Genomic DNA, 57289 nt, shown 5'->3' with positions numbered 1-57289 from the left:
TGAACTGCACGTCGACCTGCGGCGCGTCCTTCCACTGGAAGCACTCGGGCGCGTTGGGTACTTCGACCGACATGTCCTTGACGTACTGCGCGATGATCCCGGCGGCGGGCAGCGTGTCCGCGCCGTTGCCGGTGGGTGCGGGATCGAGATCGAGATCGGTGAGGACGTCGCCTTCGTCGGCCATGATGGAATACGCTTTCGTCGAGAATGGTACGGAGCGCCCGCCCGGCAAGGGGGCGAGCCTGGCCCGCGCGCCTAGCACCACGCGCGCGGGGCCGCAACTCGCGCTTGTCGTGCGGGGCAGGCCGGATCGCAGACGGGGCGATACGCGTTGTCCATTTGTATTTTGCCACTATCTAGGGCACGATCGAACCGGATGCGGCGTCTGGCCGGTCCGCTATGCAAACGGACAGCTTTTCTGTGATCTACGAAATCGTCATCCTCGCCATGATCGCCGCCTTCCTTGGCATGCGACTCTACTCGGTTCTCGGCCGCCGTGCCGAGCATGAGGAGGAGCCGATTCCGACGCGGTTCGACAAGGGCAAGCAAGCCGCACCACGCGCTGCTGCGCCGGTGCACCGTCAGAACGTGCCGCTGCCGCGCGCCGCGGGCGTCGTCCCGGCGGTCGAACGCGGGGTGCAGGAGATTGCTGCTGCCGACCGCTATTTCGATCTCACCGCCTTCCTCGAAGGGGCCAAGGGTGCCTATGCCATGGTGCTCGAGGCGTTCTGGAAGGGCGACCGCGAGACGCTGCGGGAGCTGTGCGACGACGACGTCTACGCCGGCTTCGACGCTGCGATCACCGCGCGCGAAGAGGCGGGCGAGACGCTCGACAACCGTCTGATCCGGATCGAGGACGCAACGATCCACAGCGCGTCGCTCGACGGCAGACGGGCGCGGATCGCGGTCAACTTCGTCTCCGACATCGCTGCGGTCACCCGCGACAGCGAGGACAACATGATCGCCGGATCGCTCGACGATGCGATCGAGAGTCGGGACGTGTGGACCTTCAGCCGCATGGTCGACTCGCCCAATCCGGACTGGCTGCTCGACGAGACCGACGAGGGCTGATTGCAGGCATAAAGGGGAGGGACCGCGCATGCGCCGCTGGGGGATACTGGCCGCGCTGGCCCTGATAACCGGCTGTACGATTGTGCCTCAGGGGGGAGGACCACGCCCTTCCGGCCCGGCCGCGCCGCCCGCCGGTGTGACCAGCGCCGCCCTTGCCGGAGTCGCTGCCGGCCCCAACGTGGGTTCGCTCGGTCTGCGCGCCGCTGATGCCGACATGGCGCTCGCCTCGTTCCGTGAAAGCTGCCGCTGGCTGCTGACCCGTCCCGATGCGAGCGGACTGACCCGCCCGGACGACTGGCGTCCGGCCTGTGGTGCGGTGAGCACCTGGGCTCCGGGCCGTGGACATGAATTCTTCCAGCAGTACTTCGAAACTGCCCGTGTCGGTGACGGCGCGGCTTTCGCCACGGGCTACTTCGAACCGGAAATCCGCGGCAGCCGGACGCGCATCCCCGGCTACGACGTGCCGGTCTATGCCATGCCGCCCGACCTTGTCCGCGCCTGGCCAGAGGACGTACCCGCAAGCGAGCGCACCGGCCGCCCGCCGCTCGGCCGTTACGACGAGAGCGGCAAATTCACGCTCTATTACGACCGGGCGCAGATTGAGGCTGGGGCGCTCGCGGGCCGCGGGTTGGAGATTGCCTGGGTGGCTGATCCGGTGGAATTCTTCTTCCTGCAGATCCAGGGCTCGGGGCGCCTCGTCGCGCCGGACGGCAGCGTTATGCGGATCGGCTATGCCGGGCAGAACGGGCGCGAATACGTCGGCGTGGGCCGCGTCATGCGCGAGCGCGGACTGATCGGCGACGGGCCGGGCCAGTACTCGGGCTCGATGCAGGGCATCATGGCCTATATCCACAAGCACCCGGAAGAAGGCCGCGACCTCATGCGGCTCAACAAGAGCTGGATCTTCTTCCAGGAGCTGAAGGGCGACGGCCCGCTCGGTTCGCTCGGCGTGCCTGTGCGGCGCGAAAGCTCCGTCGCGGTCGATCCCGCCTTCGTTCCCTATGGCGCGCCGGTGTGGCTCCAGGTCGACCGGCCCGAGGCCGGCGGGCTGTGGGTCGCGCAGGACACCGGGGGGGCGATCAAGGGCGCCAACCGCTTCGATACGTTCTGGGGTGCTGGCGAGGATGCACGGCGGATCGCTGGCGGTATGAGCGCGCGCGGCCAGGCGCTGGTGCTGCTGCCGAAGGGGACCGTCGCGCGCCTCCACGGGCGATGAGCGCGCCGCGCGGATTGAGCGAGGCGGAGAAGGCGGCGTGGGAACGCCTCGCCGCCACCGTGACGCCGCTGCATCCTCTCCGCCCCCGGGCAGGGACCGTGCCCGCCGACCCGAAGCCTCAGGCCAAAGCGCCTCCGAAACCGCCGGCCAAATCCACCAAACCGCTAACGCCGGGAACGCCGCCTGTACCTCTTCAACGACCTCTGGCGAGTGCCCCTCCCGCCAAGGTGGAGGATGGACTCGATTCGCATTGGGAGCGGCGCTTCAAAGCGGGCAGCGTGGCACCCGACTTCACGCTCGACCTGCACGGCCATACGCTCGATGCGGCGCATGCGCGGCTCGAGAGCGGACTGTTTCAGGCCAAGGCCATGGGCGCCCGGGTGATCCTGTTGATCGCCGGCAAGCCGCGCCCGGTCGACGCCGCCGACCGCGGCAGCCGCCGCGGTGCTATCCGGGCGAAGATCCTCGACTGGCTCGCCGCCGGCCCGCACGGATCCGACATCGCCGCCATACGAAAAGCGCACCGCCGCCACGGAGGCGACGGTGCGCTCTACTTGGTGCTGAAGCGGCGGAGATGACCCGGACGGGGCGCGCGTTTCCCCCCTTCTGTCATCCCATCGCACGCTGGGGTCGGTCTATGCCAGGTCGCACCTCACTGCACGCGATCCCAGCTTTCGCTGGGATGACGGTGGTGGCGAGGGCGCTCAGGCTGCCTCGGCCACCGCCACCGGTTCGTTGCGGATCAGGTAGTCGAAAGCGCTCAGCGCCGCCTTGGAGCCCTCGCCCATGGCGATCACGATCTGCTTGTAGGGCACGGTCGTGCAGTCGCCCGCGGCGAACACGCCGGGCAGATTGGTCGCCGCGTCGCCGTCGATTTCGATCTCGCCGAACTTGCTCAGGCCGAGGCCGCTGTCCTTGAGCCACTCGGTGTTGGGCACCAGCCCGATCTGGACGAACACGCCCGCCAGCTCGACGCGGTGCTCCTCGCCGCTCGCGCGGTCCTTGTAGACGAGACCGTTCACGCGGCTCCCGTCGCCGGTGATCTCGGTCGTCTGCGCGTTGGTGAAGACCTCGACATTGTCCATGCTGCGCAGCTTGGCCTGCAGCACTTCGTCGGCGCGCAGCTTGGTGTCGAACTCGATCACGGTGACATGGTCGACGATCTTGGCGAGATCGATCGCCGCCTCGACGCCCGAGTTGCCGCCGCCGATCACCGCGATGCGCTTGCCCTTGAACAGCGGGCCGTCGCAGTGCGGGCAATAGGCCACGCCCTTGTTGCGGTATTCGGCTTCGCCCGGCACGCCGAGATTGCGCCAGCGCGCGCCGGTCGCGAGGATCAGCGAACGCGTCTTGAGCGAGGCGCCGTTGGCGAACACGACCTCGTGCAGGCCGCCCGGCTGCGAGGCGGGAATCAGCTTCTCCGCCTGCAGGCGGTCCATCAGGTCGATCTCGTATTCACCGACATGGCTTTCGAGCTGCGCCGCCAGCTTGGGACCTTCGGTATAGGTCGTGCCGGTCAGGTTCTCGATCCCGAGCGTGTCGTGGAGCTGGCCGCCGAAGCGTTCTGCGGCGATGCCGGTGGAGAAGCCCTTGCGCGCGGTGTAGATCGCCGCAGAGGCGCCGGCGGGGCCGCCGCCGACCACCAGCACTTCGAACGGTTCCTTCTCGGCCAGCTTGGCGGCCTGGCGCTCGCCGGCGCCGGTGTCGAGCTTCGCCAGCACGTCCTCCAGGCTCATCTTGCCGTTGAAGAACGGCTCGCCGTTCAGGAACGTCGCTGGCACCGCCATCACATCGCGTGCCTCGACCTCGTCCTTGAAGGTGCCGCCTTCGATCAGCGTCGCGGTGATGCGCGGGTTGAGCAGCGCCATCAGCGTGAGCGCCTGCACCACGTCGGGGCAATTGTGGCAGCTCAGCGAGAAGTACATCTCGAAGTTGTAGTCGCCCTCGAGCCGCTCGATCGCCGCGATGGTTTCGGGATCGGCCTTAGGGGGATGGCCGCCGGCCCAGAGCAGCGCGAGCACCAGCGAGGTGAACTCGTGCCCCATCGGCAGGCCTGCGAAGCGGACCCATTTCTCGGCATCGGGGGCGCGGCGGATGATGAAGCTCGGCTTGCGTTCGTCCATTCCGTCGAACTGGGCCGAGACATGCTCGTGCAGCTCGGCGATTTCCATCAGGAGCGCGCGGGTCTCACCGGACTTCGCATCGTCGCCGAGGGAAGCGACGAGCTCGATCGGCTCGCGCAGATTGGCGAGGTACTGCTTAAGCTGCTGCTTCATCGCGGTGTCGAGCATGGGTGAACTCCTGATTCGGTAAGCCGTCATTGCGAGCCGCCGAAGGGCGCGCCGCGATCCACGATGCGACCTGGCTGCCGATGCGACGGCGCGTTCGGGTCATGGATTGTTTCATCGCTCGCGCTCCTCGCAATAACGGGGAGGACGCGGCGTATGAAGGCCCGGGGCGGGGGAGGGGGGAGGTGCCCCGGGCCTTCCACGTGACCCGGGCCGAAGCCCGGGTGCCTGTGTTCGGTGGCTAAGCCTTAAAGCTTGCCGACGAGATCGAGCGAGGGAGCCAGCGTTTCGCTGCCTTCTTCCCACGCCGCCGGGCAGACCTGGCCCGGGTTCTCGCGGACGTACTGCGCCGCCTTGATCTTGCGGGTCAGCTCGTTGGCATTGCGGCCGACGCCTTCGCAGGTGATTTCCATGATCTGGATCACGCCGTCGGGATCGACCACGAAGGTCGCACGGTCGGCGAGACCGGCGCCTTCACGCAGCACGCCGAAGTTGTTGGCGAGGATGTGGTTCTGGTCGCCGAGGAAAGCGTATTCGAGCTTGCCGATCTTCTCCGACGTGTCGTGCCACGCCTTGTGGCTGAAGTGCGTGTCGGTGCTCACGGCATAGACGTCGACGCCCATCTGCTGGAGCAGGTGATACTTCTCGCCGAGATCTTCGAGCTCGGTCGGGCAGACGAACGTAAAGTCGGCCGGATAGAAGAAGAACACGGCCCACTTGCCCTTCAGGTCCTCGTCGGAAACCTCGAAGAAGTCCTTGCCCTTCTGGAAGGCGGTCGCCTTGAACGGTTGGATCGTGCTGCCAATGATACCCATCTGTTGTGAATCCTCTTTCTGGGGTGAAACTCGAGGCTTCAGATAAGGTCCTGCACGATCAACAAAAGCGTTTTTGTGCGATTGCGAACATCGGAATAATCGATCACAGTGCTGGAACTTTCAAAAAGCGCAACGGACTCATCATGAGCATTGCGCCCGGTGCAACAGCTTATGGTCGGCAAGCACCAGCGCCATCATCGCAGCGACCACCGGAGTACCGCGGATGCCGACGCAGGGATCGTGGCGGCCCTTGGTGCGGACTTGCGTCGCCTCGCCTTCGCGGGTGATCGAATCGACCGGGGTAAGGATCGAGCTGGTCGGCTTGAAGGCGACACGGCAGACCACCGGCTGGCCGGTCGCAATGCCGCCGGCGATGCCCCCGGCATGGTTGGCGGCGAACTCCGGCCCGTTCTCGCCAGGTCGCATCGGATCGGCGTTCTCCTCGCCCCGCAGCGCGGCGGCACCGAACCCGTCGCCGATCTCCACGCCCTTGACAGCGTTGATTCCCATCATGGCGGAAGCGAGGTCGGCGTCGAGCTTGGCATAGATCGGCGCGCCCCAGCCCGCCGGTACCCCTTCGGCCACGCATTCGACCACCGCGCCGAGGCTGGAGCCGTCCTTGCGCGCCCGGTCCACCAGTGCCTCCCAGCGCTTGGCCGCCCAGCTATCGGGGCAGAAGAACGGATTGTCTCCGATCGTTTCGAGATTCATCGCCTCGCGATCGATTGCGTCGTCGCCGATCTGGACGACATAAGCGGTAATCGTCACTTCCGGGATCACCAGCCGCGCCACCGCGCCCGCCGCGACCCGCGCCGCCGTCTCGCGCGCCGAACTGCGCCCGCCGCCGCGATAGTCGCGCAGGCCGTACTTCGCGTCGTAGGCATAGTCGGCATGGCCGGGGCGATAGGCGGCGGCGATTTCCGAATAGTCCTTCGAGCGCTGATCGGTATTCTCGATCATCAGCGAGATCGGGGTGCCGGTCGTGCGGCCCTCGAACGTGCCGGAGAGGATCTTCACCCGATCCGCCTCCTGCCGCTGGGTGGTGAACTTCGACTGCCCAGGCCGCCGCGCGTCGAGGAACGGCTGGATCTGCTGTTCGGAAAGCTCGAGCCCCGGCGGGCACCCGTCGACCAGCGCGCCCAGCGCGGGTCCGTGGCTCTCCCCCCAGGTCGTCATGCGGAAGACCCGCCCGAATGTGTTCCAGCTCATGGCCCTCGTCATACCCCAAGCGCCGTTCGTGTCGAGCGCAGTCGAGACACGCTTTCCTTGGGCGCGCAATAGTCCGTCTCTCGGCGAAAGCTGCGGATGCGCTACGAAGGGCACTGGACGCGCCCGGCTTTCACCGGCAGGAACAAAGCATGATTGCGAAGCTGAAGGGCCTGCTCGACGAAACCGGCGCGGACTGGGCGGTGATCGACGTCGGGGGCGTCGGCTATCTCGTCCACTGCTCGTCGAAGACTCTCGCTGCGCTGGGCGATGTGGGCGAGGCCTGCACGGTCTATACCGATCTGCAGGTGAGCGAGAACGACATGCGCCTGCTCGGCTTCGCGGAAGGCGCCGAGCGCGACTGGTTCCGCCTGCTGACCCAGGTACAGGGCGTGGGCAGCAAAGTCGCGCTGGCGATCCTCTCTGCGCTCTCGACCGGTGAACTGCAGGCCGCCTGCGCGGGCGGCGACGCCGCGATGGTCGCGCGCGCGCAGGGTGTAGGCCCGAAACTGGCGAGCCGGATCGTCAACGAATTGAAGGACAAGGCAGGCGCGCTGCCGGGCGGTGGCGGGGTCGGCGCCGTGCCGGTCACCCCCGCAGGCGGAGCGAGCGCTGATGCGGTCTCGGCGCTCGAAAACCTCGGCTTCAAACCCGCCGTCGCCGCCCGCGCGGTCGCCGCCGCGCAGGGCGAGCTGGGCGAAGACGCCAGCGAAAGCGACCTGATCCGCGTCGCGCTGAAGAGGGCGGCGGGGTGAAGCTCGCACTCGGCCATCTCTCCCGCTGGAGCGACCTCACCTTGTTCGGCCTGCGCGCGCTGACCGGCGGCTTCCTGATGCACGAGACCTGGGACAACGTGACCAGCCGCGCCCGTATGAACGAGTTCGTGCAGTTCCTGGACCAGTTCGGCTTTCCCTTGCCGTGGTTGCTCGCGCCGTTCTCGGTCGCCGTTCAGTTCGGCTGCGGCGCGCTGTTGGTCGTGGGCCTGCTGACTCGCTGGGCCGGGTTGCTGGTCGCTGCCAACTTCGCCGTCGCGGTCGTCATGGTGCATGTGAACGAGCCGTTTCGCGGCTGGTGGCCGGCGATCGTGCTGGTGTTCCTGGGGCTGCATTTCGCGGCGTCGGGATCGGGCAAGTTCGGTCTCGACAGGTTCTTCGGGAGGGGCCGGTGAACCTCGACGATCCCGACCGGCTGACCGCGCCCGAGCGCCAGAGCGGGGACGTGGACGCCGCTCTGCGGCCGAAATCGCTCGGCGAGTTCATCGGGCAGGAGGCGGCGCGAGAGAACCTGCGCGTATTCATCGAGAGCGCGCGGTCGCGCGAAGAGGCGATGGACCATGTGCTGTTCTTCGGCCCACCCGGCCTCGGCAAGACGACGCTGGCGCAGATCGTCGCCAAGGAGTTGGGCGTGGGTTTCCGCGCTACCAGCGGACCGGTCATCGCCAAGGCGGGCGATCTCGCCGCGCTGCTGACCAATCTCGAGCCGCACGACGTGCTGTTCATCGACGAGATCCACCGGCTCAATCCGGTGGTCGAGGAAGTGCTCTATCCGGCGATGGAGGACCGCGCGCTCGATCTCATCATCGGCGAAGGCCCCTCGGCGCGCAGCGTGCGGATCGACCTGTCGCCCTTCACGCTGGTCGGCGCGACCACGCGGCAGGGACTGCTGACCACGCCGCTGCGTGACCGGTTCGGCATCCCCGTGCGGCTCAACTTCTATACCCACGAGGAGCTCGACCTCGTCGTCACACGCGGCGCGCGGCTGCTGGGGATGGACATCGACCCAGCGGGCGCACGCGAGATCGCCCGTCGGAGCCGCGGCACCCCGCGCGTCGCCGGACGGCTGCTGCGGCGCGTGCGCGACTTCGCGCACGTCGCGGGCGACGGCGTGGTGACGCGCAAGGTTGCCGATGAGGCGCTCACCCGGCTGGAGATCGATCGGCTCGGCCTCGATGCGATGGACCGGCGCTATCTGACCATGATCGCGACGACCTATCGCGGCGGCCCTGTGGGTGTGGAGACGCTCGCAGCGGGGCTCTCGGAGCCACGCGACACGGTCGAGGAAGTGATCGAGCCGTATCTGATCCAGCTCGGCCTGGTGGCCCGCACGGCGCGCGGGCGCTGCCTCAACGAATCGGGCTGGACCCATCTGGAAATGAAACCGCCCAAGGGCGCGCAGTCAGGCTTGTTCGACGAAAACCCCTAACGCGAACGCAAGGAATTCCGCGGTTTTCGCCCCAACGCGGGACAAGTCGCGCCTGTCCGCGGATTTTGGCCGGTTTTCTTCCGCTGCGGCTTCCGAAAAGTGGTTAAAACGATTGCCGCGTTAGCCGCGTTGGGTTCCCATGGCATGACAAGGAGCGGTCTGGGGCCGGGTTCGCCGGCTGCCGGAGCTCCGAGGCAACGAGAGAACCTGTCATGTCGGTAAAGATGGCTCTGGCGAAACTGTCCGTGACTGCGGTCGGCGGCGCGCTGCTCGCAGGCGGCGCGGTCCACGTGGCCGAGAAGCAGATCACCGACGCGCCGTCGTACAAGTCGGACAAGACGCAGCCGGTGCGCTACATCAAGGAATCACCCAAGATCGTGAAGCGCGCGGTGCCCGAGGAACGGCGCAAGCGCCGCGTGGTGGAGCGCGAGGTGGAATGTGTGCCGACCGGCCCGGCCGCACCTGCGCCTGCCATGCCGGCGCCGGCCTATGACGAGGAATGCCCACCGGCCTATCAGGTAGCGATGGTGCCGGTGCCGCTCCCGCCAGCGCCCCCCATTTCGGGCGGCAGCAGCGGCGGTGTGACGGTAATCGGCGGCAGCGGAGGCTTCGGCGGTTTCGGTGGAGGGTTCTTCGGCGGCTTCTTCGGCGGCGGGAGCAGCAGCGGCGGCAATGTCGTGGTCACCTCGACCACTTCGGGCGGCTCGACTTCGACCTCGACGGGCGGCAGCTCGACCTCGTCAGGTGGCAGTTCCACCTCCACGTCGTCGGGCGGCAGCTCGACGTCCACTTCGACCGGGGGGAGCTCGACCTCGACGTCCACCGGGGGGAGCTCGACTTCGACTTCGGGCAACGTGTCGACCAGCACCTCGACCTCGGGGAACATCACCAGCAGCACGAGCACCAGCAGCTCGACCAGCACATCCAGCAGCACCTCGAGCAGCACGAGCTCCAGCACGAGCAGCTCGACGAGTTCGAGCACGTCCTCCAGCACGGGCGGCACCACCAGCGGTACGCAGGTGCCGGCCCCGCCGATGACGATCCTGTTCGGACTTGCCGCCGCGGCGGTGCTCGGGCGGCGCAAATTCAAGGCGGTGAAGGCGGTCTAAGTTCCTTCGCCACTCCCACGAGAAAGGGCGGCCCCCGCGAGGGAGCCGCCCTTTTTTGCGCCCGCGCGGTGCTGGCGGCTCAGGCCGCCAGCTTGCGCAGCACGTAGTGGAGGATGCCGCCGTTGCGGTAGTATTCCATCTCGTTGGCAGTATCGATCCGGCACTTGGCGGTGAAGGTGAAGCTCTCGCCGTTGGTGCGGGTCACCTCGACCGTGACGTCCTGCGCCGGCTTGAGGTCGGCGAGACCCTTGATCGTGAAGCTGTCCTCGCCCGTCAGGCCGAGCGTTTCGCGGGTTTCGCCTTCGGCAAACTGCAGCGGCAGCACGCCCATGCCAACGAGGTTGGAGCGGTGGATGCGCTCAAAGCTCTCGACGATTACCGCACGCACGCCGAGCAGGATCGTACCCTTGGCTGCCCAGTCGCGGCTGGAGCCGGTGCCGTATTCCTTGCCCGCGACGACGACCAGCGGCGTGCCGTCCGCCTTGTGCTTCATCGCCGCGTCGTAGATCGCCATCTGCTCGCCGCTATAGGCCGTGAACCCGCCTTCGACGCCCGGCACCATCTCGTTGCGGATGCGGATGTTCGCGAACGTGCCGCGCATCATTACTTCGTGGTTGCCGCGGCGCGAGCCGTAGGAATTGAAGTCCGCCTTCGCGACCTGGTTTTCGATCAGGTACTTGCCTGCCGGGCTGTCTTCCTTGATCGAACCGGCCGGGCTGATGTGGTCGGTGGTGACGCTGTCGCCGAGGATCGCGAGCGGCTTGGCATCCACGATATCGGTGACTGGCGCCGGCGTCATGCTCATGCCCTCGAAATAGGGCGGGTTGGCGACGTAAGTGCTGCCCGGACGCCACTGGTAGGTGTCCGACCCGGTCACGTCGATCGCCTGCCAGTGCTCGTCGCCCTTGTAGACGTCGGCATAGCGCGCTTCGAACATCGCACGGTCGATCGCGCCCGAGCGGATCGTGGCGATCTCCTCGTTGCTCGGCCACACGTCCTTCAGGAACACATCGTTGCCGGCCTGGTCGGTGCCGAGCGGGGTCTCGGTGATGTCTTCCGTGACCGTGCCCTTGAGCGCGTATGCGACGACCAGCGGCGGCGAGGCGAGGAAGTTCGCGCGCACATCGGGGCTGACGCGGCCCTCGAAGTTGCGGTTGCCCGAAAGCACGCTGGCGGCGACGATGTCGTTGCCGTTGATCGCCTGGCTGATCGGCGGGGCGAGCGGGCCCGAGTTGCCGATGCAGGTGGTGCAGCCGTAACCGACGAGATCGAAGCCGATCGCATCGAGATGCTCCTGCAGGCCGGCCTTCGCGAGGTAATCGGTGACCACCTGCGAACCGGGCGCGAGGCTGGTCTTAACCCACGGCTTGGGCTTCAACCCGCGCTCGTTGGCCTTTTTGGCGACCAGGCCGGCGGCGACCATCACGTCGGGGTTGGAGGTGTTGGTGCAGCTCGTGATTGCGGCGATCACGACGTCGCCGTCGCCGATGTCGTGGTCCTTGCCATCGACCGCGACGCGGGCGGGCTCGCTCTTGCCGTAGAGTGCCTTGAGGTCGGAATTGAACAGCTCGTCGACCTCGGGGAGGATCACCTTGTCCTGCGGCCGCTTCGGGCCGGCGAGGCTGGGGACGACGGCGCCGATGTCCAGTTCCAGCGTCCGGGTGAAGACCGGCTCGTTGCCCGGTTCGAACCACATGCCCTGCTCGCGGCTGTAGGCTTCGACCAGCGCGATTGTCTCCTCGCTGCGGCCGGTCAGGCGCATGTAGTCGAGTGTCTTGCCGTCGATCCCGAAGAAGCCGCAGGTTGCGCCGTATTCGGGCGCCATGTTGGCGATCGTCGCGCGGTCGGCGAGGCTCAGGGTCGAGACGCCCGGGCCGTAGAACTCGACGAAGCGGCCGACCACGCCGGCGGCGCGCAGCATCTGGGTGCAAGTGAGCACGAGGTCGGTCGCGGTCACCCCTTCCCCGAGCTTGCCGTCGAGGCGGAAGCCGACGACTTCGGGGATCAGCATGGAGACCGGCTGGCCGAGCATGGCCGCCTCCGCCTCGATCCCGCCGACGCCCCAGCCGAGCACGCCAAGTCCGTTGACCATGGTTGTATGGCTATCCGTGCCGACGCAGGTGTCGGGATAGGCAACCATCTGGCCGCTCTCGTCCTGGCTCGACCACACACCCTGGGCGATGTGCTCGAGGTTCACCTGGTGGCAGATGCCGGTGCCCGGGGGTACGGCGGAGAAGTTGCGGAAGCTCTTGGAACCCCACTTGAGGAAGTCGTAGCGCTCGGCATTGCGCGCATATTCGAACTCGACGTTCTGGTGGAACGCGCGGGGATGGCCGAACTCGTCGACCATGACCGAGTGGTCGATCACCAGGTTGACCGGCACCTGCGGGTTGATCTTGGCGGTGTCGCCGCCGAGCTTGGCGATCGCGTCGCGCATGGCGGCGAGATCGACCACGCAAGGCACGCCGGTGAAGTCCTGCAGCAGCACGCGGGCCGGGCGATACTGGATTTCCGCGCCGGTCGCCGGGTTCTTCTGCCAGTCGGCGATCGCGCGGACGTGTTCCTCGCCCACGGTGAAGCCGCCATCCTCGAACCGCAGCATGTTCTCGAGCAGGACCTTGAGCGAGAACGGGAGGCGCGAGATGTCGCCGACGCGCTCGGCCGCCTTGGCGAAGGAGTAGTAGGCGTAGTCCCTGCCGTTCACGTTGAGAGTGGAGCGGGTCTGGAGGCTGTCCTTGCCGACCTGGGTCATGCTGTGCGTCGTCCTTTCGTGAATGGCGTCCACCGTCTGCGCTTCGGCGGAAAGAGTCGCGATTTTGCCGCGGCACCTGCGCGTTCGCGCGCGAAGCGTCAAGGGCGTGCACCCGGAACCGCGCGGTGCACCGAGGCATTGGTCCTGCGAAACGGGCCGTCAGCCGAGTGCGCGGCCGACTGGAGAGACACGATGATCGACCATCCCAAAGCGGATTCCGATCCGCGCGATACCGTGCGCGCGGCCGCCCTGGCCGGGGCGCTTGCGGTGGCAGCCTGCTTCGGGGCTGCCGCGACCTTCGCCGGGCAACCGGCCGCGGCTTCCGAAGCCACGCAGGTGGAGCGGGCCCGCTAGAGCGCGCTTTGTTCGGGCCGACGCCGCGCGGCGATCCAGCAGCCGATGACGATCAGCGCGGCGCCGGCGACGGTACCGGGGCCCAGTTCCTCGCGGAAGAACAGCCAGCCGAACAGCGCCGCCCACAGGAAGGCGGAATATTCGATCGGCAGGAGCACCTGCGCCTCGGCTCGCGCATAGGCCCAGGCGAGCGCGATGGCGGCGCCCGTCGCCAGCAATGCGGCCGCGCCGATGTCGCGCAAGGCCGCGGCCTCAGGCGTGACGAACAGGAGCGGTGCGAGCGGCAAGAGCGTGAGAGCGACGATACCGTTCTGAAAAGTTGCGACTTCGAGGGGGCGGGCGACCAGTGCCTGCTCGCGCTGGATGACCAGATTCCAGGCGTAGAGCAGGGTGGAGAACGCCATCGCGGACAGGCCGAGCAGCGCGTCGCGGTCGAGTTCCTGAGTTCCGAGCTTGCCGATGACGATCACCACCACGCCCGCCAGTCCGAGCAGCGCGGCGACGACTGCCCGCCGCTCGATCGTTTCATCCAGCAGAATCGCGGCGAGATAGAGCGCGATCAGCGGTGCGACGAAGGACAGTGCGATCGCCTCCGCCAGCGGCAGGCGCACGAGCGCGAAGAAGAAGGTCAGGGCCATGAAGGCGACGACGATCCCGCGCTTCAGGTGGATGCGCAGCACACGCCCCGCCGGCCAGCGCCCGCCGAGCCCGAGCCAGAAGGGTGCAACCACGGCCAGCCCGATCGCGGTGCGCAGCAGCAGTGCGCTATAGGCGCCGACCACTATCGAGGCGGACTTCATGAAGGCGTCCATCGCTGCGAACAGCGCGATTCCCGCCACGGTGACGAGGATGGGCAACTGGCGGTGCTCGGGAAGCATCGCAGCGGCCATAGGCCGGGTGTTGCGGCGCGTCATCAGGCATGTGCGATTCAGCCGCCAGTCAGCCGCGGTGCTTGATGCGCATGTTTCATTAAGGCAGATTCGCGCCGGCCCTCGCTACGACCAGAGGCGCCCGGGGCTAGAGACAGGACCAAATGACCAGCAAACTTTCGCCGATTCTTCTTGCTGCCGCATCGCTGACGGCGCTTCATCCCGCCGCAGCGGCGGCGCAGCAGCAGGCGCCGGAGAACCTCCTGCCGGAATCGCAGGCGGTCGGCCAGTATCCGGTTCGGCCGGACAGCGACGTCGTTGCCGGCGAGCCGGCGCAGCCCGCCCGGCCCGCGCCGACACCGCCGGTCGCGATGCCCGGCGATCCGGTACGCACGATCGCCAAGGAAGTGGTTCAGCAGTTCGAGCCGGCGGTCCAGCCCTGGACGGTCGCGAACGCGGAGAAGCTCGCCACCGTCATCGCCGGGATCGGCGCCGAAGGGCTCGATCCGGCCGACTACGACGAGCTGGCGCTGCGCCAGGCGATCGCGGGCGGCCCGGGCGAGCAGCTCGACCAGGTGGCGAGCCGCGCCTTCGCATGGCTGGTGGAGGACATGCGCGATGGCCGCACGCCGATGGAAGCGCGCAAGCAGTGGTTCGTGGTCGATCCCGATCCCGACCGCTACCGCACTGGCGACGTGATGGCCCGTGCGCTCGCCAGCGGCGATATCGCGGGCGCGCTGCAGAATCTCGCACCGCTCCATCCGGATTACGCCAAGCTCAAGACCGAACTGGCCGCGACTCCGGCGGGTCAGACCTCGAAGCGCAAGCTGATCCGCGCCAACATGGATCGCTGGCGCTGGCTCGCGCGCGATCTCGGCAACCAGTACCTGATGACCAACGTGCCCGAGTTCCAGCTCCGGCTGACGGTTAACGACAAGATCCTGCGCACCTACAAGACCATCGTCGGCAAGCCGGGCCGCACCGCGACCCCGCAACTCGCCGAAATCGTCGAAGGGGTGATCTTCAACCCCACCTGGACGGTGCCGCAGTCGATCGTGAAGGGCGAAGGGCTGGGCGCGCGGGTGCTCGGCAATCCGGGCTGGGCGCGCGCCAATGGTTACAAGGGCTGGCGCGACAAGGAGACCGGCTTCGTCACCGTGGTGCAGCAGCCGGGGCCGGGCAACTCGCTCGGGCTGATGAAGCTCGACATGCCCAACCCGCATGCGATCTTCCTGCACGACACGCCGTCGCGCCACTTGTTCAACAACGCCAACCGCGCGCTCAGCCACGGCTGCATCCGCACCGAGCGGGCGAGCGAACTGGCGATCACGCTGGCGATCCTGGCGAAGAACCCGACCTCGGACGAAGAGCGCAAGATCGCCGCGGAAGAAGCGGTCGAGATCCTCAAGTCGAGCGAATACACCAAGGTCCCGTTCACGACGCGGATGCCGGTCTACATCACCTATTTCACGATGGGCACCGACATCGACGGCGAGATGCGTACCTTCAAGGACATCTATGGCCGCGACGCACCGGTCCTCGCCGCGTTCGACCAGCCGCGCGAAGCCAACCGCGCCCGCCGTACGAGCGAGGAAGCGGTGCAGATCATCGACGATATGAAGACCACCTGAGGGGGTTTCGCCGGCATCATCCCAGCGAAAACCGGGAGCCGGCGCCGCCAGGTTAAACGTTGCTGCCGTCGGGATCGGAGCTTGCGTTCGGCACAGTAAGGCCGAAGCAACCGATCCCTTCGCCGGTCGCCGGCTTCGGCAGATACCTCTCCTCTGCGCAGGGGTGCCGTAAGCATGTATCGAGTGCATGATGAGGCACGACCGCACCGGCATCACTGAACGATAGCCTGATCGACCGCTCCGTTTCACGTGCGACAAGGCCGCCACTTACATAGTTGAGATCGGCCTCGCCGACTTCAGGGCGGATGGTTATGCCGAGCACGTCTAGCCAGCCCATTCCGTCATGATCGAACGGTCGAAGGCGCCCCGTTTCAGGCAGCTGTGCGTCGAGCGCGAACGGGGCCGACCGATCGAATGGCACCATAGACGGTTGGGGCATTCCATTGCTCCTCCTTCTCGTTGGGCATTGCCTCCCTGAAAGAAATGTTTTAGGTTTAAAACAAGTAAGGAGATGAGATGCGTGTAGCGTGCCTCGGCGGCGGTCCTGCCGGACTATATTTTGCCATTTCGATGAAGCTGCGCGATCCCGCTCACGAGGTCGCGGTGTTCGAACGCAACCGGCCCGACGACACGTTCGGCTGGGGGGTCGTGTTCTCCGATCAGACGGTCGAGAATCTGATGGCCAACGACCCCGTAAGCGGGAAGATCATCCAGGACGAATTCGCCCATTGGGACGACATCGACGTCCATATCCATGGACAAGCGATCCGCTCGTCCGGTCATGGCTTTATCGGCATCGGCCGCAAGCGGTTGCTCAACATCCTCCAGGAACGGGCTCGCGAGCTCGGTGTCGTGCTTCATTTCGAGCACGAGGCCAGCCCGGATCTCGACGACTGGCGCGATTACGATCTCGTGATCGCGGCGGATGGCGCCAACAGCCGTATCCGGACCCGTTATGAGGAGCAATTCGGCGTCGACATTCAGACGCGGCGGAACAAGTTCTTCTGGTTCGGTACGCATCAGGTGTTCGATGCGTTCACTTTCGCCTTTGAGGAAACGAAGGCGGGCTGGGTCTGGGCGCATGCCTATCGCTTCGACGACGACCTTTCGACCTTCATCGTCGAAACGGCACCCGAGACGTGGGAAGGCCTCAACCTCGACCGGATGGACCAGCCCGAGGCGATCGCCTTCTGCGAGGAACTCTTCGCCAGGTATCTCGGCGGCCACCGTCTCATGTCCAATGCCGCCCATCTCAAGGGGCCCGACGCCTGGCTCAACTTTCGCCGCATCATCTGCGACAACTGGTCGTACAGGAACCTGATCCTTCTGGGCGATGCCGCGCACACCGCGCATTTCTCGATCGGATCGGGCACGAAGCTTGCGCTGGAAGACGCAATCAAGCTTGCCGAGGTGCTGAACAGGCCCGGCCTGTCGCGCCATCAGGCGCTGGAGGAATACCAGGCCGAGCGGAACCTGGAAGTGCTGAAGCTCCAGAACAGCGCGCGAAATTCAACCGAATGGTTCGAGACGCTTGGCCGGTACCTTCATTTCGAGCCGATCCAGTTCGCCTATTCACTCCTGACGCGCAGTCAGCGCGTGAGCCACGAGAACCTGCGCCTGCGCGACAAGGACTGGCTAGAAGGCGTCGAGCAGTGGTTTCAGTCAAGGGCCACGGGTGCGCCCACCGATCGTCCGGCGCCGCCGATGTTTGCGCCTTACAGGTTGCGTGAGATGGAGCTGGCGAATCGCGTCGTCGTTTCGCCGATGGCGACCTATTCGGCCGAGGACGGAATGCCGAACGACTTCCACCTCGTTCACTATGGCACGCGTTCTCAAGGTGGGGCGGGGCTCGTTTATACGGAGATGACCTGCGTTTCTCCGACCGGGCGCATCACGCCGGGATGCCCCGGCATGTACACGCCGCAGCATCGCGACGCCTGGAAGCGCATTGTCGATTTCGTCCATGGGCAGAGCCACGCCAAGTTCTGTCTCCAGCTCGGTCACAGCGGGCCGAAAGGCTCGACGAAGGTAGGATGGGAAGGATATGACGTGCCGCTGGAGAGCGGCAACTGGCCTGTCATGGCTGCCTCCGACGTCCCGTGGAGTTCGGGTAACCAGACGCCCATTCCAATGACCCGCGGCGACATGACGATTGTGCGGGACCAGTTCGTCGCGGCGGTGGAAATGGGGCGTGAAGCATGCTTCGACATGATCGAGCTCCATGCGGCGCACGGCTACCTCCTCTCCAGCTTCATCACACCGCTCACCAACAAGCGCACTGACGAATACGGCGGAAACCTCGAAAACCGCCTCCGCTTCCCCCTTGAGGTGTTCCGCGCGATGCGCGCTGCCTGGCCGACCGAAAAGCCGATGTCGGTCCGTATCTCTGCCAACGACTGGATGGGGGATCTCGGCATCACGCCGGACGATGCGGTCGAGATTGCCCGTGCGTTCTGGGAGGAGGGTGTCGACCTGGTCGACGTTTCCGCCGGCCAGACCTGGGCGGACTGCAAGCCCGTCTACGGCCGCATGTTCCAGACGCCCTTCGCCGACCAGATCCGCAACGAAGCCCGTGTCTCGACGATGGCGGTCGGGAACATCTACGAGACCGATCACGTCAATTCTATTCTCGCTGCCGGGCGCGCCGATCTCGTTGCGCTTGCCAGGCCGCATCTCATCGATCCGATGTGGACGCTCCGTGCCGCCGCGAGCCATGACTATCGGGGCGTCCATGTACCGCCGCCTTATCTCGGTGGCCAAGCCCAGCTCACGCGTAATCTTCAGCGCGAACAAGAAGCGGCGCTGACGGCGTGATGCGTTTCCAGGGTCAACATGCGGCCGTTACCGGCGGCGGCACGGGTATTGGTGCTGCCGTCGCGCGTGCACTCGCGAAGGAGGGCGCGAAGCTCACCCTCATCGGCCGCCGCCGCGAGCCCCTGGAGCAACTTGCGGTGGATCTTCCAGAGGCACTGGTCGCGCCCGCGGACGTGACGGTTCGCAGCGAAATCGACAATGCATTCGCGAGCGCTCGTGCCGCGCATGGCCCCATCACCATCCTCGTCAACAATGCCGGCGCTGCGCACAGTGCCCCCTTCGCACGCGTGACTGCCGAAAGCTGGCGCCGGGCGATGGCCGTCAACCTCGATGCCCTGCTCCATTGCTGCCAGGCTGCGCTTCCCGACTTGCTCGCCGCGTCCGCCGGACGGATCGTCACCATTGCATCGACCGCCGGGCTCAAAGGCTATGCATACACCGCGCCCTATGTGGCGGCGAAGCACGGCGCTGTCGGGCTCACCCGCGCGCTTGCAGCCGAGTTCGCGAAGACCAGCCTTACCGTGAACGCAGTCTGCCCCGGCTTCACGGACACGGATATCGTTGCCGATTCTATCACCACCATCGCCGCCACGACGGGCCGAGGGCGTGACGATGCGCGTGCGGCGTTGACGAAATTCAATCCTCAGGGCCGTCTTATCGATCCCGTAGAGGTTGCCAATGCCGTCGTCTGGCTGTGCCAGAAGGAGAGCCGTTCCATCACCGGACAGACCGTTGCCGTTGCAGGAGGGGAAATATGACTCTGAACCCTAACGAATATGCTCCAGTCCATTTCCGCTGGAGCTTCGAGGACGGAGTGGCAACTGTCACGCTGAACCGCCCCGAGCGCAAGAACCCGCTCACCTTCGAAAGCTATGCAGAGCTGCGCGACACGTTCCGACAACTGGTTTACGTTCCCGAAGTGAAGGTCGTTGTGATTGCCGGTGCCGGCGGCAATTTCAGCTCCGGCGGCGACGTGCACGAGATCATCGGCCCGCTGACCGAGATGGAGATGCCGGGACTGCTCGCCTTCACCCGCATGACCGGGGATCTGGTCAAGGCCATGCGTGCCTGCCCGCAACCGATCATCGCGGCGCTCGACGGCGTGTGCGTTGGAGCCGGCGCTATTCTCGCCATGGCTTCCGATATCCGGCTGGCGACTCCCGAAACCAAGACGGCCTTCCTGTTCACCCGCGTCGGCCTCGCGGGCTGCGACATGGGCGCGTGCGCCATCCTGCCGCGCATCATCGGACAAGGCAGGGCGTCCGAACTGCTGTTCAGCGGACGGGCCATGACCGCTGAGGAGGGCGAGCGTTGGGGCTTCCACAACCGTCTCGTCTCCGCCGATAACCTGGTGGATGAAGCGGCTACACTCGCGCGTGGGCTCGCGAGCGGGCCCACGTTCGCTCACGGAATTACCAAGACACAGCTCAATACCGAGTGGGCGGTCAGTCTCGACACGGCGATCGAGATGGAGGCGCAGGCCCAGGCGATCTGCATGACGACCAAGGATTTCAGGCGCGCGTTCGAAGCTTTCGCCGCGAAGCGTCAGCCCGAGTTCGAGGGCGACTGATGGTGGACCGTTCCTTTCTCGACTGGCCCTTTTTCGATGACAGCCACCGGCAACTCGCAGATGAGCTGGAGAGTTGGTGCGCTGCCGAGCTTTGCGACGAGCATGGGGAAGAGGACGTCGACGACGCCTGCCGTTCTCTGGTCAGCCGGCTGGGTGAAGGAGGCTGGTTGCGCTATTGCGTTCCGGCCGCTTACGGCGGCGTACACGAGACGCTCGACGTCCGTTCGCTCGCTCTGATCCGCGAAACCCTCGCTCGCCATTCGGGCCTCGCGGACTTTGCCTTCGCGATGCAAGGTCTCGGGTCCGGGACCATCACGCTATTCGGGACCGAAGCGCAGAAACAGGCGTACCTGCCTGCCGTTGCTGCGGGGACCAAGATTGCCGCCTTCGCGCTGACTGAACCACGCTCCGGCTCCGATGTCGCATCCATGGAAACCACAGCTGACGAAGCGCCGGATGGCTATCTCGTCAACGGCGCCAAGACCTACATCTCCAATGGCGGCATCGCGGATTATTATGTGCTGTTCGCGCGGACTGGAGAGGCGCCGGGGGCGAAGGGCATCTCCACTTTCCTCGTCGATGCCGACACGCCGGGGCTCGAAATGAGCGAGCGCATCCGCGTGATCGCGCCGCATCCTCTCGCGACGCTGCAATTCTCCAATATGGAGCTTGCGGCTGATACCCTCCTTGGCGAGCGCGGTCGCGGCTTCGCGCAGGCGATGGCGACGCTGGATATATTCCGCACCACCGTCGGCGCCGCAGCGCTCGGGTTCGCGCGGCGGGCACTGGACGAAGCCACAGGTCGCGCTCTCGGTCGCAAGCTGGGCCAGGGGGTACTCGCGGATAACCCGATCACCCAATCGAAGCTCGCCGAAATGGTGCTCGATGTCGATGCGTCGGCCCTGCTCATCTATCGGGCGGCATGGCTCAAGGACGTTAAGGGTCAGCGCAACAGTCGCGAAGCCGCGCTCGCGAAACTCCACGCCACCGACCGCGCCCAGATCGTAATCGACAAAGCCGTCCAGATTTTCGGCGGGCTCGGCGTGACCCACGGCGTGCCGGTCGAAAGCCTCTACCGAGAAGTGCGCGCCCTGCGCATCTACGAAGGGGCATCGGAAGTACAAAAAGTGGTAATCGCGCGCACTCATCTTGCGGAAGCCAACAAATGAGCACGCGTTTTCAAGTCAGCTATCCGATCCGGTTCGCCCACTGTGACCCCGCCGGGATTGCCTATTATCCGCGCTACTTCGAGCTGTGCGACGCCGCGGTGGAGGAGTGGACCGACACGGTGCTCGGCGTGTCACGCAAGACGCTTCATCTCGAGATGGGCCTTGCCTTGCCTACGGTCGATCTCCGCGCCGGATTTTCGGCGCCGAGCCGTCTCGGCGACTGGCTGGATCTTGCGGTCGTCGTCGAGGAGGTCGGACGATCGTCGCTCGTACTTGCTGTCACTGCGACGAGCGAGAAAGAACGCCGCTTCGGTGCTACATTTACGCAGGTCCTAACCCGCATGAAGACGATGAGACCTGAGCCTTGGCCGACTGAATGGCGGCAACGGCTGATAGCATTTTCCAAAATAAAACAGGAGATTTCCGCTTGACCGCTCACCAGACCCTTCTTCCCGCCGGCTGGGACCGACCAAGGGGGTACGCCAATGGCATGGCAGCGCACGGCCGCCTTGTATTCACTGCCGGTATCGTCGGGTGGGACGAGCGACAGCGCTTCGTCTCGGAAGACATGGTGGGCCAGTTCGAGCAGGTGCTCGTCAATACTGTGGCGATCCTCGCCGAGGCGGGTGCGCGGCCGGAGCATATCGTGAGAATGACGTGGTACGTCACCGACAGAGCGGAATATGTGAACAACCTGGCTGAGATCGGCCAGATCTACAAAAAGTTTATCGGGAAGGTCTTCCCCGCGATGACGGTAGTCGAGGTGACCGCGCTGGTCGAGGCAAGCGCCCGTATCGAGATCGAGACGACAGCGGTACTTCCCGACCCCGTTAGCTGATCGGGATCCTAGACTCGGTTCCGGCCGCTGAATCACCGTTTCTTCTGCCGGGAACGAGCACTTCCAGATTTGTGTGCATCTGGTCGAGGCTGTTCGTCAGATGCTCGAAATCCTCGATCGAGAAGCCCTGGATGATCTGCGCGTAAACCGGCGCGGTGATCGTCCGGGCTTCGGAAAGCTTCCGCTTGCCTTCAGCCGTCATCGTTACCTTGACCACCCTGTTGTCCCTTTCAAGCGGGCGGCACGCCACGAGCCTTGCCGTTACCATCCGCTGGACGATGCGGGTCATGGTCGAAAGCGGGATCACGGCAGCCTCGGCAAGCTGCCCGACGCTTCGCGGGCTCTTTTCACCCAGCACCATGAGCACCCGCCAGTAGGGAATATCTATTCCGACCGCTTTCAAGCGGGCCTCGATCACCAGATTGTACCGGCTCACCAGACGATTGAGCAGATAGAACGGATATTTTTCGAGCTGGAACGCCGCCGTTCCGGGATCTCCAAGCTCCCGCGGGTCCTGCATCAGCTCCCCCCTTTCTCGCACAATTTTGTTACCCCGGATCCGTTGAGACCGACCAATTGATTGCATTTGCAAGTTTCATCTGACATAAAGAGCCAAGCAGACCAAGAGGAGAGGAAACATGGCAGCGGAGACATTGCAGGCATTCGCTTCAGGCATGGCGTCGGGACGGATACGGACCGTCGATCTAACACAGATCCTCTCACCAGATACGCCAACTCTTGTCCTGCCTCCCCAATTCGGTCAATGCGCCGGTTTCTCGATGGAGGAGATATCCCGTTACGACGAGCGTGGGGTTGCCTGGTACTGGAATAACTTCACTGTAGGCGAGCACACCGGCACGCACTTCGATGCTCCCGTTCATTGGGTGACGGGGCGCGATCTCCCGAGGAACACCCTCGATGCCATTGACCCGAATGACTTTGTCGCGCCAGCGGTCGTAATCGATATCTCGGCCGCTGCGGCCGAAAATCCGGATTACCTTCTGACGGTCGCGGATATCCAGGAATGGGAAGGCGTCCACGGCCGCATTCCCTCCCGCAGTTGGATTCTGCTTCGTACCGACTGGTCCAAGCGGCAGGTCGAAGAATACGTGAACCTGCAGGAAGACGGCGCCCATACCCCCGGACCTACGGTGGAAGCTGTGCGTTTCCTGATCGAGGAACGCGATGCCCACGGCTTGGGTGTGGAAACCATCGGCACCGATGCGGGCCAGGCCCATTTGCTCGATCCGCCTTATCCGGCACACGCCCTCTTCCACGGTGCGGGTCGATACGGCCTGCAATGTCTGACCAATCTTGACCAGCTGCCGCCAACCGGCTCGCTGGTGGTCGCCTCGCCGTTGAAAATCGAGGGAGGGTCGGGCAGCCCCTTGCGGGTTCTGGCCTTCGTCGAAGGCTGACCGATGGCGGAGCGTTCGTTCAAATCCGAGGTCGAGAAGCTCCGCAAGGGTGACGGCGAGCTCTTCCACGGCGAGGGTATCCTTGCGGTAACGAAGGGGCTCCTCCAGTCCGGGGTCGCCTACGTGGGCGGATATCAAGGCTCCCCGATATCTCACCTTATGGACGTGTTCGCGGATGCGAACGAACTCATGCAGGAACTGGGCGTTCATTTCGAGGCGAGCGCCAGCGAAGCCTCAGCCGCGGCAATGTTGGCGGCGTCGGTCAACTATCCGCTTCGAGGCGCGGTCGCCTGGAAGTCGGTTGTCGGAACGAATGTGGCGTCCGATGCCCTCTCCAACATCGCCTCGGGCGGCGTCACGGGCGGAGCGCTCGTGATCGTTGGCGAAGACTACGGTGAAGGTTCCTCGATCATGCAGGAACGCACGCACGCGTTTGCCATGAAATCGCAGATGTGGCTGATCGATCCCCGGCCGAACCATTCATTGATCGTCGATCTTGTGGAGCGCAGCTTCGAACTTTCGGAAGCTTCCCACACGCCCGTTCTGTTCGAGATGCGCGTCCGGGGCTGCCATCAGACCGGAACATTCACGGCACGCGAGAACCGGTCCCCGCCACTGACCGTCGGCGAGGCGGCCGAGGCGCCGCACCGCGACGTCGACCGGATCGTCCTGCCGCCGGCGAATTTCCAGCACGAGACCGAGAAGATCGAACATCGCTGGCCGGCGGCGGTGCGCTTCATTCAGGAGCACCGGCTGAACGAATGGTTTGGGACCGATGCCGACGCGGAGGTCGGCATCATCGTTCAGGGAGGCCTTTTCAACACGCTTAACCGAGCCCTCGAGCTGATCGGCATTTCCGATTCTTTCGGCAACGCAAAATTGCCGGTTTACGTCCTCAACGTAACCTATCCGCTGATTCCGGACGAGGTGCAGGACTTCTGCGCTGGAAAGCGTGCTGTGCTGGTGATTGAGGAGGGGCAGCCCGAATTCATCGAGCATGAACTGAATACCCTGATCAGGCGCGCTGACCTCCAGACGCAGGTGCTCGGAAAAGCGATTCTGCCGCGTGCCGGCGAGTACACCGGCGCCGTCCTGCAGGACGGGGTGACCCGGTTTCTGGCCCAGTGGGCGCCTGACCTCGCCCCGGCGAGTGAGTCGGAATCTCCCGCGCCGCTTGGTCCCGCCGATGTGCCGGCCCGTCCGGCGGGTTTCTGTACAGGCTGTCCCGAGCGGCCCATTTTTTCGGCGATGAAACTGGTCCAGCGTGAACTCGGACAGTTCCACGTTTCTGCAGATATCGGTTGTCACCTTTTCTCAATCCTGCCGCCGTTCAACATTGGCAACACGACCATGGGCTATGGTCTGGGAACGGCGGGAGCTTCGGCTTTCAAGCCGCGGGACAAGAGGGCCATCGCAATCATGGGGGACGGCGGCTTCTGGCACAACGGGTTGACGTCGGGCATCGGGAACGCTGTCTTCAACAAGGACGACAACCTCACCATCATCGTCGACAACGGATATTCTGCTGCTACCGGCGGCCAGGACATTCTTTCGTCTCGCGCAGAAAATGCCGTCCGCCGAACCCGTCATCCCATCGAACGCGCGGTGCGCGGTATCGGCGTGAGATGGGTGAGGACATTGACGCGGACATACGACGTCGGCGGCATGCGTGACATGTTGCGAGAGGCTCTGACCAGTAAGGAGAAGGGCCCGAAGGTCATTGTCGCGCAGTCGGAATGCCAGCTCAATCGCCAGCGGCGCGTCCGGCCGGCGATGATGAAGGCCGTCAGTGCCGGGAAGCGGGTAGTTCGGGAGCGGTTCGGGGTAGATCCGGATACTTGCACGGGCGATCACAGCTGCATCCGGCTGTCGGGCTGTCCCTCACTCACGATCAAGCCCAACCCGGACCCCTTGCGCGAGGATCCGATAGCGCATGTCGAGAACAGTTGCGTCGGTTGCGGCGTATGCGGTGAGGTCAGCCACGCAGCCGTCCTCTGCCCATCCTTCTACAAGGCGCGGATCGTGATCAATCCAACTGGCTGGGATCGTATTCGCAACCGGATGCGCACATCGGTGATCGCTGCGTGGCAGCGATGGACCCACCAGTCCCTTGCCCGAAGGGCCTTCTGAATCATGGCGGGTGAATCCCTGACGCGTCAGCGTATCACAATCGCCATCCTCGCACTGGGCGGCGAAGGTGGCGGCGTTCTTGCCGAGTGGATCGCCGAAGTCGGCCGGCAGCAAGGCTATATCGCGCAGAGCACCTCCGTGCCGGGGGTGGCCCAGCGCACGGGCGCTACTGTATATTACATCGAGCTTTATCCGGAGGATCACGCCTCGGTGAGCGGCGGTGAGCCGATTCTCGCGCTTATGCCGGTGCCCGGCGATGTCGACATCGTCATAGCCTCGGAACTGATGGAGGTCGGTCGAGCCGTCCTGCGAGGGTTCGTGGCCGAGGATCGCACCACCCTGATCGGCTCGACCCACCGTGTCTACGCAATTTCCGAGAAGTCGGCGATGGCCGACGGTCGGGCGAGCGGTGAACGCATTCTGGATGCGGCCAAACGGAAAGCCCGGCGCTTCGTCGCTTTCGATATGAACGAGATCGCGGAGCAGCACGGCAGCATGATAAGCGCGGTCATGTTCGGCGCGCTCGCCGGAAGTGGGGCGCTGTCTTTCCCGCAGGCGGCATTCGAGCAAGCCATACGCGCGGGCGGCAGAGCCGTGGCTTCCAACTTGGCAGCCTTCGAGGCCGGCGCCAGAGCCTTGGCTGGCGAGACCGGACGGCCCGCCGAGATACACCACCTGCCCGCTCCCACCACGAAGAAGGGCCGCGCCTTTCTGCGGCGCATTCACGAGTCGCTACCCGAGCCGGCTCACGCATTCGCGATTCACGCCGTGCGGCGCTTGATGGACTATCAGGACGCTGCCTATGCGGAGCTCTACCTCGAGCGTCTTACATCGGTTCGGGAACTGGATACCGGTGAGGAGGATTGGCGGCTGACCTGCGAGACGGCGCGGTACCTCGCCCTCTGGATGAGCTATGACGACACGATACGCGTTGCAGACCTCAAGGTGAGGGCCAGCCGCTTCGAGCGCGTACGCGAGGAAGTCAGGGCGCGGCCACAGGATGTTCTCGATGTTATCGAGTATATGCATCCCCGCCTGGAAGAGGTGTGCGAAACCCTGCCCGCGGCGATTGGCCGCCGCATACTCGCGAGCGGCACTCTATCGTCTTGGCTGCGGCCGCTCTTCCGAAAAGGGCGCCATGTCGAGATAACGAGTATCCGCTGGTTCGTTATTCTTGCGCTGCTTTCCGGGATGCGCCGGTGGCGCAGGACCACCCTTCGCTACGCGATCGAACAGGAGAGAATCCTCCTGTGGCTAAACCGCATCCGGAGTGCGGCCCGGATAGATCCGGCCACCGCGGCCGAGCTGGTCGAGTGTCAGCAGTTGATCAAGGGCTACGGCGACACGTTCGAGCGGGGAATGTCGAGGTTTGGTCTGATCATGGATGTATGGGAGACAATCAAGTTCGAACCTGACGCTGCGCCTACTTTGCGCCGCTTGCGCGAAGCGGCGCTCGCGGACGAGGCAGGCACGACATTGGACGGCGCTATCGCGGAGTTGCGGTTCGCCTCGTGATGGTGCGAATCCCGGAGGTGCGCCCCGTCGCGCGTGAGTAGCAATGATGGCTGTCAGCAATGCATTGGCACGATCGATGGAGCTCCTTCGGGCTGGCCAGCTCGGGCCGGCAAGCGTGCTCCTCGAGGAAATCCTGCTCGCTACCCCCAAAGAGCCCGATGCGCTGCAGCTTCTTGGAATGGTGGCGCGGGCCCGCAAGGATCATGAAAGAGCGGCCTCGCTGTTTCGGCAATCCCTTGAAACCAGACCCGATCAGCCGCACGTGCTCAACAACCTGGGTAACGCGTTGCTCGACCTGAAGCGGACGGCCGGCGCCATCGAAGCCTATCGTGGCGCATTGGCGCTTCAGCCGTCTCATGAGGACGCGCTCACCAATCTGGGTCTCGCCTATATCGCCGCGGGTGAATACGGGAAAGCATGCGAAACGCTGCGTCGGGCGATCGATACGAACAGCACCAACGCCAAAGCCTGGTCTGCACTTGGTCGGGCGCTGCGTGCGGCGGGGCAGCTCGAGCAAGCGGTCGCGGCGTTCGGCAAAGCCTTAGCGCTGCGCCCGAATAGCGTTCCGACGCGGCACAATCTCGCAGTTGCGCTTCGTCTGGCCGGGAAGCCCGAACAGGCAGCCGATCTGCTGGAAGAATGCGCCGCCGCGAATCCCGCCGCTGCCGAAATTCAGTATAATCTAGGCCATTGCTACTACGATCTCGGTCGGCTGGACGACGCGGCCGCTGCATATCGGGCGGCGATCGGCGCGAGGCCGGGTTACCGCGACGCCCACGACTCGCTGAACCGTCTTCTGTGGCAGCGCGGCGATACAAGCCATTATCTTCGCAGCTATCTGGAGGTGCTTCGTGACGATCCGGGCGATTCCGGCCTTCTGGCCGATCTGGCCAATCGTCTGAACCTGGGTGGCCGGACCGGAGACACCATCCGACTGCTTGAAGACGCCCTTTCCAGGGGTATCGACAACGCCTCGATCCGGCATCGCCTAGGGCAAGCCTGCTGGGCAGAAGGGTTGGCACAAGCCGCCCTTGCTCATCTCGAAGCCGGATCGGAATCGGATCCCGGCGCCGATTGCCGGCTCGAGTTGGTGCGATCCCTGATCGTTCTCGGTCGCTATCACGATGCACTTGATGCGATCGAACCGGTACTTGCTGATGAACCGTTCAACCAGCAGGCCATCGCCTATCAAGGGCTTGCCTGGCGCCTGCTTGGCGACAGGCGTGCCGATATTTTGAACGACTATGACCGCTTTATCTCGGCCCGGGTCCTTCAGCCACCTCCGGAGTGGGGCAGCGTTGCGCAGTTCAATTCCCGCCTGGAGCGGGCGCTGGGGAAACTGCATGTGACAAGTCAGCATCCGCTCGAGCAGACACTTCGCGGCGGCACACAGACCATGGGCAACCTTTTCGACAAGGATCAGCCCGAGATAGCGGCGCTGAAGCAGATGATCGAAGCCGCCGTGGCCGATTTCATCGAGGCGCTGCCGCATGATGAGGACCACGTCTTCCTGAAACGTCGCGCAGACGGCTTTCGCTTTTCCGGATCTTGGTCCGTGAGGCTTCGGCGGGATGGGTTCCATCTGAACCATGTCCACTCGGAAGGGTGGATCAGTTCCTGCTATTATGTCGGAGTGCCCGCGTCGGTTGCGGACGAAGTTCGCAAGGAGGGCTGGATAAAATTCGGCGAAACAGGGCTGGGCCTGGGCGAACGGGAAACAATCGCGAGAACTGTCAAACCGGAGGTAGGGAAGCTGATCCTCTTCCCCTCATACCTGTATCACGGCACGGTGCCATTTACGGATGAACGTGAGAGAACAACGGTCGCGTTCGACGTTGTGCCGACGTAGCTGCCGCCCTTTGCCGGCATACGCACGGTTGGCCTTGTTGAACTATGCGAGGGAGGGGGCGCCCCCGTCCCTCGCTGATCCGCACATCAGAACCTAACCGTCGCGCCGGCGAAGAAGCGCGTGCCAAGAGGATCGTAAGTGCTCGGGAATGTGTTCAGCTGTTCCTGCGAGCTACCGATCAAGGTCTGCTTGTTGTTCGTGAGATTGATGACCCCGCCGAAGAAGGTGAACCGCTCGACATCCCACGAAAGCGAAAGGTCGAAATAATGTTCCGGATCGATCGTCGGGACGGCGAGATCGGCTGCGGAGAGCAGTTCGCGCGTGACCCGGTCGTCGGTCACCTTACCGACATAGCGATAGCGAAGACTTGCGGTGAAGCCGTCGATCATGAGATTCGCACGGGCCGTGCCTTTCCACTCGGGCAGAGGCTCTCCGCAGGTCAGACCATAAGCGCCGGCGCAATGGTTCACCAGACCCTCGACATCGACCACGGGGTTCCTATCGAACTTGTTGAGCCAGTTTACGGAGCTAGCCAGGCTCAGACTGCTGTCCCCGCCGAAGATCGACGACACATCCATCGAATAGCTGAAGCCAACGTCGATGCCGTCGGTCTGGATTGAGCCGATATTCGCGAAGAGGGCGCTAACGCCGCCGGGACTGCCGATCGTGCCGTCCGGCAGACGGGCGACCGACTGGCAGTAGAAGCTGTTGATGTCCTGGAACTCGTTGTAGCAGAGATCGAGCACCACGTTGAGCGGCGCCCGGAAAATGGCGTCCTTGATGTCAATATTATAGTAGTCGACAGTGATGGCCATTCGATCCATCGGACGGACCACCGCCCCGAGCGTGTAAGTGTCGGTGGTCTCCTCTTCCAGATCCGGGTTGCCGCCAACGATGCCGGTCAGCTGGAAGTTGGGCTGGATTCCGCTGTTGCCCACCGCCGCCGAGGGTACCCCGGTCGCGATGCAAAGATCGCGAATGGGCCCGGGCGCCGCTGCGGATGCCAGCGCGCAAGGATCGGTCGCGGCTTCCGATATGGTGGACTGCGAACGATAGAGCTCGTCCACGCTCGGCGCGCGAACGGCGCGCTGGTACTGGCCGCGGATCATCAGCGCAGGGAAGATCTGCCAAGTGGCACCGCCGCCATATGTCCACACCCCGTTCACATTGGGGAGGGAGTAATCCGAATAGCGGAAGGCGCCGTTCAGCTCGAAGCCTTCAAAAACGGGGACACGGACCTCACCGAAGACTTCCTTTACGTTGTAATCGCCTCCGGAGATTTCACCGACGTCACCGATGCCGCCCTGCGACGGGATGAAGAACGCAGACACGTCGCGCCATTCAACACCCGCCGCGAATCCCACCGGGCCCGCGGGCAGAGTGGTCAGATTGCCCGAGATATAGCCGGTCGCAACCTGCATCTCGGCTTCCTCGCTGCTGGTCGACCGGGTCGTTATGAAGTCGAGGCCTTCCTGGGAAATGTTGGGGCCGAAGATGTTCAGCGGGACGCAGCCATTGGATTCATTCTCGCACACGAGTTCGCCGCCGCCAGGCACGCCGGCGAACGGAAAGGGGCTGGTCGCGCCGGATGCCGGATCGCGGAACACGGTCGTCACGCCTTGGGTGAAGGCGGCCGCGAGAATATTCCCTTCCGACTGCGTGGAATTGCTGGTCCGCGCGAAGGAATAATAGCCGTCATATTTCAGATCGGTGAGGAAGTTGTCGCTAACGGATCCGAGGTCGCCTCGCACGCCGGTTACTACACGCCAGGCATCGCGTTCAAAGGTTACATCGCGCGTCCCCCCTTCGGAGATGCGCCGCCCAATGCTGAGATTGGTAAAGCCGTCGTTCCGGGTAGCGGCATCCGCTTCGGTTTCATCGAGCGCGCGCAGCAAATCCTGGACACCGCTCGAGAGGAAGGGACTGTTCACCTGGAAGCGGTAGCTCCCCCCGATCGGCGTTGCGGCTCTCTGCGTTCGAACGATATTGTTGGTATAGACGCCCTCCACATACAGTTCGGCGCCATCGCTGATTTCGTAGTTTACCATCCCCCCGATGATCCGGCGCTCCTGGGGGAGCTGGAGATAGTTGTCCGGATTGAAGTTGTATCGATCTCCGGGGACCACGAACGGGCTGACTTGCGTGCCAGTCGCATCATACTTGAAACCATTGGCGTCCAATCCGCTAAGCCCAAGCGCGTCGAGCGCGGCCTGGACCTGTGGCCGCGCCGCAAGCTCGGCGCCAAGCGGGAGACCGGCGAAGCGGCCGTTCGGAATGCCGGCGCTGCCGCCGCAGGCAAGCGCGGGTTGTCCGTTCACCGTTGTATCCTCAAGGAAGCACTGCGAGCGCGCGCGCGCGTCCGCGAACGTGCCGTCTCGCTTGAAATAGTTCAGATAGAGCGTCGCGTTGCCGCGATCCTCGGCGAAGTTTCCACCGACGATCAGATCGAGATTCGCCTTGGCCGCGTCACCCTGGGCGGTGATATCGTATTGGGCGGTGGCTTCGACGCCTTCGAAATCATCCTTGAGAATGAAGTTCACCACGCCGCTGACGGCATCCGATCCGTAAACCGCCGAAGAACCGCCGGTAATCAGTTCGACCCGGTCTACCAGCGCGGTGGGTATGGTGTTCAGGTCCGTGACCTGGCGTGCGTCAAAGAAAATATACCGGCGCCCGTTAACTAGGATCAGGTTGCGCTGCTCCCCCAGTCCGCGAAGGTTCACCGTCGCGACGCCGCTGCTTTCGTTGTTCGTGAAACCCGATTCGCCCGGAACCACCTGAGGAAGAGTATTGAGCAGGTTTTCCGCTGTCGCGGAACTCGTCAGGGCGAACTCTTCGGATGATATCTGGGAGACCGGATTGGGTGCAGTCAGCGCCTTCGAGACAATTCTGGAACCAGTGACGACGATCACCTCGTCCTGCGCGGCCGCTTCCTCCGGAGCGGTCGAGACCGCGTCCTCCCCTTCGGCGGAGTCTTCCTGAGCAAAGACCGGTGTCGCTGCTCCGGCAACGAATAGTGTCGACGCAATCCCGGCCAGCAGGTGCGTGCGAAGCTTTTTCACGTTCGTCATAGTATCCTCCCCTAAAGGCGTGCATGAGCGTGTGCTCATTCTTCTCCTGCGATCGGTGTTTCTGAGGGCGTCCGGGTCGGACCGGGCAGCGCCACGGATGCCACGCGTCGGCTTCCACCGATCTCGTTCGACAAGCTCGGGTACGGCCCACGGGGCCCTGGAAGCTGTCGGCCTTTGCTCATGAGGATCATGCGATCATGCTCTCCTCGGCTGTTCGTGAGCTTCCGGCAACGCGAGGCTCAATATGCTTTATGTATAAACTATCCTGGAGAGAGCTCAAGAAAATTCTTCAAGGCTTGAAATTTCTTGCCGTTCTGGATCAGAGATCGGATTGTTGATCGGTGCTAAGAGCTACCTTTGATCGGCTCCGGTCTCACGCAGGGGAATTGCAATGAATCAGGAACGTTCGAAATCGCGCGCGCCGGATTACGTCCTGGCGGAAAAGCACTACGACGCGGTGTCTGAGCCGGCCGCGGTGCGGCTGTGGTTGCGGCTGCTCACATGCTCGCTGACGATAGAGAAGCGGCTGCGCCGGCGCCTGGCGGAAGATTTTGCCACCACATTGCCCCGATTCGATGTGCTCGCCGCTCTCGACCGCCGCGCCGCTGGGATGACGATGGGAGAGCTGTCGCGTGCGCTGCTGGTGTCGGGCGGAAATCTGACGGCGCTCGTCCGACAGCTCGAGCGGCAGGGCCACCTGCAGATGGAACGTGATCCCCAGGATCGTCGCTCCTGGCTGGTGCGGATCACCCGGTCCGGGCGCGCACACTTCAAAGAGGTTGCTGCGGGGCACCACCACTGGATCGCCGACATGTTTGCCGGAATGTCCGCCGATCACAGCCAGCAGCTCTACGACCTCCTTGCAGAACTCAAGGATTCGCTGGCTGCCTCTTCGGAAGAGCCTCGACAATGAGCGACGCTCTGCAAGAAGCGGTGATCGCCAGCCCCAAACCCTATTACCGCGAGCTCAAAGCGAATCGGCCGATAGCCTGGTGTCGTTGCGGCCGGTCGGAACGCCAGCCGTTTTGTGATGGACGATCGCATGAAGGAACTGCCTTCAAACCGCTCGTGTACCGGCCGCGGGCAGACGAAGAAGTGCTTCTCTGCGGCTGCAAGCGTACCGGCACACCGCCGTTTTGCGACGGTACACACAACAATCTTCCCGGCGGCTACAGCACGGATTTGCGCAGCGACGAAGAACGCGGGGCACTTCGCCGCTCGACGACGGCTGCCGATGGGATCGCAAGGCTCGATGGGCGCTGCTATGTTGCAAGTCCTGCTCGGATGGCGGGCGGGCAAGGCGCGCATTCCCGTACGTTGAAGATCATCAGCCGCTCACTGGGTGCTGAGCATCAGGCGCTGTTCCTTGTCGAGTTGAAGTCCGGTTCTTCACCTGCCTTCGGCACTGGATCGGCGGATATGGTCCTGTTCCTCGCGCGGGGCTCCGGATCGGTCACGATCTCCGGCCGCGACTTCGCAGTTCGAGAGGGAGACGGTCTGCACGTGCACCCCAATGAATGGTTCCGCATTGCGAGTCCGGCAGACTGCCGGCTCTTCGTCTCCACTCTTCCCGGGGTCGAGGAGCTTGAGCAGGTAGCGACGCCGACGTCCGAGTTTGACGCTCGCTTCCCAAATCGCTTGGTGAGCGTCGATCAAACCATGCGCTCCGAAATGGGGCCGCGCTATTTTCAGATGCTCGTCGACAAGGCGGCCGGCCTCGAAGGCGCGGCGCAGTTCATCGGGCATATCCCGCAGTCCCGTGCGGAGATGCATCGCCATCTCTACGAGGAGGCGCTGATCGTGCTCTCGGGCGAAGGAATTCTGTGGAACGAGGAGAGCTGTACCGATGTCACAGCCGGGGACGTGATCTTCCTGCCTCGCAAGCACGCCCATTCCCTCGAATGCATCGGGGCAGCGGGGATGGACGTGGTCGGCGTCATCTACCCCGGCGATAATCCGAGCATAAATTATTAGGCGAGTAGGTCTCGATTGGCCCGCAAGGCGTCGACGAGCCGGTCGGTATCACTTTTATCGTTGTAGAAGTGGAAGCCCGCTCGAAGATTACTCTCGCGATACGATGTCACTACACCCTGTTCGATCAACCTGGCCACGAGGGTGGAGGGATCCTGCGCCTTGAGAGCCAGCATCGGCCCGCGCGAGCGCTCATCTGCGGGCGTCATCACGGTAAAGCCTTCCGCGGTGAACCGGTTGAGCGCGTAGCGGGTGAGCTCTGCTACCCGCGCCGCGATCGCTTCGACACCGTATTCCAGAATGATCTCGAGTCCGGCATCGGCAGCATAGCAGCTCAGGACGGGCGGCGTGCCGGCCTGAAAGCGGCTGGCCGCTCGGCTCGGCTCGTTCGCAAAAATATTCATCGCGCCGACATCGTCTTGGGCGAACCATCCGGACGCCGTGGGCACCAGATCGGCGATCCGTTCCTGCCGCGCGTATAGGAAACCACTTCCCGCCGTTCCCAGCAGGTACTTGTACATTCCGCCGACCGCGAAATCCACGCCCAGCTTCTTCACATCGATCGCCTGGGCACCGACGGACTGGAAGCAATCGAGGATCACATAGGCGCCCTGACGATGGGCCATTTCGGCGATAGCCCTGATGCTCTCGTCCGAAAACTTGCCGCCATGCCTGTAGCAAACATGCGACAGCACCACGATCCGTGTTCGCTCGTCGATCAGGTCGGCGAAATGCTCCGGAGGGATGAGCCCCGATACGTCTTCCGCCACATGTTCGACCACGGCGCCACGACGTTCCTGCGCGTGCCAGATCTGTCCGCTCGTCGGGAACTCGTAGTTGCTCACCAGGACCTTGGTCCGGTCGCCGGAAAAATCGAGCGCTGTTGCGAGCGCATTGATGCCGGCAGAAGCCGACGCCGTGATGGCGATCTCGTCCCGTTTCGCATTGAGCAGCCGCGCCATCTTGTCGCGGACGCTCTCCGCCCGTGCGACCCAGAGATCCCAGTCCGCGCCGACCGCCACCCGGTGGTCCATGTAATCGTCGATCGCCAAGCGCACTGTGTCGCTCAGCAAGCCGTACGATCCGCTGTTTATGTAGGCGAGCCTTTCCAGCGTCGTGAAGCGGCGGCGCGCGAACTCCAGACGATCGCTTTGCGACGAAGTTTGCTGGGCAATGGAATCGAGACTGGACATTCTGCGCGGAATAGAATTATTTTATGCTTATAGCAATAGGCTGCCGAGTCTGCGCAGCGTCAACGGGGGAGTAGAGATGCGCCTGTTCAAAGCCCTGACCCTTACTGCTTGCGCAGCCATTAGCCTGGCTATCCCGGCCGCGGCCCAGCGAAATGTCGAGCCGGGCCAGCCAGCTCATCCGGCAGCGAGAACGGCCCTGCCGGCCATAATCCATGCGGGGCATCTTATCGTGGAGCCAGGAAAGCCTGTGATGGCCAACGCCACGCTGGTGACGGTGGACGGCAAGGTCCGGTCGATCGAGGAGGGTTTCAGGAGCGCAGCGGAACTGGGCTTGCCTCCTGACGCGCAGTTGATCGACTTGTCATCAAAGTGGGTTCTGCCCGGCTTCATGGATCTCCACGTTCATGTGACAGGGAGCGGTATTGCAGAGCATTACCCGGGCTTGCGCCTTCGGGAGGAAGATGCCTTTTTCGCACTCAATGGCTATACCAACGCGCTCGCCACCTTGATGGCCGGATTCACGACGATCCGCGATCTCGGCGCGCCGAATGCCGCCATCTTCTCCCTTCGCGATGCGATCGATTACGGCGTTGTCCCCGGCCCGCACATCATTGCTGCAGGAGAGGGAATCAGTCCCACAAACGGACACGGCGATTCGCACGGCATGAAACGCGCATTTCTTGACGCTGAGCCGCATGACAATGTCTGCGACGGTGCAGACGATTGCCGCCGCGCCACCCGTGCCGCCATCAAGTATGGCGCCGACGTGATCAAGGTCCACGTCACCGGGGGCGTGCTCGATCCGTCCGACGCAGGCACGGAGCAGCAGTTTACCGACGAGGAGCTGACGGCGATCGCTGACGCAGCTCACTCGATGGGCCGCAAAGTTACCACGCATGCGCATGGCAAAGGCGGCATCGATGCGGCCGTTCGGGCAGGCTACGATTCCATCGAGCATGGCATGTGGGCGGACGAGGAAAGCCTGCAGCTGATGAAGCAGCGCGGGACTTACCTAATCCCGACGGTATGGCCGATCACCTGGGTGGGCGATACGCCGGAAAAAGTCCTTCGGGGCCCGATGAAGGACATCAATCCGGCATCACTGAACAAGCTGCTGAAGCTGGGAGATCAGCCGAAAAAGCTGGTGCGCATGGCGATCGAGATTGGAACACCGATCGCACTGGGTACCGACAGCGGCATAGCGCCGCACGGCACCAACGCGCAGGAGATGGTGGAATATGTCGAAGCGGGAATGACCCCGGTCGAGGCACTGAAGACCGCGACGGTCAACGCCGCAGACGCGGCCGGCCTGAAGGATCGCGGCACACTGGCGCCGGGCATGGTAGCGGACGTGATCGCCCTGGACGGCGACCCCACCGCAGACATCAACGCTGTCTCGAGCGTCAGCTTCGTCATGCGCGATGGCATCGTGTTCAAGCGCGACGGCGCGGAAGTAAAGGAGTGACCCTGATGATCGGATTCCCCTCCCGTTTCGCCGCGTGCGCGAGTGCGCTTGCGCTGGTCCTGACCACCCCGGCCCTGGCCGAGGATCTCGTGATCGAGAACGTAACCCTCATCGACGGCACCGGTCAGCCGAACCAGACGGACATGTCGGTCGGCGTCGAAGATGGCCGCATCACGTTCGTCACGCCGACCGCCGTCGCGCCCGAAGTGCCCGGCCGGCACATCGACGGTTCCGGCCGATACCTGATCCCGGGGCTGATGGATGTACACATCCATCTCAAGGGTGCGCGCGGCGGCGATGGCCGGCGGATGGTCGGCGTAGACCGGACCAACCCGCAGGCGACGCCTCCTCCTCCGGCGCAGGTCGCGGCGGACGCGGCGACCGCTCACGAAGCCGGCCTCGAGGCGCTGGCTAGCTATCTCTATTCGGGTGTCACCACCGTTTTCGACGCCGGAAACGTGCCCGAGCATATTCTCGGTCTTCGCGCGGAAGAACGCGCCGGAGAAATTCTCTCGCCGCGCATTTTCGCCACCGGAAATCTCGTCACCTATCCGGGGAGCCACGGCAGCGGCATGGCGATCGAGATCGACGACTGGAGCGAGGACAAGCCGGCGCTTCTCGAATACCTGAAGGAGCAGAAGCCCGATATCGTGAAGCTGACGCTCGACGAGCACGGCTGGGGTACGCGTCCGCTTATCAGCCTTCTGCCCCTGGATCTCATGCAGGACATCATCCTCGAGGTGAACCGGCACGGCATCCGGACCACCGCCCATACCTCAAGCGAACTGCGTGCGACCGAGGCGATTTTCGCCGGGGTCGACAGCCTCGCCCATCCGGTCATCCAGGGCCCGATCACCGAGGAATTCGCGAAACTGATGGGCGCCAAGAAGACGCCGATGGCGACCACCCTGACTATCGGCGAGGGCTACAGCCGCCTGGTCGAACATCCCGAATTTCTCGATCAGCCGCTCTACCAGGCGTCCTACAGCGCTGAGGAGATCGACAAGCTCAAGACCGAGACCTTACCCGCGTGGAAGGAACGCGGCTGGACCTGGTGGATGAAACTGATGACGCCGGTCGCGCAGGAGAACATGCGCATGATCGACGCCGCCGGTGGCGTGATCGCCATCGCGACGGACCAGACGCTCGGGCCCGCCGTCCACCGCGAGATGGAGTTGTTGCAGGCCGCCGGGGTTCCCGCTGCCCGCATTGTCACGATCGCGACGCTCAACGGCGCGAAGCATCTGGGCAAGGCGGACGAACTCGGGTCGATCGAGCCCGGCAAGCTCGCCGATATGGTCCTGCTCAGCGCCGATCCGACGGTCGACATCAACAATGCCAAGCAGATTGTGTGGGTGATGAAGGGCGGCGAGTTGATCGATGAAGACAAGCTGCCGCTTGCCGGCGGCAATTTCCCTCTCAGGCGCGAGCAGCGCTAACTCCAGCCATACACTCGGCCGCCGGTGGCGGTCAGCCGCGAGGATCCCGATGCCGAAGCTTGCCCGACGAATTACCGACACCTCGAAGAAGAGCTTCGGAATGTTCGCGCGAGCTGCCGCATTGGGCAAGGCGGGCGAGGATTTGATACACCTCGAACTTGGCAAGCCGATCCATGATACGCCCCAGCCGATCAAGGACGCGGCCATTGCCGCTCTTCAGGGAGGCATGGTGCACTATGGCGACCTCCAGGGTGAACCGGCATTCAGGGCGGCCCTCGCCGAGAAGCTCGGGAGCTTCAATCGTATCGACGCATCGCCCGACGAGGTGATTGTCACCAACGGGCTTACCCAGGCTTCGTTCGCGGCCATTTTCGCGCTGATTGACCCGGGCGACGAGGTGATCCTCCTCGAACCATACTATCCCCAGCATGTGGGCAAGATCGAGCTGGCCGGAGGTACGGCGGTCACGGTTCCGCTCGACGCCGCTGATGACTTCCGCATCCGGTCGGACTGGATTGAACAGGCAGTCACGCCGAGAACGAAGATGATCGTGCTGGTTAACCCCTGCAACCCGACAGGCCGGGTCTACTCTCGGCAGGAACTGGAGGGGCTCGCCGATGTCGCCATCCGACACGACCTGTTCGTTCTGTCCGACGAGGTGTACGAATATATCACGTTCGACGGCAGCGAGCACGTCAGCATTGCGGCGCTGAATGGAATGCGGGAGCGGACCGTCTCGACTTTCGCCTTCACCAAAGCCTACGCGATGGATGGGTGGCGCCTCGGCTATATCGCGGCCGACGCCAAGCTTATTCCGGCCTTAATGAAGATCACCTCTAACGAAGTGACCCATGTCAATACATTCATTCAATATGGCGGCCTCGCGGCCGTAACCGGCGGGATGGAAGCCGTCTCGCGGATGGTCGATGACGACCGCGTGAAGCGCGATACGGTTGTGAGGGCGCTCAACCAAATGCCGGGCGTGAGCTGCGCCCGTCCCGAAGGCACAATCTACGCATTTGCGGACGTCTCCCAGACTGGCCGCCCTTCCCAGGTCCTCGCGGAAGATCTCCTCGAAAGAGCCCGTGTGGTGGTCGAGGCGGGAAGCTTCTACGGTGCGGCCGGCGAGGGGCATCTGCGCATCTGCTTCGGTTCGGTCAGCCACGAGCAATTGGACGAGGCGATGAGCCGGATGAGCCGCTTCTTCAACGATCTCACAGGCTAGCGTCGCCGCTTGCTATTCGCAGCGTGACGATGGTTCCGGAGCCGGCCTCGAAAGGGAGCTTGTTCACGCAACTCATGCTGTTGCGCATTTTCGTGAACACGGAGCGACGGAATCGACGGTTCGGACCAGCTACAAGGGGTTTCCGGGCCTGATACAAAGCCAGCCCGTCAGTGGGGATGCAGCGTATAGGAAATGCTTTGGAGTGCAGGGGGTGGGACCTGGGTTCTTCGCCTTTGTAGCTCCTTCAGGACACCAGCGAGTCGGGGGCCACACTCTCTGCGGCGGCGCGGTTGCGCCGCTTCCAAAGGAAATAGGCGGTGGAGATCAGGATCAGCCATGGCACGCCCACGATCCACGACACATTCCAGAACTCGGTGTCGAAGGCCATCGTGAGAAGGATGGCAGCGAGAAGCGCCAGCCCGGCGATCTGGAGGTAGGGGAAGAACGGCATCCGCACTGGCAAGTGCGATACGTCGTGCCGTCGGCGGAAGCTGATGTGACTGACCAGGATCGTCATCCACACGACGATGGCGCCGAAGATCGCAATGCCGAACAGGTAGTTGTAGGCGCGCGGCGTTATCACCGAAACGCTTGCCGCGAGCAGGATGCACAGGCCGGATGTCAGGATCGCTCCGACCGGGGTTCCGTTGGCGCTGAGCTTGCCGAGAAACTTGGGGGCATAGGAACCGCGCGAAAGCGAGAACAGCATTCGCGAACAGAGATAGATGTTCGTGTTCATGCTGGAGAGGGCGGCGCTGATCACGACGAAATTCATGATCGCAGCGGCATGTGCGATACCCGTATAGGACAGCACCTTCACGAACGGGCTCTGCTCGACGACTTCGGCACCGGATTCGGTCCACGGCACGAAGCTCACCACGATCGTCAGAGCCAGCAGGTAGAAGAGGATAAGGCGCAGCGCCATCGTGCGCAGCGCCGCGGGGATCGCCTTTTCCGGCTCCTTGGTCTCGCCAGAGGTGACGGCGATGACTTCTATGCCAACGAACGAGAAGATGCCGATAAGCACCCCCATCCATACGCCGGTCCATCCGTTGGGCATGAAACCGCCCGGCAGGTCGGTGAGGTTGTGAAATCCGACCGGCTCGGTCCCAATGCCGAAGATGGTGCCGAGCCCGAGAATGATGAACAGGACGATCGCTGTCACTTTGATGAAGGCGAACCAGTATTCGAACGTGCCGAAATCCCCGACCGAGCGCGAATTGACGTAGAGGAGAATGAAGGCGAAGCCGAGCGACCAGGCCCACACTGGCGTGTCCGGCATCCAGTAGGTCATGTAAACGCCGGCGGCCACCGCCTCTCCCCCGATCGCGATCACCTGCGCTATCCAGTAGGTGTATCGAACGACGAAGCCGGCCCAGGGGTTGAGGTAGGTTTCGGCATATGTGCCGAACGATCCGGCCGTAGGGTGCATCACCGCCATTTCGGACAGGCTGAAGACCATCACGACGGCAGCGAAGCTGGCGATGAGATAGCTCAGCACGACGGCGGGGCCAGCATAGTTGATCGCGATGCCGCTACCCATAAAGAGACCGGTGCCGATGGCGCCGCCCAGCCCGATCATCACGACCTGAGCCTTGCTGAGACCTTTCTGGAGGCCGCTTTCCCGTTCTACGATTTCGTCTTCGGTCACGACCCCTCCAGGCACTCTTCTTCTGTCCGGATCGGCAGGCCTATCATCATCGGCGTCCCGGTCCAATTATTTTAGGTATGAAATGTATCGAGCGGGCCAATGCGCGCATCAGCGCACGAGCGGTCCGAACAGGATTGCGTTGAACAGCAACTGATGCAGGTGGGTCCACTGGTTGCGCAGGTTGGGGTCCTCCCCGAACATTATCACTCGGCCCTGGCCGATATTCTCCGTCATCAGGAAATCCGTCGTCGCAAGGCGGGCCGAGTCATCGTCGAGCAGATATCCGGCGACATTCAACCCCTCCGCATCGACATAGGAGAGGACGGAACGGCCGCTTTCGCCGGCCGAGAACAGCCGCGTGTTCCTCGACAGGACGTGGAAGGTGTCCGGATAACCGGTCGTCAGCGGCGAGCGGCCCCGGGTTTCCACGCGAACGATCGCGCCGGGCGTCTTTTGCGTCACGCCCAGCGATTGCGTGCTCGTCAGCCCGCCGCCGTCCGCAGAGGCGAAGGCAGTACCGCCCTTGACCGTGATGAGTGTGCCCCCGCGCTCAACCCATTCGCGCAGGTGTTGGGTGCCTTCCTCCCGGAAATACCATTCGTAGGGCTTACCGCGGATTTCGCCATCTCTGACGCTCTGGCCGCCGTCCGGAATGATGATCGTGTTGTATCGCTGCAGATCGACTTCCGCGAGCTCCGGCACCGCGATCGGGGTGAAGGGCAGATGGTACATCTCGTCGAAGAAGAAGTAGAAACTGCCCCAAGCGGTGGTGTCCGTTCCCTCGCGCGTTAGCACGGCAACGGCCGGCTTGCCGACGGGCTGGAGCAGGCCCGAGCCGAGATCCGATCCGTCGGCGGCATGGCCAGTCGAAACGGCCTCGATCCGCACGGGGACATCCTCGACCACTGCGCGCATGAGATTGTGGATCGATTCGTCGTTCTCGTCGACCGGCGCGATGAAGGCGGCGTCGTACGAAGTGCCGGCGACGGTGGCCGGGCCCGGATGCAGATACAGGTTCACCCCGCTCTCCGCGAGGCGATAGGCGGCTGCGGCGTCGAGCGCGCCGCGATACGGCCAGACATAGGCGAACCCCGCCTTGCCTCCGGCCACCTCGCCCTTGGGTGATGGCGGTTCGCTAACGGATTCCATCGCGACGTGCGGCACATCGTTCATCCAGTACCCGTCGATCCCGTACTGGTAAGGCAGAGCCCATACGGAGATGTCGTAGAAGACCGGAATCGAATGGTAAGGTTCCTTCTCCAGCAGCGCGTTGGCCAGGCGGCTGAGCGGCTGCTTCAGCGAAACGATGTAAGTGCCAGCCGGAAAGGCGTGACGCTCCGGTTCGTTGGAGAAATATCCGCTCGCTCGGCCGACCGAGAAGGGTTCGCTTGTGCGCTGCACCTCGATGCCGTGGGCGAGCAGGCTGTCGATGAACTGCGACATCTTGTTCGGATCGTCGTCTGGCGGGAAGGCGTAGGCCTTCTGCTGGACGCCGGGCACACCATCCATCGACGACTGGAAGAATTCCTGAAAATCGCGGTGCAGTTCCTGCCGCTTCGCCACTGTCGTATCGAGGTAGGACATGATGCCTGTGACATGGTGCTGCACGCGGTCGCGGAGCGTCAGCAGCGAACCGTTCTTCCGCTCGAGTACCAGCCCGCCGCTGCCGGCCGCCTGCTCGAAGAGGATGCCGATCATACCGTGATACTGCGTGTACAGCGTATGCATGCCGAGGAACGGCGAGCCGAACGAATCGCCGGAAAAGTATCGCCAGCCACGCGCGTCGAACTGCTCGCGCATGTCCTTCGCATAGATCTCCCACCACTTCTTCAGCGTGTCGTTGGGTAGGTTGGTGTTGTAGGGTTCGGGATAGGGCGGGAAGAAGAAAGTCGATTCGGCGCCCATCTCGTGGATGTCGAGAGCGAGTTCGGGTCGCCATCTTCGGATCAGTTCCACCTTGGCGCGGCCTTCGCGCATCTTCAGCGGCACCATGTCGCGGTTCGGATCGAGCTGATAATGGTTCGAATCGTTGCCGACGCCCCACGGCGGGTTGTGCTCTGCCGCGTTCGGATCGGCCTTCGGAATCCGGCTGCGGGCCGTGTGGTACCACGAGACATAGCGCTCGCGAGGAGAGGGATTCTCGACCGGTATGATATAGGTCAGGACATTGTCGAGTATGCGCAGGGTGCGTGCATCCGTGCCGGCAAGCAACTGATAGGCGACGATCTGCATCGCCTCGACCGAGGAAGCCTCGCTGGTGTCGATCGTCGAGATCATGACTGTGGCTGGCGTGTTTGCGACGATGGAATCGAGTTCGCCGGCGCCCAGCTTGCGCGGATCGGTCAACTTGCCGAGATTCGCGAGGTGCGTGTCCAGGGCGGCGAGATTTTCGGGGCTGCTGACCACCAGCATGTAGAGCTTCTTGCCCTCGTAATCTTCGCCATAGGTAATCAGCTTGGCGCGATCCGAAACCTCGGCCCAGCGATGAAGCAGTTTCTCGGTTTCATAGAAGCTCGTAAATCGCTCGATCGGTTTGAATCCGAGTACGTCCTCGATCGTCGGAACATCGGAATAGCTGCTGCCCGGCACCCAGTCGTCCTGTGCCGCGGCAGCTCCTCCCAACAGATGAGCTGTAAGAAGGCAAACCGCTCCCAACATTAGCCTGGCAGGGTGCATGAACCTCTCCCTTTGCCGTTGCGCAGCACTTTCAGCTCAATTTACTATATACATAAAATAGTTTTGTGAAAACCGTTATATCTGGCCCCATCGAAGGGTCTCTGAAGGGCTCGGCCCGAGCGCGTCGGTCCTTTGTTAACTGCCTTGCTTTCGGCGCATTAGGGCTTGTTGCGGCATTCTGAGCCATCCGCTCAGCACGCGCCGCGATTGCAGCTGCGCCTATATCAGGCGTCGGCCGATCGAGAATGTCGATGGCCCCCCAACTGCTGTAACCGCCGTGAGAAGCCGGTCTCTAATGCCGGTCTCTAATAACGTCGACGGGCAGGGGCAGCTGGGATGACGAAGGATGAAGCGGTCTCAGTAGACGCCCGGGTTGAGGATATCCTCGCCGCGCGGGGGCTGGGGCGTCAGCGGCGTTATCTGGCCGGCGCCTTGTGCGGGACGCGGGACGGTCGTGCCGTCCGCTGCCAGGCCGAGACGGTCGGCGAAGAGCACGCGGCCGCCGCCGAGCTGGAGCAGGGCCAGCTTGAAGTCCGCGTCGCCCATCGCGAAGCAGCCGTTTGAGCGGCCGAGGCGGCCCCAGCGCGCGAGATGCGCCGGCTCGGCATAGTCGGCGCGGTGCATTACGATCGCGCGATCGAGCGCGTTGGAATTGTCCGCCTCCAGCCCCTCCAGCCGGATCGAGGTTCCGAACCGGCCCGTGTACCAGCCGTAGGTCATGTAGGCGCCGCGGCTGGTGCAGAGCGATTCGGGCACGTTCGAGAACCAGTTGAGCCAGCCGTCGTGCTCCGGATCGGAGCCGCTGCCGTGCGTGACGAGGTACGAATCGACCCGCCCCGCCTCGAGATTGACGAAGTGGAAGCGCGGCTCCGAACTGCGCAGCCCGAAGTCCGCGATGCCGACGATGTCGGTGCGCCACAGGATCGATCCGGCCTTCTCCTGCTCGCGCTTGGCGATCTCGGCCAGAATCGCGTCACGCGGGTTTCCGGCGCGCACTTGCGCCGGGAGGCGGGTCGGAAGAGCCATGGTTGCGCCCAAAGCAAGGGCGCCCTTGATGATGCCGCGTCTGTTCATTGTTAGGCCCTAGCATAGCAAGCGGTAACGGGAGCGTGAACGGGGAACGGCTTTCGTCGTCCACACGTTTGCGGGATATGAAACACATCGCCCTGCCGGCGCTGCTGGCGCTCGCGGCCTGCACTGCCGCCGCTCCGCCACCCGAAACCGCCTCGCCGCCCGAGACCGCGACGCCGGCTCCGGCCGCCACCCGCATTCTCAGCCAGGACGCCGCGCATCGGTTGCGGAACAACAGCGGCATGACGCTGCAATGGATCACCTGGGACCGGCGCGGCGACGTGGAGGTGACGGTCGACGCGAACGGCGTATGGCACCTGTCGGGCTCGCAAAGTGCGCAAGACGGACCCGGACGGGTGACGGTCGATGGCGTGGTGACGGAGATCGGCGTCGACTACTTCCTGCTCGACGGCCGAGTGGCGATCACCGACACGCCCGACGCGGGCCGCCGCTGCGCCGCGGACAAGGTCTGGCGGTTCGGCGTGACGCAGGGCCGTCAGTATTGGCGGCTGCGCGAATTCGAATGGTGCGACGACCTGACGGACTACGTCGACATCTACTTCTGACGGCGGATCATTCCGCAGCCTCGGGCACTTCGTGCTCCTTGGGGGCGGCTTGGCCCGCGTCGCTCATGTCCGCCTCGATCTCGGCGGCTTTCTTCTCGACCAGATCCACAATGTGGTCGAGCATGTCCGCGTCGGAGACGTGGTGGTCGGTCACCCCCGAGAGATAGACCATGTGCTTGCCCTTGCCGCCGCCGGTGATGCCGATGTCGGTCTCACGCGCCTCGCCCGGGCCGTTGACCACGCAACCGAGGACTGAGAGCGAAAGCGGCGTCTTGATGTGGGAGAGCCGCTCCTCCAGCGCCTGGACGGTGCGGATTACGTCAAAGCCCTGCCGCGCGCAGGACGGGCAGGAGACCACCCGCACGCCGCGCGTCCTGAGGCCGAGAGCTTTGAGGATCTCGAACCCGACGCGTACTTCATCCTCTGGTTCGGCGGACAGCGAGACGCGAATCGTGTCGCCGATCCCGGCCCAGAGCAGATTGCCGATGCCGATGCTGGACTTGACCGTCCCGCCGATCAGGCCGCCGGCCTCGGTGATGCCGAGGTGCAGAGGGCAGTCGACCGCTTCGGCAAGGCCCATGTAGGCAGCGACGGCGAGGAACACGTCGCTCGCCTTCACCGCCACTTTGTATTCGTGAAAGTCGTGATCCTGCAGCAGCTTGATATGGTCGAGCGCGCTCTCGACCAGCGCCTCGGGGCAAGGCTCGCCGTATTTCTCGAGCAGGTCCTTCTCGAGGCTCCCGGCGTTGACCCCGATGCGGATCGCGCAGCCGTTCGCCTTGGCCGCCCGGACCACTTCGGCGACGCGCTGGTCGCTGCCGATGTTGCCGGGGTTGATCCGCAGGCACGCCGCGCCGGCGTCGGCCGCTTCGAGCGCGCGCTTGTAGTGGAAGTGGATGTCGGCAACGATCGGAATGTTCGAGGCACGCACGATCAGCGGCAGCGCGGCGGTCGCTTCCTCGGTCGGGCAGGAGACGCGGATCAGGTCCGCCCCAGCCTCTTCGCAGCGGCGGATCTGATCGATCGTCGCCGCCGCATCCTCGGTCGGGGTATTGGTCATCGTCTGCACCGTGATCGGCGCATCGCCGCCGACCGGCACGTTGCCGACCATGATCTGGCGGGACTGGCGACGCGCGATCGTGCGCCACGGACGTATCTCAGACATGGCCCGCCATATAGGCGTGGTCCGATGAAGGAGCAATGACAGCGCCCGGCGTTTGCGGCAAGGAAGGCGCGATGGACGATGTCGCCGATCCGACCGACGAGAACGAGGACGAAACCGCCCTGCTGTTTGGTCGGGTGCTGGACGGCCGGGGCGGCGCGCGGGCGATCGGCTGGGACGAGGCGCAGGGCTGGCGGCCGGCGGCGCCGGGCGAGGTCCTGTGGCTTCACCTGCGCCGAACGGAGGCGGGCATGTGCGACTGGCTCCAGGCGGAGCTCGGCGTTCCGGAGCCGACCGCCCGGCTGCTCACCAGCGACGCGACCCGCCCGCGGGCCTTCAGCGAGGGCGAAACGCTGGTTGCCGTGCTGCGCGGGATCAACTTCAACTCCGGCGCGGCGCCGGAGGACATGGTCTCGATGCAGCTGTGGAGCGACGGGAGGCGGCTCGTCACCCTGCGCCGCGTACCGCTGCAGACGCCGCGGGACACGCTGCTGGAATTCGACGCGGGTTCCGGCCCTGTCGACGCGGGCTCGCTCGTCACGTCGCTGACCGGTCACATGGTGCAACGGATGAACGCGGCGATCGTCGACATGAACGATGAGATCGACCGGCTTGAAGATCTCGACATGGAGGAAGAGGAGAGCAATGACGAGGTGCTCTCCAAGGCTGTCGCCATCCGCCGGAACTGCCTTGCGCTCCAGCGCCACATGGGGCCGCAGCATGTTGCGCTGGAGGCGATCGCTCGCGAGGCGCCGGAGTGGTTCGAAGGACACGACCGGCGCGAAATTGCCGAAACGATCGCGCTCCTGCGCCGCTTTCTCGACGACGTGGACATCAGCAAGGAAAGCGCGGTCGTGCTCATGGACGAGTTGCGTGCGCGGTCGCTCGCCGGCGCGGAACGCACCAACTATCTGCTGACCATCGTGGCCGCGATCTTCCTGCCGCTGACGTTCCTCACCGGCCTGCTCGGGATCAACGTCGGGGGAATACCGGGGGCTGACGACGGTGCGGCGTTCTGGATCGTGGTCGGCCTGTGCGCAGCCATCATGCTCATGCAGCTCGCACTGTTCCGGAAGTGGAAATGGCTCTGAAGGGGTAACCATCGTGATCCTCGCGCGGTAGGCCCAGGTTAAGCATGCGGCTTAACCGTTCTTGCCGCACCCGGGCACTATGACGGGCGTTTCCGCCCCGCTGCGGAACTTTCGGAGACCCATCGATGCAGCCTAGGGCCCTCTTTCGCGAGGCCGACTCGGTCCTGACCGAGATCGCGTTCTCGCGCAGCCTGCGCACGGCTGCGCTGTTCCTGCTTCCCTATGCCGGCGTACTCGTCGGGCTCGACGTGGCCGCCCACTACGGCGAACTGACCGAGGCGCACCTGCCGGTCCAGTTCTTCCTCGCTTCGGACGGGGGCTTCGGCGAATGGCTCGAATATTCGCTGACGTTCGCGATTGCGGCGATGCTGCTGGTCATGTGGCGGTGGGACGGGGCGAGCGTCTATCTCGCCAATGCGCTGCTGTTCGCCTGGTTGACCCTCGACAACAGTATCGAGATCCACGAGCGCTTCGGCCATGCCTTTGCCGGGGCATTCGCCGGCTGGTCGCTGCCGGTCGCGCCGAACGACATCGGCGAGGCGAGCTTGTTCCTGGTGATCGGCGCATTCTGGCTGATCGCGCTGGTCGCCGCCTTGCGCCATGCGCGGCTGCGTGCCGCGGTTGAATCCCTGATCCTGTCGGGTTGCATCGCCGCCGCGGCATTCTTCGGAGTCGTGGTCGACCTGATCGTCGTCTGGGGGGCGCACACCCAGGCTTTGATCGAGGTCGAAACCTTCATCGAGGACGGCGGCGAATTCGCAATGATCTGCGTGGCGTTTCTAATCCAGGTGGCGCTGTTCGATGCTGCCTGGCGGGGCCGAAGCGGGCGCGGGGTCCGCGGTCCTGAGGTCGGCCTCTCTCCGTGAGTGCCGGCACAAAAAGGGGGCGAGACCCGAGGCCTCGCCCCCTTTTCTAATCCCGCCGGCCTAACGGCGGCAGGACATCCGGTCAGGTCCCGGGCGGTAGCGGCTCGTCGGACGTTCCGCCTTGCCGCGGGCCCGTCGTCGAGGACGGCACCTTTGCATCCCACTCGTTCAGCTTGCGGCCGGCCCAATCGCGGCCGCCGAGCCCGAATGCGAGGGCGGCGGCAACCGCGCCGCCGATCACCAGCGCGCTGAAGAAGATGCGCACGATCTCGTCGCCGACCTGCATGAAGCTGAGGCCCATGAAGGTGAAGACGAAGATCGTCGCCCACTTGATGATCGTGCCTGCCAGGCTTTCCTCGCCGGCCCCCGACGTCATGCGTACGAGCAGCCGGGCGATCAGGAAGCCGACCAGGATCACCACCGCGCCGAAGATCACGCGGCCACCGAGTTCAAGCACCTGGTCGAGGATCGCCGTAAGTTCCGGGAAACCAAGCAGCCGCGTTGCGGCGATGGCAAAGAACAGGACGATCGCGATCTGCGCCACACGCGCGATCACGTCGGTGGCCGTGGCACCCTCGGGCAGGAGCTCGGTCGCGCCCAGGGCCCGATCGACCCCGAGCCCACCGAGCACATCCTTGATGAGCTGCACCACGAACCGGCTGATCAGATAGCCGATCCCCAGCAACAGGGCGGCTCCGATAATCCGCGGGATTGCATCGAAGATCAGCTGAAGCATGTTGCTCGCCGGTTCCGATACGCTCTCGAGGCTCAGGGCATCGAGCGCGAGGATCGAGGCGAACACCACGACCAGAGCATAGACGATCGTACCGATCGTGTTGCTGATCGCGCTGTTGCCCGTGACCGTGTCGACACCGCCGCGGTTGGCCCACTTGTCGAAATCGAAGGTCTGCAGCGTGGTAACGATGAGATCGCGGACGATCCGCGCCACCATCAGTCCGATGAAGAAGATCAGCCCAGCCCCGACCAGACGCGGAACGAAGGCCATGACGTTATCGAGCAGTGTATCCAGCGGTCCGACCACGTTGCCGAGACCGAGAACGCTGAGGATGATCATCAGGCCGAACAGCCAGATTAGCAGCGACACGATCTTGCCGAGCGATTCTCCCAGGCTTGCTCCGCTGCCGGTACTGCGTCGGAACAGGGCGACGTTGTCGACCAGTTTCGCGAAAGTCCATTTGGCGGCGCCTGCCAGCGCCCAGGTGACGATCAGGATCAGCAAGGCCCAGATCACTTTTTCGCCGATCTGCATCGCCAGTTCCTGGTCGAAGCGATAATTACCTATTCGCATTGGATTTCTCCCCGATGGCGGCGGCGCAAACCTAACATGCAGCAAGAAAAAGACAAAATCCTGCGGCTGGGGGGAGAAAACCTCCTTGCTCCCGCCGGGCGGGGCGCTAGCCTATCGCCATGATCAAGCCTGCAGCCGCGCTTCTCGCGTTTCTCGCCCTGTTCCCCGCCGCTTCGCCGTCAGCGCAGGAGGCGGCCGCGCCGCCGCGGGGCTGGTCGCTCGCCATCCACGGCGGGGCAGGCACGCTGAAGCGCGAGAACATGAGCGCCGAGCAGGAGGCCGAATATCGTGCCGCCATGCAGGCTGCGCTCGATGCGGGCGCGAAAGTGCTCAGCGAGGGCGGCAGCGCGATGGATGCGGTCGAGGCAGTGATCGTGCTGCTGGAGGACGACCCCAAGTTCAATGCCGGGCGCGGCGCGGTGTTCACCTGGGACGGCAAGAACGAGCTCGACTCCTCGATCATGGACGGCAGCACGCGTGCCGCGGGCGCGGTCGCGGGAGTGACGACCGTGCGCCATCCGATCCGCCTCGCGCGCGCGGTTATGGAGGACGGGCGTCACGTGTTCCTTTCGGGCAAGGGCGCCGAGCAGTTCGCCACCGAGAAGGCGCTGGAAATCGTCCCGCCGGAATGGTTCCCGACCGAGCATCGCCGCAAGCAGCTCGAGAAGATGAAGGCGGAGAACCTCGCCGCGCTCGACGTCGAGTTCAAGTTCGGCACCGTGGGCGCGGTCGCGCGCGATTCCGCGGGGCATCTCGCCGCCGGAACCTCGACCGGCGGGATGACCGGCAAGCGCTGGGGCCGGATCGGCGACTCGCCGGTGATCGGCGCGGGCACCTGGGCCGACGACCGCGCCTGCGCCGTCTCCGCCACGGGCTCGGGCGAATATTTCATTCGCGCCGGCGTCGCGCACGCGATCTGCGCGCGGATGTTGCTGGCGGGCGAAGGGGTGCAGCAGGCGGCCGACGCGGTGATCGCCGACGTCGGCGAACTGGGCGGGGACGGCGGTGTGATCGTCGTCTCGAAGGACGGCGAGGCCGTGTTCAGCTTCAACACCCCCGGCATGTACCGCGCTCGTGCGACCAGCGAGGGTATGAACGAAGTGGCGATTTTCGCCGGGGAGTGACCGCGGCGGTCAAATTCAGGTCGCGCGAGCGTATCTCGCAATGACGCGTCCCACTTCCGCCAGCACGGCTTCGGACGCCGGATCGGCTGCCGTGTGCTGGCGAGCGGCGCGGAAGTAGGCGGCGAAGGTCAACGGCGCGCGGGCCGGCGGCTCGACATAGCCGACGTCGACATAGACGCTGCCCATGCCCGGCGCGAGCGACGTGCCGGTCTTGTCGCCGGAGGGCCATTCGGGCGGAAGCCCGGCGCGCACGCGCTTGGTGCCGGTGCGCGTCTCTGCCATCCACAGCTTCAGCGTGGCGCGCGCCGCTTCGCCCAGCGCGTCGCCGTAAAGGAGCTTGCCCAAGGTGCGCGCCATCGCGGTGGGGGTGGTCGTGTCCTTGATCTCGCCCGGCGGCACCAGGTTGAGCTCGGGTTCGTAGCGGTCGAGTCGGCTCGTCTCGTCGCCGATCGCGCGCCAGAACGCGGTCAGCCGCTCGGGACCGCCGAGCCGCCGCAGGAGCACGTTTGCGGCCGTGTTGTCGCTCAGCTTCTGGGTGAACTCCGCCAGCTCGCGCAACGTGGCGCCTTCCTCCAGCCGCTCCTTCGCAAACGGGGCATAGGAGAGCAGGTCGTCCTCGGTCCAGGTGACATGCTCGCCGGCATCGAGCGCGCCGGTCTCGTCGAGGTGCAGCACCAGCGCGGCCAGCGAGAGCTTGAACGAGGACAAGTGCGGGAAGCGCGCATAGTCGGCATGGCCCCAGACGCGGCCGGTGCCGGTGTCGAGCACTGCAACGCCGAGCGTGCCGTTGCCCTGCGCCTCGATGATGCGCAGCAGGGCGCCGAAGCGCCCGGCGAGATCACGCTCGACCGGTACGCAGGCGCTCGCCGCCAGCGCGAGGCCGCCCGCCAGCGCGGTTCTTCGGTCGATCGTCACAGCCATTTCTCCATGCACAGGCTGAATTCGTCGGAGACATAGTCGCCGAATGCCGGGCATTCGGCAAAGCCGTGCTTTTCGTAAAGCCGCAAGGCCGGCCGGAATGCTTCGGGGCGCCCTGTTTCCAGCCCGAGCCAGCGGTAGCCGCGTGCCTGCGCCTCACCCAGCAAGTGGAGCAGAACCGCCTCGCCCGCGCCCTTCCCGCGGTATGGCGGGGCCGCGCGCATCGACTTGAGCTCGCCGCGGTCGGGCGCGAGTTCCTTGAGCGCACCGACCGCTGCCAGCCCGTCGCCGTCGCGCACCACGTAGAACGTCACGTCCGGCTCGCGCAGCCGCTCGGCCGGCAAGGCGTGGACTTTGCAGGCCGGCGACCAGCGATGCATTTCGTCGAGGTGGAGCTGGAGCAGCGCGAGCACCTCGGCGTCCTCCAGCGGGTCTTGCGCGATCCGGTATTCCATCGCCGCCTTGTGCGCCGCCCGGCGCCGGCCGGCAAGCCGTCTAGCTGAACTTGTCCGCCTTGCGCTTGCCGAAGCGCATGTCGCTTTCGAGCTTGGCGCGGAGCTGGGCGTAGAACGCTTCGAGGAAGGCGCGCTCGTCGCCGTTGCCGGGGTTCCAGCCGATCTTGCGGCAGATCGCGTCGTGAACCGATTCGAGCGCTTCGGACCGGTCGTCGCGCAACACGCGCTCGAGCGTCTGCAGCTCGTATTCGCCGTAGATCGCCAGCTCCGCCTCACCGAAGCGGTATTCGGCGCCGGTCAGCGCGCTCGCCCCCTCGCGCGCGGCGCCTTCGGTCGAAAGCGTTTCGGCCAGTGTGGCGCGCGGTGCCTCGACCACCCAGGTGCCCGCGATCAGGTCGCCCGCGCGCAAGGCGTCGCGGTTGAAGAAGGGGAACAGCAGGAAGATCAGGAACCACGCGGCGGCGGCGATGCCGGCAGCCCCGCCCTCGCCGCTCGGCGCGCTCAACAGAAACACGATCGGCAGGAACAGCTCGATATCGCGCAGAAGATTGCGCGCCACGACCGCCTCTGGCGTGAGCCGCCCGCCGTCGCGTGAGGCGACCCGGATGCCGGCGGCGCGCTTGCCGAACGTCGCTCCGCGCGGCCCCATCTCCATGACCATGAAATAGCCGTTCCAGAGGAGGAACCAGAACAGGGTCCAGAACACGGCGATGAACTCCATCGCGCCGCTCGTCCCGCCGGGGCCGCCGACCGCCTCGAACAAGCCGCCGGCGATCCAGATCAGCGTCAACGTGACGGCGACGCCGGTGACGAACATCAGCGTCAGATCGAGCAGCAGGGCCCCGGCGCGCGCGCTGCGGCTGGCGACCGTGAAGGGAAGCGCGATCCCTTCGGGCGTCACCACGTCGCGGCGGCGTCGAGCGCGGTGCGCGAGATGCGGGGCGGCGCGAGCGGTCATGCCGGTTCCGCCTTTCTCTCGCGCCCGAAGGCGAAGAAATAGGCGAGCCAGAAGAGAAGCATGACGCCGCCGATAATCAGCCGGCCCTCCGTCCCCAGCAATTGGCGCGGAAAGGCCTCCAGCAGAGCAGCGGCGACGAGCATTAGCACCACGCCGACCATGACCTGCGCCCCGCGGCGTCCGCTCTCCGCGGCGGCGGCGAGGATCGAGCGGTTGCCGGGAAAGGCCATAGAGCGGCCGATGTGCATGCCGGCCGCCCCGGCGAGCAGGATCGCGAACAGCTCGGTCGTCCCGTGCACGCTCAGCCAGGCCGCGAATTCGAGTGTCAGTCCGGCGTCTGCATAGAGCCAGAGCATCGCGCCGAGTACCGCCATGTTGTGCATCAGCAGCATCAGCGAGGGAATGCCGAACGCGAAGCCGAGCGCGAAGGCGAGGATCGAAACGCCGGCGTTGTTGCTGAACAGGAAGGCGGCGAAGGCGGACATGCCCTGCGTGTCCTTCTCGACCTGGAGGCTTTCGATCAGCACCTCGCGGCTGGCGCCGGGCACGCGGGTGTCGGCAAACTGGACCGGGACGAAGGCGTAATACCATTCCCTGTCCTGTGCGACGAGCAGCCAGCCGGTGATCGTGCCCGCCACCATCACCGCCAGCGCGATGCAGATGTCGAGCCAGATCTCCCGGATCGAACGGCTGAGCCCGCCGCCGAGAAATCCGCGTAGCCAGGCGACGAAGCCCTGGCGCGGCCCATAGACCTGAAACCAGGCGCGCTGGATGAGCGAATCGAGATACTCGAGCGTGGCCGCGTCGAGCGAGGTCTCGCGTGCGACGGCGAGGCTGGAAGCGGCAGTGCGGTAGAGTGCGGGCAGCGCCAGGACGTCCTCGTCCGAGAGGCCGCGCAGCCGTCCTTTCTCCATCCGCACGACGATGTCCTCGAGCCGCCGCCAGTCGTGCTCCCGCTCCAGCCGAAAACGGTCGGAACGCAGCGCGGCCGCCTCGATGTCGGGCGGCGGGGCGACTTCGGCCTTGCCGAAGAGGGTCTTGAGGATGGGCGCCTTCACCCGATCGCCTCGGCGCGCTTGATTTCGAGGTAGCGGTCGATGAGGCGGTAGCCGATCCGGTCCCACGGCGCCTCGATGATGTCGACCCCCATCTGCCGCAGCCGCTGGAGCACGAGCGCGCGCTGGCGCAGCAGCGTGTCGGCGGTGACGGCGGTCGCCAGCGCATCGAGCGAGTCGGGCTCGGCGGCGGACATCGCAGCGAGGTCCTCATCCTCCATGGTGACGAACAGCACCAGGTGCCTGTCGACCAGTCGGCCGACGCTCTCGATCATCAGCTCGGCGCCGGTCGGATCGGTAAAGTCGGAGAACAGCACGATCAGCGAGCGGCGCATCAGCCGGGCGGCAAGGGTCGCCAGCGCCAGCGTGAAGTTCGGCTCCTCTGCATGGTAGTCGAGCCCGGCCGCGGCGTGCTGAAGGCGATGGAAGTTGCGCGAATCGCTAATGAACGGCGTCGACAGTTCGGGCCGCTGGGCGAATCCGAACAGCGCCACGCGGTCGCCGCCCTTGAGGGCGACATAAGACGCCGTGAGAGCCGAGGTGACCGCGCGGTCGATCCGCGGCAGACCGCCGACCGGCTCGCACATGGCCTGGCCGCAGTCGAAGGCGAATACGATTTGGTTGTTGCGCTCGCTCTCGTTCTCACGCGCGTAGAGGCGGGTATGGCGCGCGCTCGCTTTCCAGTCGATCCGGCGGCGGTCCATCCCAGGCTCGTATTCGCTCAGTGCCTCGAACTGCGTGCCTTCGCCGCGGATGCGGCGGGCGATGAGGCCGAACTGGGCGTCACGCAGGAATGTCTGCAACTCGGGGCTGCGGACCGGCGCGAGATCGGGCCAGATGCGGATCGCGCGGTCCAGCTCATGGCTGACCTGCCGCGCGCCGAGACCAAGCGGTCCGGTCCAGCGGAGCCAGACGCGTTCGATGGGAGCGGTGCCCCGGCGCGAGGGCGTGACCTCGGCCGTTCCGTGCCAGGTGCCGGTCGCGGGGTCGAACGGAGCGGCGAATTGCACACCGCCGCCCGGTTCGAGCCGCGGATCGACGGCGAGGGCGACCTCGACAGGCGTGCGCGCGGCGTGCCCGGCAATCTCCGCGAGCAGAGCGACGGTCAGTGGCTCGCCGACCTCGGCGTCGGCCGGCGCGTGGAGCCGCCAATCGCTCATCCGTCCGGCGAGCGCGCCGTCGAGCAATGCGAGCACCAGCAGCGCCACTCCGGCCGCGGGGGCGATCACCCATGCCCCCGGCGCCGCTGCAGCGATCACCAGCGCCAGCGGCGCCGCCAGAGCGGCGAGCCACGCGGTGCGGGCAGTGGGGACGACGGGGAGGATCGGGTCCCCTGATCTCACCGGGGGGCCTCGGTGCTTTCGACGAGATCGGCGACCAGTGCCTCGACCTCGCGGCCCTCGATCTCGGCGGCGGGGCTCAGGACCAGGCGGTGGCGGAGGACGGCAGTGGCGAGGGCTTTCACATCGTCGGGGATCACGTAGTCGCGCCCCTCGAGCGCGGCGCGGGCGCGGGCCGCATTGGCGAGTAGCACTGCCGCTCGCGGGCTGGCGCCACTCGACAGGTCGGTGCTCTCGCGCGTGGCGCGCACCAGCCGCACGACATAGTCGACGATCTCCCTCGCCACGGTCACGCCTTTCAGTGCAGCACTCGCCTCGCCAAGCCGCGCCGCGTTGCTGACAGCGGCAATGCCGAACTCGGCTGGCCGCGGTGGGCCCTGCCGCTCGCCGAACCGGGCGACGATCGCGGCTTCCTCTTCTTCGCTCGGATAGGGAACGAGCAGCTTGAACAGGAAGCGGTCGAGCTGCGCTTCGGGCAGCGGATAGACGCCCTGATTCTCGATCGGGTTCTGCGTCGCGACGACCATGAACCGGTCGGGCAGCGCATGCGTTTCGCCGTCGAGCGTCACGCGCCGTTCCTGCATCGCTTCGAGCAGCGCGGCTTGCGTCTTGGGCGGCGTGCGGTTGATCTCGTCCGCCAGCAGCAGCTCGCAAAAGATCGGCCCGCGCGTCAGGGTAAACTGGCTGGTCTGGAAGTTGAACAGGTTGGAGCCGAGGATGTCGCCCGGCAGCAGGTCGGGGGTGAACTGGATGCGGCCGTAGTCGAGCCCCAGCGCACAGGCGAAGCACTGGGCGAGGAACGTCTTGGCGGTCCCCGGCGGCCCTTCGAGAAGGACGTGCCCCTCGCTCACCAGCGCGACCAGCAGGTGATCGACCGTCGCGTCCTGGCCGACGATCGCCTTGCCCACTTCGCCGCGGATCGCCTGCGCCATCGCGCGAACATCGTCGAGCGTCATCGTCATCGGATCAGCTTCCTTTCAAGGGATTTGAGTGCGCTCGCGGCGCGCAGGATCTCGTTCGGGCGGGTCGCCTGCCGCAGCGCCTCGGCGCTCTCGGCGAAGCCCGGCGCATCTGGCGCGCGCCGGTCGAGGGCGTGGTCGAGCGTCTCGTCGTCGCTCCGACGCAGCCGGAGGGCAGCGACGAGGCGTTGGCGGACGGTCTCCACGTAGGGCCCGGTCAACAGGTGCAGACGCCGCGTGCGCAGAATCAGGGCAGCGCTGTTCGCAACCAGCCGCCGCTTGCCGAAGGCGATCGCGCGCGCCTCCGCGAGCGGCGGACCGAAGCGGCGGAAGGCGCGCCAGGCAACCACCATCATCGCCAGCGCGAGGCACAGCGTCGCGGCCAGGAAGGGCGGTGCGAAAGCGAGCGTGAGCAGGTTCTGCGTTCGCCCAAGGCCGTTCAGCGTCAGATCGAACACGATCGGCAGATCCTGCCCCTCCATCGCCAGATCGACGATCTCGTGCGCGAGCGCAGCGCGCTCGCGGTCGGCCATGCCGTAGTTGTCGAACAGATCGGGCTCGGCCACAACCATGAAGTTCCAGCGGCTGGTGTCGAGATCCTCCTCGTCCGCCGGTGGCAGCCCCGCTGCCTCGTCGAGCACCGGATAGTATCCGCCGTCGTCGTAGTATCCGGCGAGGATGTTGCCGTTGCTTGCGGTCACCAGCGGGATCATCGTCGCGTTGGCTATCGTCTGAACGTGCTTCGGGTCCGGCAATTCGCCCCGGTGCGCACCCGATTGCCAATCCGGCCCTTGCGTCCGATCGAGTTCGCCGAGTGCGAGCTCGGTCGCATATTGCCCTTCGAGGGCTTCTATCCACGACGGCTTGCTTGCACCGCCGAGGACGACCCACCCGTCCTCCTTCTCGAC

At 64.8% G+C, this 57289-nt stretch carries 50 protein-coding genes (2 of these 50 cut by a window edge); 27 read left to right on the top strand and 23 right to left on the bottom strand.

What is annotated here, in order from left to right; genetic code table 11:
• Positions 1 to 184, bottom strand: the start of a protein-coding gene (gene secB, locus D2V04_RS15650; RefSeq protein WP_119514638.1) for a protein-export chaperone SecB. It extends 347 nt beyond the left edge of the window; 184 of the gene's 531 nt are visible here — the first part of the coding sequence; it begins with the start codon at positions 182 to 184; the stop codon falls past the left edge of the window.
• A gap of 236 nt (positions 185 to 420) precedes the next feature.
• Here secB and D2V04_RS15645 point away from each other — a divergent pair, with 236 nt between their 5' ends.
• The 3 genes from D2V04_RS15645 to D2V04_RS15635 are packed head-to-tail and all read left to right on the top strand — an operon-like array spanning position 421 to position 2865.
• The gene (locus D2V04_RS15645; protein WP_119514637.1) at positions 421 to 1071 is read left to right on the top strand and encodes a Tim44/TimA family putative adaptor protein; all 651 of its coding nucleotides are present in this window, start codon (positions 421 to 423) and stop codon (positions 1069 to 1071) included.
• A gap of 28 nt (positions 1072 to 1099) precedes the next feature.
• A complete protein-coding gene (gene mltA / locus D2V04_RS15640) occupies positions 1100 to 2287 on the top strand; it encodes a murein transglycosylase A (protein WP_119514636.1) in 1188 nt (395 codons plus the stop codon).
• Positions 2284 to 2865, top strand: a complete 582-nt coding sequence (locus tag D2V04_RS15635) for a Smr/MutS family protein (protein ID WP_119514635.1) — start codon at positions 2284 to 2286, stop codon at positions 2863 to 2865. Before mltA ends, D2V04_RS15635 begins: the two co-directional genes overlap by 4 nt.
• Positions 2866 to 2991: 126 nt before the next feature.
• Here D2V04_RS15635 and ahpF read toward each other — a convergent pair whose 3' ends face one another.
• The 3 genes from ahpF to aroC form a co-directional block, all read right to left on the bottom strand.
• Positions 2992 to 4578, bottom strand: a complete 1587-nt coding sequence (gene ahpF / locus D2V04_RS15630) for an alkyl hydroperoxide reductase subunit F (RefSeq protein ID WP_119514634.1) — start codon at positions 4576 to 4578, stop codon at positions 2992 to 2994.
• 245 nt (positions 4579 to 4823) lie between these two features.
• Entirely contained in the window at positions 4824 to 5390 is a 567-nt protein-coding gene (ahpC, locus tag D2V04_RS15625; RefSeq protein WP_119514633.1) for an alkyl hydroperoxide reductase subunit C, read from the bottom strand.
• A gap of 141 nt (positions 5391 to 5531) precedes the next feature.
• Positions 5532 to 6599 carry a chorismate synthase gene (gene aroC / locus D2V04_RS15620; RefSeq protein WP_119514632.1) on the bottom strand — a complete coding sequence of 356 codons (1068 nt, stop codon included), beginning with the start codon at positions 6597 to 6599 and terminating at the stop codon, positions 5532 to 5534.
• 149 nt (positions 6600 to 6748) lie between these two features.
• Here aroC and ruvA point away from each other — a divergent pair, with 149 nt between their 5' ends.
• Genes ruvA through ruvB form a run of 3 tightly spaced genes read left to right on the top strand, consistent with a single transcriptional unit; the run spans position 6749 to position 8798 of the window.
• Entirely contained in the window at positions 6749 to 7351 is a 603-nt protein-coding gene (gene ruvA, locus D2V04_RS15615; RefSeq protein ID WP_119514631.1) for a Holliday junction branch migration protein RuvA, read from the top strand.
• Complete coding sequence (locus D2V04_RS15610) at positions 7348 to 7764, top strand: DoxX family protein (RefSeq protein WP_119514630.1); 417 nt, start codon at positions 7348 to 7350, stop codon at positions 7762 to 7764. The genes ruvA and D2V04_RS15610 overlap by 4 nt, the downstream gene beginning before the upstream one ends.
• On the top strand, positions 7761 to 8798 hold the full coding sequence (ruvB, locus tag D2V04_RS15605) for a Holliday junction branch migration DNA helicase RuvB (RefSeq protein ID WP_119514629.1): 1038 nt from the start codon (positions 7761 to 7763) through the stop codon (positions 8796 to 8798). Before D2V04_RS15610 ends, ruvB begins: the two co-directional genes overlap by 4 nt.
• Before the next feature lie 514 nt (positions 8799 to 9312).
• Here the strand turns inward: ruvB and D2V04_RS18015 are convergent.
• Positions 9313 to 9882, bottom strand: a complete 570-nt coding sequence (locus tag D2V04_RS18015) for a hypothetical protein (protein WP_182849790.1) — start codon at positions 9880 to 9882, stop codon at positions 9313 to 9315.
• A gap of 104 nt (positions 9883 to 9986) precedes the next feature.
• On the bottom strand, positions 9987 to 12659 hold the full coding sequence (gene acnA / locus D2V04_RS15595; RefSeq protein ID WP_119514913.1) for an aconitate hydratase AcnA: 2673 nt from the start codon (positions 12657 to 12659) through the stop codon (positions 9987 to 9989).
• A gap of 192 nt (positions 12660 to 12851) precedes the next feature.
• On the opposite strand from acnA, the gene D2V04_RS18010 reads away from it, so the two are divergent.
• Positions 12852 to 13013 (top strand): hypothetical protein, encoded by a 162-nt coding sequence (locus D2V04_RS18010; RefSeq protein WP_182849789.1) that lies wholly within the window; start codon positions 12852 to 12854, stop codon positions 13011 to 13013.
• Here the strand turns inward: D2V04_RS18010 and D2V04_RS15590 are convergent.
• Positions 13010 to 13927, bottom strand: a complete 918-nt coding sequence (locus D2V04_RS15590; RefSeq protein ID WP_228766487.1) for a DMT family transporter — start codon at positions 13925 to 13927, stop codon at positions 13010 to 13012. The two genes, D2V04_RS18010 and D2V04_RS15590, sit on opposite strands and share 4 nt — an antisense overlap.
• Before the next feature lie 119 nt (positions 13928 to 14046).
• On the opposite strand from D2V04_RS15590, the gene D2V04_RS15585 reads away from it, so the two are divergent.
• Positions 14047 to 15513 carry a L,D-transpeptidase family protein gene (locus tag D2V04_RS15585; RefSeq protein ID WP_119514628.1) on the top strand — a complete coding sequence of 489 codons (1467 nt, stop codon included), beginning with the start codon at positions 14047 to 14049 and terminating at the stop codon, positions 15511 to 15513.
• 52 nt (positions 15514 to 15565) lie between these two features.
• Here the strand turns inward: D2V04_RS15585 and D2V04_RS15580 are convergent, their stop codons facing one another.
• The gene (locus D2V04_RS15580) at positions 15566 to 15952 is read right to left on the bottom strand and encodes an acyl-CoA dehydrogenase family protein (RefSeq protein ID WP_147391849.1); all 387 of its coding nucleotides are present in this window, start codon (positions 15950 to 15952) and stop codon (positions 15566 to 15568) included.
• Between the two features lie 77 nt (positions 15953 to 16029).
• On the opposite strand from D2V04_RS15580, the gene D2V04_RS15575 reads away from it, so the two are divergent.
• From D2V04_RS15575 to D2V04_RS15550, 6 genes are read left to right on the top strand one after another with little or no spacing between them, the layout of a single operon-like run.
• Positions 16030 to 18327: a bifunctional salicylyl-CoA 5-hydroxylase/oxidoreductase gene (locus D2V04_RS15575; RefSeq protein ID WP_119514626.1), complete on the top strand. Its 2298-nt coding sequence runs from the start codon at positions 16030 to 16032 to the stop codon at positions 18325 to 18327.
• Complete coding sequence (locus D2V04_RS15570) at positions 18327 to 19085, top strand: SDR family NAD(P)-dependent oxidoreductase (protein WP_119514625.1); 759 nt, start codon at positions 18327 to 18329, stop codon at positions 19083 to 19085. The genes D2V04_RS15575 and D2V04_RS15570 overlap by 1 nt, the downstream gene beginning before the upstream one ends.
• Positions 19082 to 19897, top strand: coding sequence for an enoyl-CoA hydratase family protein (locus D2V04_RS15565; protein ID WP_119514624.1), 816 nt, complete (start codon positions 19082 to 19084; stop codon positions 19895 to 19897). Before D2V04_RS15570 ends, D2V04_RS15565 begins: the two co-directional genes overlap by 4 nt.
• Positions 19897 to 21066: an acyl-CoA dehydrogenase family protein gene (locus D2V04_RS15560; protein WP_119514623.1), complete on the top strand. Its 1170-nt coding sequence runs from the start codon at positions 19897 to 19899 to the stop codon at positions 21064 to 21066. The genes D2V04_RS15565 and D2V04_RS15560 overlap by 1 nt, the downstream gene beginning before the upstream one ends.
• Positions 21063 to 21497 (top strand): acyl-CoA thioesterase, encoded by a 435-nt coding sequence (locus D2V04_RS15555; RefSeq protein WP_119514622.1) that lies wholly within the window; start codon positions 21063 to 21065, stop codon positions 21495 to 21497. Before D2V04_RS15560 ends, D2V04_RS15555 begins: the two co-directional genes overlap by 4 nt.
• Positions 21494 to 21904, top strand: coding sequence for a RidA family protein (locus tag D2V04_RS15550; RefSeq protein ID WP_324186912.1), 411 nt, complete (start codon positions 21494 to 21496; stop codon positions 21902 to 21904). The genes D2V04_RS15555 and D2V04_RS15550 overlap by 4 nt, the downstream gene beginning before the upstream one ends.
• Here D2V04_RS15550 and D2V04_RS15545 read toward each other — a convergent pair.
• Positions 21897 to 22424 (bottom strand): MarR family winged helix-turn-helix transcriptional regulator, encoded by a 528-nt coding sequence (locus D2V04_RS15545; RefSeq protein WP_119514620.1) that lies wholly within the window; start codon positions 22422 to 22424, stop codon positions 21897 to 21899. The two genes, D2V04_RS15550 and D2V04_RS15545, sit on opposite strands and share 8 nt — an antisense overlap.
• Before the next feature lie 118 nt (positions 22425 to 22542).
• Here D2V04_RS15545 and D2V04_RS15540 point away from each other — a divergent pair, with 118 nt between their 5' ends.
• The 4 genes from D2V04_RS15540 to D2V04_RS15525 are packed head-to-tail and all read left to right on the top strand — an operon-like array spanning position 22543 to position 28816.
• Positions 22543 to 23322 carry a cyclase family protein gene (locus D2V04_RS15540; RefSeq protein WP_119514619.1) on the top strand — a complete coding sequence of 260 codons (780 nt, stop codon included), beginning with the start codon at positions 22543 to 22545 and terminating at the stop codon, positions 23320 to 23322.
• Positions 23323 to 23325: 3 nt separating this feature from the next.
• Positions 23326 to 25452 carry an indolepyruvate ferredoxin oxidoreductase subunit alpha gene (locus D2V04_RS15535; RefSeq protein WP_119514618.1) on the top strand — a complete coding sequence of 709 codons (2127 nt, stop codon included), beginning with the start codon at positions 23326 to 23328 and terminating at the stop codon, positions 25450 to 25452.
• Positions 25453 to 25455: 3 nt separating this feature from the next.
• A complete protein-coding gene (locus D2V04_RS15530) occupies positions 25456 to 26967 on the top strand; it encodes an indolepyruvate oxidoreductase subunit beta family protein (RefSeq protein WP_119514617.1) in 1512 nt (503 codons plus the stop codon).
• A gap of 46 nt (positions 26968 to 27013) precedes the next feature.
• On the top strand, positions 27014 to 28816 hold the full coding sequence (locus tag D2V04_RS15525) for a tetratricopeptide repeat protein (protein ID WP_182849787.1): 1803 nt from the start codon (positions 27014 to 27016) through the stop codon (positions 28814 to 28816).
• A gap of 86 nt (positions 28817 to 28902) precedes the next feature.
• On the opposite strand, the gene D2V04_RS15520 is transcribed toward D2V04_RS15525, so the two are convergent.
• Positions 28903 to 31887: a TonB-dependent receptor domain-containing protein gene (locus tag D2V04_RS15520; protein WP_182849786.1), complete on the bottom strand. Its 2985-nt coding sequence runs from the start codon at positions 31885 to 31887 to the stop codon at positions 28903 to 28905.
• Positions 31888 to 32278: 391 nt separating this feature from the next.
• On the opposite strand from D2V04_RS15520, the gene D2V04_RS15515 reads away from it, so the two are divergent.
• Together D2V04_RS15515 and D2V04_RS15510 are read left to right on the top strand one after the other, a co-directional pair.
• The gene (locus D2V04_RS15515) at positions 32279 to 32800 is read left to right on the top strand and encodes a MarR family winged helix-turn-helix transcriptional regulator (RefSeq protein WP_119514614.1); all 522 of its coding nucleotides are present in this window, start codon (positions 32279 to 32281) and stop codon (positions 32798 to 32800) included.
• Positions 32797 to 33861, top strand: coding sequence for a CDGSH iron-sulfur domain-containing protein (locus tag D2V04_RS15510; RefSeq protein WP_182849785.1), 1065 nt, complete (start codon positions 32797 to 32799; stop codon positions 33859 to 33861). The genes D2V04_RS15515 and D2V04_RS15510 overlap by 4 nt, the downstream gene beginning before the upstream one ends.
• Here the strand turns inward: D2V04_RS15510 and D2V04_RS15505 are convergent.
• Positions 33858 to 34916, bottom strand: a complete 1059-nt coding sequence (locus D2V04_RS15505; protein ID WP_228766513.1) for an aminotransferase class V-fold PLP-dependent enzyme — start codon at positions 34914 to 34916, stop codon at positions 33858 to 33860. The genes D2V04_RS15510 and D2V04_RS15505 overlap by 4 nt on opposite strands.
• Before the next feature lie 385 nt (positions 34917 to 35301).
• Between D2V04_RS15505 and D2V04_RS15500 the strand changes: the two genes are divergently transcribed.
• The 3 genes from D2V04_RS15500 (at position 35302) to D2V04_RS15490 (ending at position 39180) form a co-directional block, all read left to right on the top strand.
• A complete protein-coding gene (locus tag D2V04_RS15500) occupies positions 35302 to 36516 on the top strand; it encodes a metal-dependent hydrolase family protein (protein ID WP_182849784.1) in 1215 nt (404 codons plus the stop codon).
• 5 nt (positions 36517 to 36521) lie between these two features.
• On the top strand, positions 36522 to 37955 hold the full coding sequence (locus D2V04_RS15495) for an amidohydrolase family protein (RefSeq protein ID WP_147391848.1): 1434 nt from the start codon (positions 36522 to 36524) through the stop codon (positions 37953 to 37955).
• Between the two features lie 121 nt (positions 37956 to 38076).
• Positions 38077 to 39180 carry a pyridoxal phosphate-dependent aminotransferase gene (locus D2V04_RS15490; protein WP_228766485.1) on the top strand — a complete coding sequence of 368 codons (1104 nt, stop codon included), beginning with the start codon at positions 38077 to 38079 and terminating at the stop codon, positions 39178 to 39180.
• 244 nt (positions 39181 to 39424) lie between these two features.
• Here the strand turns inward: D2V04_RS15490 and D2V04_RS15485 are convergent, their stop codons facing one another.
• The 3 genes from D2V04_RS15485 to D2V04_RS15475 form a co-directional block, all read right to left on the bottom strand.
• A complete protein-coding gene (locus D2V04_RS15485) occupies positions 39425 to 40831 on the bottom strand; it encodes an amino acid permease (protein ID WP_119514609.1) in 1407 nt (468 codons plus the stop codon).
• Between the two features lie 108 nt (positions 40832 to 40939).
• Complete coding sequence (locus tag D2V04_RS15480) at positions 40940 to 43453, bottom strand: M14 family zinc carboxypeptidase (protein ID WP_182849783.1); 2514 nt, start codon at positions 43451 to 43453, stop codon at positions 40940 to 40942.
• A 411-nt stretch (positions 43454 to 43864) separates the two neighbouring features.
• On the bottom strand, positions 43865 to 44533 hold the full coding sequence (locus tag D2V04_RS15475) for a murein L,D-transpeptidase catalytic domain-containing protein (RefSeq protein WP_228766484.1): 669 nt from the start codon (positions 44531 to 44533) through the stop codon (positions 43865 to 43867).
• A 125-nt stretch (positions 44534 to 44658) separates the two neighbouring features.
• Between D2V04_RS15475 and D2V04_RS15470 the strand changes: the two genes are divergently transcribed.
• Positions 44659 to 45144: a hypothetical protein gene (locus D2V04_RS15470; protein ID WP_119514606.1), complete on the top strand. Its 486-nt coding sequence runs from the start codon at positions 44659 to 44661 to the stop codon at positions 45142 to 45144.
• 7 nt (positions 45145 to 45151) lie between these two features.
• Here the strand turns inward: D2V04_RS15470 and ispG are convergent, their stop codons facing one another.
• Positions 45152 to 46309, bottom strand: a complete 1158-nt coding sequence (gene ispG / locus D2V04_RS15465) for a flavodoxin-dependent (E)-4-hydroxy-3-methylbut-2-enyl-diphosphate synthase (protein ID WP_119514605.1) — start codon at positions 46307 to 46309, stop codon at positions 45152 to 45154.
• A gap of 35 nt (positions 46310 to 46344) precedes the next feature.
• On the opposite strand from ispG, the gene D2V04_RS15460 reads away from it, so the two are divergent.
• Together D2V04_RS15460 and D2V04_RS15455 are read left to right on the top strand one after the other, a co-directional pair.
• Positions 46345 to 47397, top strand: coding sequence for a CorA family divalent cation transporter (locus D2V04_RS15460; protein ID WP_228766483.1), 1053 nt, complete (start codon positions 46345 to 46347; stop codon positions 47395 to 47397).
• Positions 47398 to 47522: 125 nt separating this feature from the next.
• Positions 47523 to 48263 (top strand): hypothetical protein, encoded by a 741-nt coding sequence (locus D2V04_RS15455; protein ID WP_119514604.1) that lies wholly within the window; start codon positions 47523 to 47525, stop codon positions 48261 to 48263.
• A gap of 82 nt (positions 48264 to 48345) precedes the next feature.
• Here the strand turns inward: D2V04_RS15455 and D2V04_RS15450 are convergent, their stop codons facing one another.
• Positions 48346 to 49572: a mechanosensitive ion channel gene (locus tag D2V04_RS15450; protein ID WP_119514603.1), complete on the bottom strand. Its 1227-nt coding sequence runs from the start codon at positions 49570 to 49572 to the stop codon at positions 48346 to 48348.
• A gap of 119 nt (positions 49573 to 49691) precedes the next feature.
• Here D2V04_RS15450 and D2V04_RS15445 point away from each other — a divergent pair, with 119 nt between their 5' ends.
• Entirely contained in the window at positions 49692 to 50696 is a 1005-nt protein-coding gene (locus tag D2V04_RS15445) for an isoaspartyl peptidase/L-asparaginase family protein (protein WP_119514602.1), read from the top strand.
• A gap of 15 nt (positions 50697 to 50711) precedes the next feature.
• Here D2V04_RS15445 and bla read toward each other — a convergent pair whose 3' ends face one another.
• The 7 genes in view from bla to D2V04_RS15410 are tightly spaced (at most 40 nt apart) and all read right to left on the bottom strand, a layout consistent with a single transcriptional unit that may run on beyond the window.
• On the bottom strand, positions 50712 to 51611 hold the full coding sequence (bla, locus tag D2V04_RS15440) for a class A beta-lactamase (protein ID WP_119514909.1): 900 nt from the start codon (positions 51609 to 51611) through the stop codon (positions 50712 to 50714).
• A complete protein-coding gene (locus D2V04_RS15435) occupies positions 51608 to 52069 on the bottom strand; it encodes a GNAT family N-acetyltransferase (protein ID WP_119514601.1) in 462 nt (153 codons plus the stop codon). The genes bla and D2V04_RS15435 overlap by 4 nt, the downstream gene beginning before the upstream one ends.
• A gap of 40 nt (positions 52070 to 52109) precedes the next feature.
• Positions 52110 to 53027, bottom strand: coding sequence for an RDD family protein (locus tag D2V04_RS15430; protein ID WP_119514600.1), 918 nt, complete (start codon positions 53025 to 53027; stop codon positions 52110 to 52112).
• Positions 53024 to 54085 (bottom strand): stage II sporulation protein M, encoded by a 1062-nt coding sequence (locus tag D2V04_RS15425; protein ID WP_119514599.1) that lies wholly within the window; start codon positions 54083 to 54085, stop codon positions 53024 to 53026. Before D2V04_RS15425 ends, D2V04_RS15430 begins: the two co-directional genes overlap by 4 nt.
• Positions 54082 to 55425, bottom strand: a complete 1344-nt coding sequence (locus tag D2V04_RS15420) for a DUF58 domain-containing protein (protein WP_228766482.1) — start codon at positions 55423 to 55425, stop codon at positions 54082 to 54084. The genes D2V04_RS15425 and D2V04_RS15420 overlap by 4 nt, the downstream gene beginning before the upstream one ends.
• Positions 55422 to 56378, bottom strand: a complete 957-nt coding sequence (locus tag D2V04_RS15415; RefSeq protein ID WP_119514907.1) for an AAA family ATPase — start codon at positions 56376 to 56378, stop codon at positions 55422 to 55424. Before D2V04_RS15415 ends, D2V04_RS15420 begins: the two co-directional genes overlap by 4 nt.
• A 2-nt stretch (positions 56379 to 56380) precedes the next feature.
• Positions 56381 to 57289, bottom strand: the 3' portion of a protein-coding gene (locus tag D2V04_RS15410) for a DUF4350 domain-containing protein (RefSeq protein ID WP_119514598.1). It continues 384 nt past the right edge of the window; the window shows 909 of its 1293 coding nt (coding positions 385-1293); its start codon lies beyond the right edge, outside the window; the stop codon is at positions 56381 to 56383.

The sequence above is a fragment of the Pelagerythrobacter aerophilus genome (assembly GCF_003581645.1).
Taxonomy (GTDB): domain Bacteria; phylum Pseudomonadota; class Alphaproteobacteria; order Sphingomonadales; family Sphingomonadaceae; genus Pelagerythrobacter; species Pelagerythrobacter aerophilus.
This window is presented reverse-complemented; position numbering and strand designations above follow the sequence as displayed.

Excerpts from the sequence above, each read along its gene's own strand:
- mltA (WP_119514636.1), top strand. The coding sequence starts at position 1,100 with ATGCGCCGCTGGGGGATACTGGCCGCGCTGGCCCTGATAACCGGCTGT.
- D2V04_RS15635 (WP_119514635.1), top strand. The coding sequence starts at position 2,284 with ATGAGCGCGCCGCGCGGATTGAGCGAGGCGGAGAAGGCGGCGTGGGAA.
- ahpF (WP_119514634.1), bottom strand. The coding sequence starts at position 4,578 with ATGCTCGACACCGCGATGAAGCAGCAGCTTAAGCAGTACCTCGCCAAT.
- ahpC (WP_119514633.1), bottom strand. The coding sequence starts at position 5,390 with ATGGGTATCATTGGCAGCACGATCCAACCGTTCAAGGCGACCGCCTTC.
- aroC (WP_119514632.1), bottom strand. The coding sequence starts at position 6,599 with ATGAGCTGGAACACATTCGGGCGGGTCTTCCGCATGACGACCTGGGGG.
- ruvA (WP_119514631.1), top strand. The coding sequence starts at position 6,749 with ATGATTGCGAAGCTGAAGGGCCTGCTCGACGAAACCGGCGCGGACTGG.
- acnA (WP_119514913.1), bottom strand. The coding sequence starts at position 12,659 with ATGACCCAGGTCGGCAAGGACAGCCTCCAGACCCGCTCCACTCTCAAC.
- D2V04_RS18010 (WP_182849789.1), top strand. The coding sequence starts at position 12,852 with ATGATCGACCATCCCAAAGCGGATTCCGATCCGCGCGATACCGTGCGC.
- D2V04_RS15590 (WP_228766487.1), bottom strand. The coding sequence starts at position 13,927 with ATGACGCGCCGCAACACCCGGCCTATGGCCGCTGCGATGCTTCCCGAG.
- D2V04_RS15585 (WP_119514628.1), top strand. The coding sequence starts at position 14,047 with ATGACCAGCAAACTTTCGCCGATTCTTCTTGCTGCCGCATCGCTGACG.
- D2V04_RS15580 (WP_147391849.1), bottom strand. The coding sequence starts at position 15,952 with ATGCCCCAACCGTCTATGGTGCCATTCGATCGGTCGGCCCCGTTCGCG.
- D2V04_RS15575 (WP_119514626.1), top strand. The coding sequence starts at position 16,030 with ATGCGTGTAGCGTGCCTCGGCGGCGGTCCTGCCGGACTATATTTTGCC.
- D2V04_RS15570 (WP_119514625.1), top strand. The coding sequence starts at position 18,327 with ATGCGTTTCCAGGGTCAACATGCGGCCGTTACCGGCGGCGGCACGGGT.
- D2V04_RS15565 (WP_119514624.1), top strand. The coding sequence starts at position 19,082 with ATGACTCTGAACCCTAACGAATATGCTCCAGTCCATTTCCGCTGGAGC.
- D2V04_RS15560 (WP_119514623.1), top strand. The coding sequence starts at position 19,897 with ATGGTGGACCGTTCCTTTCTCGACTGGCCCTTTTTCGATGACAGCCAC.
- D2V04_RS15555 (WP_119514622.1), top strand. The coding sequence starts at position 21,063 with ATGAGCACGCGTTTTCAAGTCAGCTATCCGATCCGGTTCGCCCACTGT.
- D2V04_RS15545 (WP_119514620.1), bottom strand. The coding sequence starts at position 22,424 with ATGCAGGACCCGCGGGAGCTTGGAGATCCCGGAACGGCGGCGTTCCAG.
- D2V04_RS15540 (WP_119514619.1), top strand. The coding sequence starts at position 22,543 with ATGGCAGCGGAGACATTGCAGGCATTCGCTTCAGGCATGGCGTCGGGA.
- D2V04_RS15535 (WP_119514618.1), top strand. The coding sequence starts at position 23,326 with ATGGCGGAGCGTTCGTTCAAATCCGAGGTCGAGAAGCTCCGCAAGGGT.
- D2V04_RS15530 (WP_119514617.1), top strand. The coding sequence starts at position 25,456 with ATGGCGGGTGAATCCCTGACGCGTCAGCGTATCACAATCGCCATCCTC.
- D2V04_RS15525 (WP_182849787.1), top strand. The coding sequence starts at position 27,014 with ATGGCTGTCAGCAATGCATTGGCACGATCGATGGAGCTCCTTCGGGCT.
- D2V04_RS15520 (WP_182849786.1), bottom strand. The coding sequence starts at position 31,887 with ATGACGAACGTGAAAAAGCTTCGCACGCACCTGCTGGCCGGGATTGCG.
- D2V04_RS15515 (WP_119514614.1), top strand. The coding sequence starts at position 32,279 with ATGAATCAGGAACGTTCGAAATCGCGCGCGCCGGATTACGTCCTGGCG.
- D2V04_RS15510 (WP_182849785.1), top strand. The coding sequence starts at position 32,797 with ATGAGCGACGCTCTGCAAGAAGCGGTGATCGCCAGCCCCAAACCCTAT.
- D2V04_RS15500 (WP_182849784.1), top strand. The coding sequence starts at position 35,302 with ATGGCCAACGCCACGCTGGTGACGGTGGACGGCAAGGTCCGGTCGATC.
- D2V04_RS15495 (WP_147391848.1), top strand. The coding sequence starts at position 36,522 with ATGATCGGATTCCCCTCCCGTTTCGCCGCGTGCGCGAGTGCGCTTGCG.
- D2V04_RS15475 (WP_228766484.1), bottom strand. The coding sequence starts at position 44,533 with ATGGCTCTTCCGACCCGCCTCCCGGCGCAAGTGCGCGCCGGAAACCCG.
- D2V04_RS15470 (WP_119514606.1), top strand. The coding sequence starts at position 44,659 with ATGAAACACATCGCCCTGCCGGCGCTGCTGGCGCTCGCGGCCTGCACT.
- ispG (WP_119514605.1), bottom strand. The coding sequence starts at position 46,309 with ATGTCTGAGATACGTCCGTGGCGCACGATCGCGCGTCGCCAGTCCCGC.
- D2V04_RS15460 (WP_228766483.1), top strand. The coding sequence starts at position 46,345 with ATGACAGCGCCCGGCGTTTGCGGCAAGGAAGGCGCGATGGACGATGTC.
- D2V04_RS15455 (WP_119514604.1), top strand. The coding sequence starts at position 47,523 with ATGCAGCCTAGGGCCCTCTTTCGCGAGGCCGACTCGGTCCTGACCGAG.
- D2V04_RS15450 (WP_119514603.1), bottom strand. The coding sequence starts at position 49,572 with ATGCGAATAGGTAATTATCGCTTCGACCAGGAACTGGCGATGCAGATC.
- D2V04_RS15445 (WP_119514602.1), top strand. The coding sequence starts at position 49,692 with ATGATCAAGCCTGCAGCCGCGCTTCTCGCGTTTCTCGCCCTGTTCCCC.
- D2V04_RS15435 (WP_119514601.1), bottom strand. The coding sequence starts at position 52,069 with ATGGAATACCGGATCGCGCAAGACCCGCTGGAGGACGCCGAGGTGCTC.
- D2V04_RS15430 (WP_119514600.1), bottom strand. The coding sequence starts at position 53,027 with ATGACCGCTCGCGCCGCCCCGCATCTCGCGCACCGCGCTCGACGCCGC.
- D2V04_RS15415 (WP_119514907.1), bottom strand. The coding sequence starts at position 56,378 with ATGACGCTCGACGATGTTCGCGCGATGGCGCAGGCGATCCGCGGCGAA.